Source organism: Paraburkholderia unamae, assembly GCF_003096875.1.
GTDB classification, from domain to species: Bacteria; Pseudomonadota; Gammaproteobacteria; order Burkholderiales; family Burkholderiaceae; genus Paraburkholderia; species Paraburkholderia unamae.
Genome location: NZ_QEOB01000008.1, coordinates 1 through 57,671 on the forward strand (window position 1 = coordinate 1; position 57,671 = coordinate 57,671).

The window sequence follows — 57,671 nt, forward strand, 5'->3', positions numbered from 1 at the left end:
GAGAACACCGGCTGGTTGTCCTCGCGCTTGAGGAACACGGCGTTGCGCAGGCGCGCCGAGAGGTTCGGGGCGCGTTCGAGTTCGGTCTCGCGGGCCGCATCGTACACGCGCGCCGTGAGGATCTTCCTGAGATAGCCGTTCTCGTCCGGTCGGGTCTCGGTGGTTTCTTTTGCCTGGGCGGCGGGACGGCTTTGGTGCACCTGCATGACGGCTCCTGTACAGACTTTCGTTTTGACCAGGAGGCGGAAACAAAAAACCCGCCTCGTGGGGCGGGTTGTTGTCGCTGCTGCCAAACGTGCGCTAACCCACCATTCGTTGAATGGTGCGAATAATCAGCGCAATCGAGAAAAGGCGGCAGTTCATCTCGTTAAGAATGACCTGGCGTTGTGGGCTTGTCAATTGCCTGAATCAGGTTGGCCGAAACGAACTACAACTTACGTATTGTTTAATACGATTTATTCGGAACGCCAGCGAGCTCAAGCCAAACGCCACAAAAAGCGTGTTTCAACCCTCATCCGGGCACTCGTCATCGTGAAACATTCTAGGAAACGAAATATAACCTATTGATTTGAATAGATTAATGCTTTCGTTCAATTTGGTGGGCCTTGTTTCACGGATTCGACCCTGCTGCGCCACTTTCGCCGTAAACGCAGCCGCGGATCGATAAAAAAGGGCGTCCGACGACGCCCTGCCCCGCTCTTACAGGCACCGCACACGAGAATCGATCAAGCCGCGTCGGATGTGTCCATTTCGGAGGCCCACTGCTCGACGACGGCCTTCACGCGCTCAGCCAGGCGCTGCTGATCCACTGGCGTGATGCCCTTCAGGCTCAATTCCGCGCGGCCGTCGCCAAACAATTTCAGCTCGCCCAACGCAACGCCATCGGGACGATTGAACTGGACGCGCGACTGGTAATGCGTGCGGCGCGGCCCGACGCGACGCGCGCCCGCTTCGGCCGAAGCCGCCGCTTCGAGCTTGCGCACGCTCGCCTTCCCTTCGATCACCTGCTGGAGCCAATGCTCGGCGACGCTCGCACCTGCCCGATCGAAGATCAGCTTGATGTTGTAGGCATGTCCGAGCCCAATCTCCTTGCGGTTCTGCGCCATCCGCTGAAGCAGATACGGCGGCAGCGACGTAAGCGCAATCACCTTGCTGATGTGCTTCGGGTCCTCGCCTACGGCCACACCCAGTTCGACCTGATCGACATAGACGCGATCGTCGAGCAGTTTCTTCCACGCGAGCGCGTCATCGAAGACCGTCTGCTCCTCGCGCTCCTTGTTGGCGTGGTAGGCGCGCAGATACAGGTTTTGATTGTCGAGGCCTTCGCGGACATCGGCATCGATGTACTTGTCGCCGCGCGAGCGGGCGGCGCGAATCCGTCGCTCGCCGTCGACGATGACATACTGGCCAGGGAACGCCGCGAGTTTCGTGACGAGGATTGGCGTGATCTGCCCTTGCGCGGCAAAGCTCTCGGCCAGCTCGTCGATCGTCTCGGCGCTGTAGAACGCGCGCGGATTGTACGGATTGGAGACGACGTCTTCGACGGGAATTTTCCGAACCGCATGCAAAGTCAGCAGCGCGTCGCTGCTTTCAACGGGTTCGGGAGCCGGCGGGGCCTCAGGGCTTGCCGCCCCGGCGTCGCGCTGCGCGATATTCACGACATCGGCCTCGGCGAGACGCTCACCGGCCGAAACGCGTTCCGCCGCCATCCCCGCGCGGACCTTGCTGGTGAAATTGAGCTTAGCGGCCATCGACTGCCTCCTCTTCCACTTCCTGAACCAACGCGATGATCTCGTTGTAGAGCGCGCTGACCTCGTCCTTTGCGACTTTTGCCCCGCGAATACCGCGCACGTCGAAAACGGTGCGACCCAACGCCGCCGTTTGGCGATAGAGCTCGCGCTGCTTGATAGTGGACGTAAACACGTGGACGTTGCTCTCGGCGAGGATGGCGCTCATCTGCGTGTGCAAGAGCGTCTTCGAATTAGCCTTATTCAGCAAAATTGCAAATTTTCCAGCAGGATTGGCAATACGGGTGCGCTCGACCAGTTCCATCATCCCTTCGCTACTCCAGATGTCGATCGGCGATGCGTCGGTTGGGATGACGGTGGCGTCGGCCACGGCGAGCACGCGCGCCGTCGTGAGATCGTTAATATTAGGCGGACAGTCGACGATGACGACATCGTAGTCGTTGGCCAGTGCGGCAATCTCCGGGCCAATCATCTTTTCAAGCTTATGGATGCTGCCAACGCGGAACGGTAGAGGTGTTTCGGGACCGGCTGCCGCGCACCAGCTCATGCATGATTGCTGGCCGTCGGCGTCGGCCACATAGACTTTGTAGCCCTCCGACTGAAATGCACCAGCCAGATTCATGCTGGTGGTGGTTTTGCCAACCCCACCCTTTTGGTTCGCTACGGCTATCACGAGTCCCATTCGATTCTCCATGCAATGTTCAACGGCGGATCGCCTCCCGGGGCACTCTCCACGTGGAGACTCCAGCAAGTCATTCGGGAGTCTAACGGCTACTTAAAGTAAATTCTAGGATTTCCGTCTCGCGCGTTGCCAGATCACAACCAAATAGCTAAACGGACAAGGTTTTGGCGATGTGGAACACTGTCGTGATCTGCGGGAAACACGCGATTTTCGTTCGAGTGAGGATGGAGAGACGTGAGTCTCCACGTGGAGATCGCGTGGTGATCTCAGGAGAGGCTGCGGCTGCTTCCACATACACTGCGTCGGTCCAATCGTTGCACGGGCGTTTGATACTCGCGCGACGATTGCTCACGGTAGATGCGGCAATTGCGATCGGCGCAAGCGTAAAGCCCACAGACTATTGGGCGAATGGCCTACGCGACGTTCTCCACGTGGAGATTCTGATTTCTGGTCGCACCGGTCAGCGGGACAAGACACAGACGTCTAGGAGATTGAGGCCGGCGCGTATGCGCTCGCGAGTCACGAGTCTCCACGTGGAGATTCGCGGAGTTCTCAGTCGATTGGTCAATCTTGGCGGGGCCGCAAGTCGAGGATTTGAAGCGAGCAGTCTGTCTGCCACGGAAAGTCGGTGCTCGAATTCTTCACATTGCGAGCCGAAGGCACCTCGAAGTCCATGCATCGAAATGGCGAACGCCATCATCAATTGGCAAGATGTGCGGCAAGCCATCAGCCATCCCGTGGCGCGACATGATCGATTGAATCTCCACGTGGAGATCGCAGCACATGTCGCGCGCATCGTCACCGAGTCGAAGGGCAAATGGCTAGCGATCGAAGGTGCATCTGAGTGCCCCAAGGACTACCTCCGGGACAAAGCGCCCTGATCGGGAAATGACGACGAAATCGCAAAATCCAGAAAATCAAATTTAGCTACGATCTCTTGATTTTTATATTTAGCCAAATTCACCAGCGAATTCCCACTGCCCGAACCCACGCAGCGGCACTCGAAAAAAAAGGCGGCCTAAGCCGCCTTCTTACCTTACGTCCAACTACTTCACTCGTCTCGCATCTTCAAAGCCAGTTCAACATCCCCTGCGCCCAGACCGTCACCGCCCGCCGGCGCCTGCTGACCGCTCAGGAGGAATTCGAGCAAGTCGGCGGCAGTCGGTTGGCCCCAGGTGTCGAGCACCACCCAACGGAAGAAGTTGGTCGATGCCATCTTGCTCGGCACCTTCGCCGTCGAGACCTTGAGCTTGTCCATCCCGACCGTTTCGTTATAGCGCTTGATCAGCGCAGTCTGGTCGTCGTACTCGAGTTCATTGAAGTACGCACGCGCTTCGTTGATCTTCGCCGCGATGTACCGATCCTTGACCTGATCCTGGCTTTCGCGCGCGCGGCCCGCATCCGCGGCAGCGCCTGGCGTGTTCGCGCCGGGCAACTGGTAACCCTGCATCAGCGCCTTGCGGAAATACGCGGCAACGTTCGCGAGCGGCGCCGCGTTTTTCTGCGCGACGCGCGCCGCCGTATAGGCCACCGCCGTACGAATTTTTTCGTCGCCGTACTGCTTGAGCAGGCGCCGCGCCTCGGAAACCGGAATGCTGAACTTCGACATCTCGCCGATCAGCAGCGTATCGTTTGCCCGCATCTCCTGAGACGGATCGGTCTCCGGCTTGCGGGCCACGCGAAATTGCAGAGCGACGACGGAGCGTCCGACCTTGTGCTCGATGAGCTCGAACGTGTGATCGGAAATCTCATTGACCTCCTTGATGCACGGCACCAGCACACGGCTCTTGAACTGCTTGTACAGCTTGTACGACTGCGCCGAGGTGTCCTGTCCGAGGATCAGGTCACGTAATGTCGCGAGCGGAAACCGTGCAGTCACGCCCACGGCTTCGTAGCGAACGACGTTCTCCCAGAGGGCGAGTGAATGCGCTTTCCTGAATTGCCGCGTGATGCGCATGTCGATCATCGCGTAAATTTCAGGGTTGAGCAGCTCGCCGCGGATCTGCTCGGAGAAGGTATAGCGCAGCACCGAACGTTCGAGTTCCGCGCCCGCGAGCAGACCGGAAGCCTTCCAGATGCTGCGCTTGTCCTGCGTGAGATAGTCCCAGTTGACGACCGTGCTGATGAGCGAGTTGATCGTTTCCTTGACGTACTCGGTGTTGTTGCTGTTCAGATCGACGTCCTGCGAAAGGGCGGAAATCGTGATCTCAAACGACGAGCGGCCGGATTCAAGGGAATCCTGGCGAATGGCGTTCTTGATGAGCGAACTGAACATCTTGCGCTGCTGCAAGCTGATCGACCCGGACTTCGGTGCGATATGAATCGCCGGGACGGCCTTGCGGAACAGATCAGGCGGCTGGCCTTGCTGGAATAAGAGTGCACCTTGTTTGTCGGCGTCGCCGGCGTCGGCCTTTTTTCTTGCCATATGACCCACGTTGAAAGGGAACCTGGTCGGTTGGTAACTGTATACCAACCGACCAGGTGACTCAAGGCCGCAAGCACAATCGTGATGCGACACGACACCCGGACGCAAAAAGATTGACAGCCGCAGAGAGCCCAAGGGAGCGTCGACGCTTTGGAACCTTGAAACACCGGTCTCAGCGAGTAGGGCGAAGGATCCCATACCCGGTTACCAAAGTACCGCCAGGCCTTTGAATTGATCCCATAACCGGTAACCTCAACGAAGAATGTGAGTGCTCACTTTCTAAAAAAGCGCCAATAGGTTACCGTTTATGGGGCTTTACAGCGTGTCGTTCAGCTCGATCCCGAATCCCGCTTCATCGGTCCACGTGACCACCTTCAGCACCCATAACGGGTGACCTGAAGCGTTTCCCATAACTGGGTACCTCACGATAGCCAACCGCGTTCTCCCGGGAGACGGCGCTCAAGATTGGACACCATAACCGGTGACCAAAGCAGCATCCCATAACCAGTTACCCAAGATTCGGCACGGTCCCCATGGTCAAAGCTCTCAAAGGAAGCACACATCAACGGAAGTTGGGACCTATTCTCCCCTCACCGTGAAAACCACCATATCCGGCTACCAAACGGAATTCCCATAAAGCGTGACCTGATTACCGCAGTCCGCCGCTCGGGAGAGCCTTCGCGTCGCCAAACGCTCCCATAAAGCGTGACCCTGAGTGACTCCCATAACCGACTACCTGAGCGCGAAATTGCCGGTTTTCCCATAGCGAGAGACCTTCTCCCCATATCCACAACCCGTAAACCCCATGCCCGGCTACCGAAGCCCCATATCCACAACCCCGAGCTCCCATACCCGGTACCACAAATCCCATAACCCACCACCAAACCGGCCGCAAAGCCTTGCCAGGTAAGGGATTCAGTCTCCTAAAGGTTTACTAAAGTTGTTAAAGCGTAAAAGGTAAACACTGAAACACGCGTCCGATGAGAAAGACGTCTCCCAAAACCGGGGACCTTAACGCATGTAAGTGGTCACCAACCTCCGTGGTCCCATTACTGGCTACCTTCGCGACAGAGCAAGGCTTTCCGGACACCATAGCTTGTCACCAAAGCATGTACGCTCTCATGTGACAGATTCAGTAAACCGGATAACCCGATGATTTATTTGAAAAACTCCATCGAAGGGTTCCAGTTATGGGAAAAAACGTGCTGAAACGGTAACCGGTTATGGGAACGACTTCCCACCACGATGCAGATCCCAGCCGCCTGCAACCCGCTTGGCAAAGGTAGCATCAGCACCCGGCCTCATGGTCGTTCGATACCTGAGCCTGGAAAAAGCGGGCAACGCGAGCTTGCTTCCCCCATACCCGGTTACCCATCGCAGGTCACCGAATATGGGAGCGCTCAAAGGTCGCCACTGAACGACCACACAAAGGCGCACTGCACAAAAAGCCAGCGGTGACCTGGGACGCGCGCACGACGCAACCTTAATCCTCGCCAGCCGGCAAGTTTGCGGCCGCCGCCGTGTGCTGGGGCGAGCAATCGCTGCGGTAGACGGCCGCGAGACGCTGCTGGGCGGCCTCGATATCGGCGGGATAGTTTTCGTCCTCGGCGTGCGGCTCATAGCCCACCGCTTCGAGCTCCTTGAGTTCCCTCATGAGGTCTGCATGAGTGACCTCATGTGTCTCCTTGACGAACGGGTAGCTATGGCATTCCTGTGGCGTGAGATGCGGCGCGGCAAACGCGCTGACGCTCAACGCTCCCACAAACGGTACCCATGCGAACTTCAGCCATGACTTCACGATCGACTCTCCTTTTGATGAACCCGCAACGACATGAAAGGCGTGCAAGCACGCCGACTTCGAATGACAGCGGATTCGAGAATAAGAAGGTGACCGCGCCGGATCGAACTCAGCGGCATGAAAGATGGTTCATCTGTGCGATGAACCTGCCGCGCGCCTCTTCGCGTTCATCCCCATTGACAAGCTGACAGGTGCGCGTTAACCACCGGTAAGAAGATGACCCGCTCTTCATCGTCGTGATGCCGTTGTGTCGGGAGCGCCCCACTATGATTGCCGGGCACGGGTGCACTGGCGCTCGTCGGTTCGCCGTCGGGCAGACCATTCCTTGCCATCGGGGGTAGCCATGTCAGTCAACGAGATCGCGGCGCGCGCACGTAGTGCTGCCTCACGCATGCCGACGTTGCGCGCGCGAGGCGCGTCATGAACCTGCCGGGCTGGGTCACGGCAGGACGCGGCTTGTTCGTCCCGGCGTCGGCGCGCGCGGCGCCGGACACACGGGAGTTCGCCCGCGACCACTGGCAGACCACCACGTTTCGCTGGTTCACCGCCTATGCGGCCATCTTCTCGCTGGCCTTCATGGCCTTGCTTGGCGTGATCGAATACTCCGTGACTCGCGCGATGCTGCGGGAAACCGACAGCGGCCTGCGCTGGCAACTGCGCTATTTCGACTCGCGTGACGACGCCGCGCTCGTCAACGCGATCGACACGCGCCTCACCCGCCCGAACCGGCGCGAGAACTTCTATGGCTTGTTCGCGCCGGACGGCCGCTGGCTGGCAGGCGACATCCGCGTCATGCCCACGGGTCTCGCGCTGGGCCGCTATGGGCGCTCGCACGAACATACGACCGGCCAGACGCTGTTGCTCGATCTTGGTGCGCCCCGCCCGCCGCTGCGGGCCATGGCCGAGATTCGCGCCGACGGCGCGCGTCTCGTTGTGGCGCGCACGCTCACCGACGTGCGCCATGTCCACGGTGAACTGATGAAGGCGCTGATCGGCGGCGGGCTGCTATGCCTCGCCGGCAGCCTGTGCGCCGGCCTCGTGCTGAGCATGCGGCAGATCCGGCGCGTTGCGCAGATCAAGCGCGCGACGGGCCGCATCGCAAGCGGCGACCTCGCGATGCGGCTGCCTGTGGCCGGGCGTGACGAACTGGACATGCTCGCGCATCTCGTGAACCGCATGCTCGACGAAGTCGAGCGCCTGATGGGCGAGGTGAAGGGCGCGTGCGACGGCATCGCGCACGACCTGCGCACGCCGCTCACGCGGTTGCGTCTGCGCCTCTCGCACGCCGCCGACACGGTGGCGCGTCGCGGCGAGCCGGGCATTGCGGGCGTGCTCGTCGCGGCGCGCGAGGAAGCTGACGCGGTGCTCAATCGTTTCTCTGCACTCCTGCGCATTTCGGAAATCGGCGCAATCGATCGCCGCAGCGGCTTCGAGCACGTCGCGCTGCCCGAACTCGTGCACGAACTCGGCGATCTCTATGCGCCGCTTGCCGAGGAAAAGGCCGTCTCCCTGCACGTCGTTGTGGCGCAGGCGCCGCCGATACACGCCGATCGCGCGTTGCTTTTCGAAGCGTTCAGCAATCTGCTCGACAATGCCATCAAGTTCGCGCCGCATGGCGGCGAAGTGCATGTCGAACTGCGGCGTGTCGAACTGGGCGCCAGTGAGACCGGCGCCCAGTTCGTCGTGTCCGATAACGGCCCCGGCATTGCGCCCGGCGAGCGCGCCGCGGTGCTCGCCCGCTTCTATCGCGGCGAGCGCACCCGCCACCTGCCGGGCACGGGCCTCGGACTCGGCATCGTTGCGGCGATCGTGCGCCTGCATGACTATCGCCTCGCCATTGGCGACGCGCATCCGGGAGCGATCATGTCGATCGACTGCTGGACGCATCGCGCCTGAGCGGGGCGCGTCACCGATGCGAGTCCTGCTGTGTTCGTCCTCCGACACCGAGCGACACTATCTCTACAAGGCGTTGAGCGAGAGCCTGAACAGCGTCGAGGTTGCCGATAATCTCGACTACGCGGTCTATCTCGCCGCGCACGAGCCGTTCGACACGGCCTTCCTGTGCGCGGCGGGCCCCGACGCCCATGCCGGCATCGGCGCCGCGCTTGCGACCTTGGCCGGGCTGCCCGACGCGCCCGCGATCGTCGTCGCGCTCACACGCGCCACGCCCGCCGACTGCGCGCGCCTGTTGCGCGCGGGCGCCGACGCGTGCTTCGTGCAGCCGTGGTCGATCCTCGAAATCCAGGAGCGCATGCTCGCGCTGCGCCGCGGCGCGCTCGTCCACGCGGGCACGCCGCTCGTGCGCCTCGATCCGCTCACGCGCGACCTCGTGGAAGGCGCGCACCGTGTTCCTCTCACCACGCGGGAATATCTGCTGGTTGAATGCCTGCTGCGTCACACGGGCGCGCCGGTCGCGCGCGAACAGTTGATCCGCTATGCGTGGCCCGAGAAGGGCGACGTCGAGCCTTCGAGCGTGAACCTCGTCGTGTCGCGCCTGCGGCGCAAGCTGGAGGCGCATGGCGCGCACGCGCGCATCGAGACGGTCAACCGCTACGGCTATCAGCTCGACCTGTATGCACGCGAGGCGCCCGGCGAGCGTTCCGGCCCCTGCCAGACACCGGTGTAAGTCGGCATAAGTCGGTGTAATGCGCGCGTAAGCACCAAAGCCCCCGCTGCGCGGGGCTGTATTGCCGTTGCAAACTTAAACTTAATTTCATGAAAGGAATCGCGGCGTGGAGTGAGTGCGACGGTAAACTTGAGGCTCTTGAAGAGTCGTGCCGCCGGCGCGACGGAGTGCGAGGAAGATGAGTCAGGTGCGCGTTTTGACGGTGGAGGACGACGCTGTCACAGCCAGCGAGATCGTCAGCGAGCTGACGCAGCGCGGCTTCGCCGTCGAATGGGTCGATAACGGCCGCGACGGCATGGCGCGCGCGATGAGCGACGAATACGACGCCATCACGCTCGACCGCATGCTGCCGGGCGTGGACGGCCTCTCGATTCTCACGGCCATGCGCACGGTCGGCATACAGACCCCGGTGCTCATGCTGAGCGCGCTCGGCGACGTGGACGAGCGTGTGCGCGGCCTGCGCGCGGGCGGTGACGACTACCTCACCAAGCCCTTCGACCCCGAAGAACTCACCGCTCGCCTCGAAGTCCTGCTGCGCCGCCGCCAGGCCGCGAGCGTCGCGCGCGAGACGGCGCTGAGCGTCGGTCCCCTCGAACTCGACCTCATTTCACGCAAGGTGCGCCGCGACGGCGAAGAAGTCGCGCTGCTGCCCACCGAGTATCGCGTGCTCGAATTCATGATGCGCCACGCGGGCAAGACCATCACCCGCACGATGCTGTTCGAAGCGGTATGGGGCTACCACTTCGATCCGGGCACCAACCTGATCGACGTGCACATGGGCCGCCTGCGCAAGAAAATCGATCCGCCGGGCGTGCCGCCGCTCATCCAGACCGTGCGCGGCTCCGGCTACATTCTCGGATAAACCGCTTTGTCGAACCGTCCTTCCTCCGCCGCGCCTTCGCAGTTCCGACGGCGCTGGCATACCACGACGTTTCGCTGGCTGTGCGTCTACACCGCGCTGTTCGGCATCGTTCTCACCCTGCTGGTCGGCTTCATTGCGTGGACCGCGAGCGCCACGATCGAGCGCGACGCCGACTCCATCATGGCCTGGCAGCTCATCTATTTCGATTCGATTCCCGATGCGCAGCTACCCGAGGCGATCTATCAGCGGCTCGAACACGAGCGCATGCACGTCAACTATTGCGGTCTCTTTACGGCCGACGGCCGTTATGTTGCGGGCGACCTGCTCGAGCCTCCGCCGCACCTCACCTATACGCGCGAAGGCAGCACGCACGCCCATACCATGAAGCTGCTCGACCGCGACGTATCGCCCGTGGTGCGCGCAATGGGTGAAGTGCGGCCGAGCGGCATGCACCTTATCGTCGCGCGCGACATGACGAGCGTGCTGCGCATCCGCAAGATCGTGGTGCGCACGCTGATCGCGGGCGCGGCGGTGGCGCTGCTCGCGGCCGTCGCGAGCGGGCTCGTGCTCGGCATGCGCCAGATCCGGCGCGTGCGCGAGATTCGCCGTGTGACCGAATGCATCGCGCGTGGCGATCTCGACCGGCGTTTGCCCGTGGGCGGCGACGACGAACTCGACATGCTCGCCCACCTCGTGAATCACATGCTCGACGAAGTCGAGCGCCTGATGGGCGAAGTGAAGGGCGCGTGCGACGGCATCGCGCACGACCTGCGCACGCCGCTCGTGCATCTGCATACGCTGCTTGCGCGCGTGGCCGAACGCGAAAGCGTGCGCGCCGACGGCGAGGGCGCGGCGCTCATGGAGCGCGCGCGCACCGAAACCGGCCAGTTGCTCGAACGCTTCCGGGCGATGCTGCGCATCTCCGAGATCGGCACGTTGCAGCGCCGCGGCGGCTTCGCGATCGTCGACCTTTACCAGCTCGTGCAGGAACTCGCCGAACTCTACGAACCGCTGGCTGAAAGCCGCGACCTCGAATGGCGCATCGCGGCCGAGCCCGTCGCCGAAATTCATGGCGACCGCGCGCTGCTGTTCGAGGCGTTCAACAACCTCATCGACAACGCCATCAAGTTCGCGCCGCAAGGCGGCGTGGTGAGCATCACGCTGCGCTCCACGCCGCTCGGCCCGCTGCTCGAGGTGGCCGACAACGGTCCGGGCATCGCGCCCGGCGAGCGCGCGGCCGTGCTGCAACGCTTCTATCGCGGCGACACGGTGCGCCATATCGCGGGCTCGGGCCTCGGGCTTTCCGTCGTGGCGGCCGTGATGCGCGTGCACGATTTCACGCTGCGTATCGACGACGCGCGCGATCTCACGCGCGCCGCGCAGCATGGCGCAGGCAACGAGGGCGGTGATGGCGGTGAGGGCGGCCCCGGCACGCGCATGAGCGTGGAGTGCTGGCCGCGCTCGCTCGCGTAAGGCGTTCCTGAAGCTCCCCCTGTTGATCGACCGGACCACGAGGTCATGCGCATACTTCTGATTGCCCCGCCTCACGCCGAGGGCGCGTGGCTGCAAAAGGCGTTGCAGGAAAGCGCCCATAGCCTGCAACGCGCCGACGACCTGCGCGATGGCCTGTTCGTCGCGGGCGAGGAGCCGTTCGACGCGGTGATCGTCATGGCGCTCGATGGCACGCTGCTGCCTACGCTCCACGGCATCCTTCCCGGACTCGTGGACGTGACGGGCGGCGCGACCCTCGTCGCCGTGCTCGGCATCGAGGCGAGCGCGAGCGAGCGCTCGAAGCTGCTGCGCATGGGCGCCGACGCGTGCTTTCGCTATCCGTTCTCGTTCATCGAAATGCATGAGCGCCTGCTCGCGTTGTTGCGCACCACGGCGGCGTGCGGCGGCGGGGTGCAGGGTATGGCACCCGTGGCGCCCGCGAGCGGCTCCCAGCCGCCCCAGAACGTCCCGCAACTCGATGCGGGCACGCGGGAGATCGTGGAGGGGGAACGCCGCGCCGAACTCACGCGCCGCGAGTACCTGCTGGTCGAGTGCCTGCTGCGCCAGGCCAATACACCGGTGCCGCGCGACCAGATGATCCGCTACGCGTGGCCCGAGAAGGACGAGATCGATGCCTCGACCGTGAATCTCGTCGTCTCGCGCCTGCGTCGCAAGCTCGAACGCGAGGCGATCGAAACGCGCATCGAGACCATCAGCCGCTACGGCTATCAACTGACGATTGCCACCCCGGACTGATCGTCGCTCCGAGGTAACCGTTTGTGGGAACCGGTTACCTATCGCCGGTTGGATGCAGCGGTTTGCATACGTCAAACGAACCAACGGCACGCGCGCGGCGTGCCGTTGGTTACCTGCCTTGTTGGCCTGTCAGTCTTCGGATGCGCCCGGCCAGACGCCACGTGCGGCGTGCTCAGTGCGCGTAGAGCGTTGAGTTCAGGTAGGCGAGCTGGCCATCCTGCTCGGCCTGCACGAGTTCGTGATACACCTCGGCGCGCGTCTTCTCATGCACCGGTTCCCCATAAGGGGGTACCCAACTGCCAGGCGCGACGGTGGGCGCCGTGTTGTTCGACGCGACCTGCGTGGCCGCGGCGGGCTGGCTGGTCAGCGACCCGGCGGCCGTTGCGGTGCTTTGCGCGAAAGCGGACGTGGCGGTGACGGCGCCGGCGAGCGCGGCGATGATCATGAGAGCCTTCATGTGACTATTCCTCCGGTAATGACATTGGTGAGCCGGTTAGCGAATGCGATGTGTCGCATCCCGGTATGAGAAGAATAGTTAGGTCAGCATATCGAACCCGATGCAGGACGATGAAGAAATGTTTATCGAACTGCGAGGATTCGGCGAAAAGAAAAACCCCGCGCGAAGGCGGGGTTCGTGAGGCGCTCGACAAGGCGATCAGGAGGCCGCCTTGTCCTTGTGCTCCTTGTACAGGTCCTGCGTGCTCCAGCCGCCGCCAATCGCCTGTATGAGGCCCACGGTGGCGTCCAGCCGCCGCGTGTCCAGTTCGAGCGAGGCGATCTGCGTGGAGAGTTCGGTGGTCTGCGCCGTCACCACGTCGAGGTAACTCACCACGCCGTCACGGTAGCGCGACATGGAGAGCGTGAGCGTGCTTTGCGCGGCCGTAAGCGCCTCGTCTTCGCGCTGCGCTTCGTCGCCGAGATGATGCAGCAGCGCGAGGTTGTCCTCGACCTGCTGGAACGCGTTGAGCACCGTGGCCTTGTACTGCGCCCCGTTCTCGGCGAGCTTCGCCTGCGCGCCGTGCACGATCGCGGTGCGGCGGCCTCCGTCGAAGATCGTCATCATGAGCGTGGGGCCGATCGACCACATCTCGTTGGGCGCGACGATCCACGGCGAGAACGTGTCGCTCTGGAAGCCGCCGTCGAGCCCGAGCGAGAGATCGGGGAAGTACGCCGCCTTCGCCACGCCGATCTGCGCGTTGGCGGCGGCCACGCGCCGCTCCGCCGCGGCGATGTCGGGCCGCCGCTGCAACAGCGCCGAGGGCAGCCCGGCAGGCAGATTCGGCAGATGCGGGCGCAGCGTGTCGGGCGCGACGTTGAACTGCGAGGCCGGCACGCCCACGAGCGTCGCGATGGCATGCTCGTAGAGCGCGCGGCGCGCGCTCACGTCATCGGCGGCGGCCTGGGCCGAGGCGAGTTGCGTTTGCGCGCGCGAGACGTCGAGCGACGAGGCAATGCCGCCGCGATGCCGACTCTCGGTCAGCTCCAGCGCATGGCGATAGGCGGCGATGGTGTCGTCGAGCAGCTTCGACTGCTGGTCGAGCCCGAGCAGATCGAACCAGGTGGTCGCGAGCTTCGCTTGCAGGCTCAGTTGCAATGAGGCGATATCGGCTTCGCTCGCCGTGCTCGACGCTTCGCCCGCCTTGACCTCGTTGCGCACCTTGCCCCACAGGTCGAGGTCGTAGCCAATGCCCACGTCGAGCGTGTTCGAGTCGTACACGTTCGGCTGGCCCGAGCCGCGTAGCGGGCGCAGCGCCGACTGGCGCACGCGCGAGACATTCGCCTCGGCGCCAATGGTCGGCAGCAACGCCGAGCGCGCCTGCGCGACGAGCGCATCGGCTTCGTCATGGCGCGCGAGCGCGGCGGCGATATCCGGGTTGGCCTTCGCGACCTGCGGTTCGAGCTGGTTCAACACGGGGTCGTCGAAGGTGCGCCACCAGCCGTCGCGCGGCATGTGGTCGGAGGGCTGCGCCGTTTGCCAGTCGCCCGCCTCCTTGAAGTGCGTCGGAATAGCCGTGGCGGGCGCGTGATAGGTGGGCGCGAACGAGCATGCCGAGAGCACGAGCGCCGCTGCCAGCGCTACGGCGCGCAACGTGTGCGTATGCATGGACCGCTTAACCATGCGCACGCTCCGCGTCGTGCACCGCCGCCGTCTGCGTGGATTGCGCACCCGGCGCGCCCGGTGCGTTGGCCGAGGCGAGCCGCACGAGGTCGCCGCTCGCGAGCGAATCCGGCGGATTGTCGATCACGCGCTCGCCTGCATGCAGCCCCGACGTGATTTCCACGCGCGTGCCGAGATCGGTGCCGATCGTCACGTCGCGCAACTGGACGTGACGGTTCGCGTCCGCCACGGCCACCTGCATGCCGTGCGCGCGGAAGATCAGCGTGCTCGCGGGCACGAAGAGCGCGTGCGCGTCGCCCGGCATCGCGAGATGGACTTCGGTGTATTCGCCGGGGAAGAGCATGCCCTGCTTGTTGTCGACGGCGAGCTGCACGAGCATCGTGCCCGAGGCCGGCGAGATCGACTGGTCGGTGTCCACGAGCTTCGCGTCGAACTTGATGCCGGGGCGCTCGGGCACGGTGAGCGTGGCGTGCATGCCCGCCTTGATCGAGGCGGCGTCGCTCTGCGGCACGCTCACGTATACGCGCAACTGGCTCGCGTCGGACACGGTGAACAGCTCGGGGCCGCTGCCGCTGCCCGCGTCGATCAACGCGCCCACGTCGGTCTTGCGCGCGGTGACGACGCCGTCGAACGGGGCCGTGAGGCGCTTGAACGATTCGAGCGCTTCCAGGCGCCGCACGTTGGCCTCGTTCGCTTCAACGGTGGCCTGCTTCGCGATCAGGTCGGACGTCTTTTCGTCGGCTTCCTGCTGCGAAACCGAGTCCTGCTTGAGCATCTCGGTCCAGCGCTTTGCCGTGGTGGCGGCGAGCTTCTCGTTGGCCACCGAGTTTTGCAGGTCGGCGCGCGCTTGTTGAAGCTGCTGATCGAGGTCGGGCGTGTCGATCACGCCGAGCAACTGGCCCGCCTTGACGTGCGTGCCGATATCGGCGTACCACGCATGCAGGTAGCCGGAAACGCGCGCATAGATCGGCGCGTTGATATAAGCGGCGAGGCGGCCGGGCAGCACGAGCGGCTCCGAAGCTGGGCTCGCCTGCGGCAACACGGTGGCGACGGTGGGAATGGCCTGCGCGTCGGTCCACGTGGCGAGTTCCTGGTGCGCGTGCACGCGGCTGAATACGCCACCGGACACGATGCCGGCCGCCACCATCAGCGCGACGGCAGCAGCGGATTTGAGGTGACGCAGCGGCTGCGGCGAGGCGATGTCGACTTCAGTGGACATGGGATTCTCCCGTTTCGAGGGCGGTGTGTTCCGTGGATGATTCGGTATGCTTACTATCGTCGCGATGGCCGTTGTCGCGCCTGTGCACGAGGCTGAACACCACGGGAACGAACAGCAGCGTGGCACAGGTCGCGCAGATCAGGCCGCCGATCACGGCGCGCCCGAGCGGCGCGTTCTGCTCGCCGCCGTCGCCCATGCCGAGCGCCATCGGCGCCATGCCGATGATCATGGCGAGCGCGGTCATGAGCACGGGGCGAAAGCGCGTGAAGCCCGCTTCGAGCGCGGCGCGCATGGCGTCGCCGGTGGCGGCCAGCCGCTCGCGTGCAAACGACACCACGAGAATGCTGTTCGCCGTCGCCACACCCATGCAGAGAATCGCTCCGGTGAGCGCCGGCACCGAAAGCGGCGTGTGCGTGGTGAAGAGCATCCAGACGATGCCCGCGAGCGCCGCGGGCAGGGCGCTCACGATCACGAACGCATCGCTCCACGAGTGGAAGTTCACGACGATCAGCAAATAGATGAGCAGCACCGCGCCCGCGAGGCCGAGCAGCAGGCCGGTGAATGCGCTGTTCATCGTTTGCACCTGGCCGCGCATCGTGACCGTGGAGCCCTTGGGCAGATCCTTCGCGGTGGCGTGGATCACCTTGTTGATCTGCGAGGACACCGCGCCCAGATCGAGGCCCTGCGTGGTCGCGTAGATGTCGTAAAGCGGCTCGATGTTGTAGTGCGAAACCACCGCGTCGCTCACGCCGCGCGTAATTGTGGCGATGCCGCCAAGAATCTGCGAGCCGCCGCTTTTGCCCGTCACCGGCAGGTTTTGCAGGTCGGAGAGCGTGGTCATGCGGTACTGCGGCGTTTGCGCGACGATCGGATAGGACACGCCGTTGTTCGGATTGAGCCAGTAAGTGGGCGACACCTGGCTCGTGCCCGACAGGCTGGCCACCACCGAATTCGTCACGTCCTGCTCGGTGATGCCGAGTTCGTCGGCGCGCGAGCGGTCCACGGCAACCGTGAGTTGCGGATAGGTCGAAGCCTGCTGGATGCGCGGGTCGGCAATGCCGGGAATGCGGCTCATCTTGTGCAGCAGTTCGTTTGCGTAGACCTTGTTCGCGGCCTGGTTGGGACCGCTCACCTGCACGTCGATCGGCGCGGGCGCGCCGAAGTTGAGGATCTGGCTCACGATGTCGGCCGGCAGGAACGAGAACGTCGTGCCGGGAAAGCGGCGCGGCAGCTCCGTGCGCAACTCGCGCACGTATTGCGCCGTGGGGGCATGCGACTTCGCCAGCGAGATGAGGATGTCGCCGTCCTGCGGCCCGATTGTGCCGCTGTTGTTATACGTGAGGTTGATACCGCTATTTGGCAGTCCGATATTGTCGATCACGTTATCGAGCTGATCGCGTGGAATGGCTTCGCGAACGGTGTCCTCGATGTGATCGAACAGGTCGGCGGTCTCTTCCACGCGTGTGCCGATCGGCGCGCGCACGTGCAGCGCGATCTCGCCGGAGTCGATATTGGGGAAGAAGTTGCGGCCCAGGAACGGCGTGAGTGCGAACGAGAGCGCGACCACGGCAAGAAAGCCCACGACGAAGCGGCGCCGGTTCGTGAGCGCGAGGCCGAGCACCACGCGATAGCCCGCGCGCACCTGCTCGAAGCGGTGCTCGAAGCCGCGCTGGAAGCGCACGAGCGGATTGCGCGAACGCGGCGCATGGTCGTGCGCGCCATGCGGCGCCATCACCGCGGCCAGTTCGCCCGAGGCATGACCTTGCGAAGCGTGCGGCTTGAGCAGATAGCGCGCCATCATCGGCACGAAGGTGCGCGAGAGCACGAACGAGGCGACCATCGCGAAGATCACGGCTTCGGCCATCGGCACGAACAGGAAGCGCGCGATGCCGTCCAGCAGCAGCATCGGCACGAACACGATACAGATGCAAAGCAGCGAAACGAGCGCAGGCGCGACGATCTGCGCAGCGCCGTCGAGGATCGCGCTGCGTACGTCCTTGCCCTGTTCCAGGTGCCAGTTGATGTTTTCGATCGTGACGGTGGCGTCGTCCACCAGTATCCCCACCGCGAGCGCGAGACCGCCGAGTGTCATCACGTTGAGGGTTTCACCGCATGCGGCGAGCCCCGCAATCGCGGCGAGCACGGCGAGCGGAATCGAGGCCGCGATAATGAGCGTGGAGCGCCAGCTGCCGAGAAAGAGCAGGATCATGGCCGAGGTCAGTGCAGCGGCGATCAGGCCTTCGCGCGCCACGCCGCTCACCGCGCCTTTCACGAACACCGACTGGTCGGAGAGCGCGACGAGCTTCAGGCCCGGCGGCAGCGACTGCTCGATGAGCGGCAGCTTCGCCTTCACGCCGGCGATGATGTCGAGCGTCGAAGCCGAACCGTTCTTCATGATGCTCATGAGCACGGCGCGGTGGCCGTCCACGCGCACGATGTTGGTCTGCGGCGGGTAGCCGTCGCGCACGTGGGCGACGTCGCGCATGTAGATCACCGCGCCGTCCACCGTCTTGATGGGCAGGGCGTTGATCTGATCGATCGTGAGCGGGCTGTTGTTCAGCCGCACGTTGTATTCGAAGCGGCCGATCTTCTGCGTGCCCGCGGGAATGATCTGGTTCTGTTGCGCGAGCGCGTTCGCCACGTCCTGCGCCGAGAGTTTCTTCGCTTGCAGCGCCTGCGGATCGAGGTCGATCTGCACTTCGCGCACCTTGCCGCCATAGGGCGTGGGAATCGCCACACCCGCCACCGAAAGCAACTGCGGGCGAATGAAGTTGGTGGCGTAGTCGGCAAGCTTCTGCTCGTCGAGCGTATTGCTCGTGAGCGCGAGTTGCAACACCGGCACTGTGGAGGCGTTGTAGTTGAGAATCTGTGGTGGCGTGGTGCCGGGCGGCATCTGCTTGAGCACCGTTTGCGAGACCGAGGTGACCTGCGCGGTGGCCGTGCGGATATCGACCGTGGGCTGGAAGAAGATCTTCACGACGCCAAAGCCGCGAAACGATTGCGACTCGATATGCGCCACGTCGTTGACGGTCGTGCCGAGCGTGCGCTCGTAATAGCTGACAACGCGGCCCGCCATGTCGTCGGGCTGCAAGCCCGCGTAGTTCCACACGACACTGATGACGGGAATGCGGATGTCGGGAAAGATATCGGTTGGCGTGCGTAACGCTGCGAGCGGGCCGGCTATCAGGATCAAGAGGGCCAGCACGATGAACGTATACGGTCGGTTCAAGGCCAGCCGGACGATTTTCAGCATCAGAAGGGGCTCCGTTCAGAACATCGGCGCCGGCTGCGCGCCACGTTGGGTGCAGCCGACGCCGGTATTGTGTCGGGCGCGTCCTAACATCCGGGAGCCATACAAATGAAAGAATATTTAAGTGCGAGTCGTACTAATTCAATAAAAAGGACTGCGAAATGATGACGGAAGAATGGCATATCCGCAGTACTGCGTTTTACGTCAACCGAGCAGATAACCCGAGCCGCGTATCGTGCGAATGAGCGAGGGCTGGCCGGGCATGTCCACGCGGTTGCGCAGGCGTCCCACGTGCACGTCCACGAGATTGGTGCCGGGGTCGAAGCGCCCGCCCCACACGCCTTCGAAGATCATCGTGCGCGTGAGCACCTGCCCGGCATGACGCATCATGAATTCGAGCACGCGCAGCTCCGTGGGCCGCACGCGCAGCACCTTGTCGCGACAGGTGAGCCGACGCTTGACGAGATCGAATTCGAGCGGCCCGACGTGCAGCACGGTTTCGGTGGTGGCGGGGCGGGTGCGGCGGCGCACGAGCGCTTCCACGCGCGCGGACATCTCGTCGATCGAGAACGGACGCGTGAGGTAGTCGTCGCAACCGGCGCGCAGGCCCTGGATGCGTTCCTCGACGCCCGTGGTCGAGCTCATCACGATCACGGGCGTTTCGATGCCTACGCCGCGCATGGTGGTGACGATCGTGAGGCCGTCGAGATCGGGCAGGCGTCGTTCGAGCGCGACGACGTCGTAGTCGCCTGCCATCACCATCGCGATGCCTTCGCGGCCGGAGCGGGCGACGTCGACGGTGAAACCGGTCGAAGCGAGCGTGGGCACGACGCTTTGCTCGGTAATGGCGTCGTCTTCAATGGTCAATATTCTGGGCATGGCCTTCCAGGCGTCGTGACGAAAAGAGCTTGCAACAGCGCGGAAAACGCGCGCGATCACGCAACCGCGCGCAGCGGCGCGGGCGCGGCGTAGGTCATGTGCTGTGCCGCGCCCGCGCGGAACTGCTCGACGGCGAAGTCGATGAAGCTGCGGATCTTCATCGTGAGATAGTTGCGGCCGGAATAGACGATCGAGATGTGCTGCACACCGCCATTGACGTCGAACGCGTTGAGCACGGGCAGCAGCGCGCCGCGCGCGAGATCGTCGGCGACGAGCGGCAGCGGCAGCAGCGCGATGCCCATGTCGGCGAGGGCGGCGGCGCGCACCGTGGCGTAGCCGTTGGCCGTCATCGGGCCGTTCACGCTCACACGCTGCACGCCCTCGGTGTTCGAAAATTCCCAGGCGCGCGGCGAATCGGAAATGGCGAGCAGGCCGTGTTCCCCGAGTTCGCCCGGCGTGCGCGGCACGCCATGACGCGCGAGCCAGGCGGGCGTCGCCACGAGTATCTCCTTGACCGAGGTGAGCTTGCGGCTCACGAGCGAGGCGTTCACGCTCTGGCGGTCGGTGGCGAAGCAGACGTCGAAGCCGCCTTCGATCAGGTCGATGTGCGTGTCGTAGGCCGTGATGTCGAACTCCACGCGCGGGTTGATCGCGCGGTAGGCGCCGAGCACGGCGGGCAGCCCGGAGCTCGCGAACACGGCGGGCGCGGCGATGCGCAGCACGCCGCTCGGGTCGCGCGTGGCGCGTACGAGTTCCGATTCGACTTCGTCGAGCTTTTCGATCACGGCGCGGCAGCCGTCCAGATAGAGGCGTCCGGCTTCGGTTAGCGAAAGGCTGCGTGTGGACCGATTCAGGAGGCGCATGTTCAGATGTGCTTCGAGCATGCCGACGCTGCGCGTCACAGCGGCGGCCGACATGCCGAGCTGCTTGCCGGCAAGGCTGAAGCTGCTCAGATCGACAACGCGCGTGAAAACGCGCATGGCTTGGAGCTGGTTCATAAGCGATGGTCCTTGCGGTGGCGCCGGCACGCGGACGAGCGCGGGCTTCGACGCCGCGGGAAAGCGGCGTCGCCTCGCGCACGCTGCATGCGTGGCCGGGTGAGAAGAGGGTGTTGCGCGGGCTACGCGCTCAGTTGGGCAACGCGTGCGCGTAGATTTGCGCGTCGTGTTGCGCGGCGGCTTCATGCGCCGTGAGCGCTGCCTTTAGCCGATGCACGCTTTCGGTTGGAATGGCGAAACCGGCCCAGCCAAGGCCGGTATGGCGCAGGAACACCACGGCGCCGTCGAAGAGCGGATTGCGTTCCGTGTACCAGCACGGATCGATTTCCAGCACGTATTGATGCGTGCGCAGCGGTTGCTCGGGCACCGCCGGGTGCATGGCCGCGCGCAGCTTGCTGAGCTCCTCGATGAGGCCGTCCACGTCGGCGGCGTCGAGCAGCGCGATCTGACCGTTGACTTTCACGCAGACCGAGTGCCGGCCGTATTCATTGACGAGTTCGATCGACATGGGCTTTTGCATCTTGCGTTCCTCGCAGTCCTGAAACTGGAAGGCATTATCGGTGCCCCATCGAAACGCATGTTTTAAGTTGCGGCACACTCCAGATGAAAACTAATTTAGAAAACGACAATGTGCCCGCGCGGCATTGCATTGGCGCGCAGGCGCAGTGTTAATGTGGCGCTACGCCGCATGGCCATCGTTTCATGCGCCGGCAATGCGCTCATGGCATATCAATGCTGTTTGCGCAATTCCGATGCGTGATTATTGCGCGCATCGGCGAGAAGCGCGGCAATGAAAAGCAGGATGCCGATGATTGCAACGGCTGTCGCGAAGGCGCGGGCAACCTGCGCGCCGCTCGCATCCGGCCCGGCGAGCGCGAAGAACAGTCCGCCAATCAACGCAACGGCAAGCGCCGCGCTCACCTGCAAAACCGAGCTGACGAGTCCCGCAGCGAGACCCGACCAGCGCCGGTCCACACATTCCACGTTGCGTCGCACGAGCGCGGGCAGCGCGACGCCTTGACCGAAACCGATCAAAAATAGCGGCGCTGTCAAGGCATGCGATTGAGCATCGTGAACAAGCATAGCAGTCCATATCAATCCGCAGCCTTCCACCATCATGGCCGCCGCCGCCGTGCGCGCGCCGAAGCGACGGACGAGCAGCGGGTTCACCAGCGGCCCGACCAGAAAGCCCACGCCCAGGGGCAGAATGCCCAGCCCGACTTCGAGCGGTGCGAGCCCGAGCGTACGCTGCACGTAAATCGCAAACATCATGAAAAACGGTGCGAGCGAATAGAAGAACAGCGTCGCGACGAGCCCGCGCACGAGGCCGGGCGCGCCGAATAGGGCGGGCGGCACGAGTGCGTCGCGCCCGGCGCTAGCCACACGCGCTTCGTAGCGCCAGAAAAGTGCGAACAGCGGCGCGGCGCAGGCGAGCAGCGCCCACGTCCAGAGCGGCCAGCCGCGCTCGCGCCCTTCGATCAACGGCACCACGAGCGCGGTCAGGGCAACGGCCAGCAGGGCCATGCCGCCCAGATCGAGCTTCGCAGGATGATCGGACCGGCTTTCGCGTACGAGCCAGAACGCGGCGGGTGCGGCGACGATCACGACCGGCAGGTTGATGAGGAAGATGCTGCGCCAGCCAAGCCCCAATACGTTGGCTGAAACGAGCACGCCGCCCAGCGCCTGGCCCGCGACTGAAGCGATGCCGTAAGCGGCGCCGAAAAGACTCAGCGCGAGCCCTTTCTGATGCGACGGAAAGAGCGCATGGATCGAGGCCAGCGCCTGAGGTGCCATGACGGCCGCCGCGCCGCCTTGCAGGATGCGCCCCGTCACCAGCGCCGCAGGCGAAGTGGCGAAGCCGCATACGGCCGACGCAGCGGCAAACGCGACGATGCCCACGAGGAAGATGCGGCGGCGGCCATAGAGGTCGCCGAGCCGCCCGCCCGTGATCAGGAAAATGGCGTAGGTCGCCGCGTAGGCCGAAATTACGAGTTGCGCAACGGCGGCGTTGGCGTGCAGACCGGCCTGCATCGAGGGCAGTGCGACGTTGACGATAAAGAAGTCGAGCGGCGGTAACAGCGTGCCCATCAACAGCACGGCAAGCGCCCACCAGGTACGCGCGCCGGCGCGCGCGGGGTGCAATTCCAGCGTCGAAGTGTTCATGATGCAACCTCAATTTGGGACTATTCAGTTCCGAATAAGCCAAAAAAACTAGCGAATGGCGTTCAGGGCGATTTCAGCGATCGCATCGATCGCCGCTTCGCCGCAATCGGTCTTGCCGAGCACGCGCATGCCTTCGATCGTGCAGAGCAGGAAGCGCGCAAGGTCCTGGGCGTTCTGGTCGGCAGCCAGTTCGCCTGCCGCCTGGCCACGCTCGATGGCGCCGGCGAGCAACGCCTGCATGCGCTCGAACATGCTCGTCACGCGCGCTTTCACCTGCGCGTCGAAGGGCAGGCACTCGGTGGCTGCGGCCGTGACAGGGCAACCCGCAAGCCCCTCCAGGCCCACAGAAAGCCTCACGTAATGCCGCAACGCCTCGCGCAGCGCCGTGCGCGCCGAGGCGTGGCGCAAGTTGCGCGTCAGCCGCGCGATCCCGCGTTCGGTGTAGAAGTCGAGCGCCGCGAGAAAGAGCTGGTGCTTGTCGCCGAACGCCTTGTAGAGACTGCCGCGCGAAAGCTGCGTGCCCTCGATCAGATCGGGTAGCGACGTTGCCGCGTAGCCGCGCGTGCGAAACACTTCGAGCGCGTTCTGCACGGCTTCCTGCTCGTCGAATTCGCGCGGTCGGCCGGGGCCGGAACGGGTTTCGGTTCTCATACGCCAATTCTAGACCAATTGATTCCGAATTGCCGAAAAAAATCGCAGGGCCGACGCAGGTATCGACAAGGCATCGAGACTAAACATGCATACAGAATGAATTATATATACGCTCAGAAATATCAATTGTTGATATTTGGCGCGCGTCGGTAATCTGGCTGCCACACCGTTCATCACCTGTATCACGCGACCGGCAACCCGCCCACCATGACCCGCACCGCGATCATCGAATGGCTGACGAGTTTTGTGCCGCATCCCGCCGCCCCGCGGTGGCGGGAGCGCGCGCGGCGTTGCGCGGGCGCGATGATCGGCATCGCGTTCACGGGACTCGCGACCCATTTGCTGTTTGGCGCGGCCGGCGATATTCCGCTGCTCGTCGCGCCCATGGGCGCTTCGGCCGTGCTGCTCTTCGGCGCGTCGGACAGTCCGCTTGCGCAACCCTGGTCGATTCTCGGCGGCAACTTCGTGTCGGCGCTCGTTGGCGTGGCGTGCGCGCAGTGGATCGCCTCGCCGGTTGCGGCGGCCTCCGTGGCCGTGGCGCTCGCGATCTGCGCAATGTTCCTGTGCCGCTGCGTGCATCCCCCTTCGGGCGCCGTTGCGCTCACCGCCGTGCTCGGCGGGCCGGCCGTGCATGCGCTCGGCTTTCATTTCGTGCTCGCGCCCATCGCCATCCAGTCGGTGGCATTGCTGAGCGCCGCGCTCGTGTTTCACGCGCTCACGGGGCACCGCTATCCGCGCGCCGCATTTCGTCCCACGCCGGAGGCCGCCGCCGCGCCGCTCGCCGCAATCGCGCACCCGCTGCTGGAGCCACTGCTGGAACCGCTCGACGTGCCGCGTAAATCGTTCGAACAACTAACCTGTGAGGAGATCATGTCGACGCGGTGCCCTGCCGTTCCCGCGACGATGGGCGCGCACGCGGCGCGCGAAATGTTCCGCAGGCACGGCGCCTCCACGCTGCCCGTGGTCGACGCCATGGACCGCGTGGTCGGCATGGTCACGCATCACGCGCTCGGCGATCTTGCGCCGGCCGCTGGCTTCAGGCGTGTCTGGGGCGCGCTGCGCCGCGCGTTGCTGCGCGAGTCGGCGCGCGTGGAGGAAACGGTCGAGGCCGTCATGGCCGCGGGGGTGCACGCGGTGCATCGTGCAACGCCGCTCGCGCATCTCGTGCCGATCTTCACCGACCACGCGTACCACGACATCCCGGTGATGGACGACGCGCGACGACTGGTTGGCGTGGTGCGGCATTCGGACATGATCCGCTGGCTCCATCACCACGCCGGCGCGGCGCAACCCGCTGCGGCGGCGGGTTAGCTCACGTCACACCACGAACAGCAACAAGGCGAACACCGCATAGAGCCAGCCGACGTGCGTGAGTTGCCGGCTGCGCACGCTCGGCGCGCGGAAGGCCCATTGCAGGAACAGGATGGCGACCATGGTCGTCACGGCCGCGAGAATCGACGGCGTGGCGAGATGCCAGGGCGTGAAGAAGAGGCCGAACGCGGTGGGAATGGTGGCCTGAATCATCATCGCGCCGCTGATGTTCGCGAGCGCGAGGCGCTCCTTGCCCTGGCGCACCCAGATGATTGCGTTCATGATCTCGGGCAGTTCGGTGGCGATCGGGCTGAACAACAGCGCCGTCAACTGCGGGCTCAGGCCGAGCCACGGACCGACCTTGCCGATCTGTTCCACGAACAGGTGTGACGCGAGGAAGATCACCACGAGCGCGGCCAACGTCTGCAACACGATCCACACCATGGCCGGGTTTTCGTCGCGCGGACGCAGCTTCAGCGGCTCCAGATCCCCTTCCACTTCGCCGCCGTCCTCGTCGGAGAGCTCCTTCCAGCAGTAGAGCGCGTAGGCCGCGAGGAACAGCACGCCCAGCACCGGCTTGAAGCTGAACAGCACAAGCCCGAGTGCGATTTTGGCCACGAAGATCGCAAGGAACCAGAGCTGGTCGCGGCGCAAGCGGCGCGTATTGACGTCGACGGTGCCCGCGCGTTCGCGGCCCGCGCGCGCGGCCGTGGCGAGGAGCGCCACGCCCACGACGGCATACGCGATGGTGCTGAGCGCGAGCGGGCCGCCAATCGCGGCGCCCACGCCAATTTCCTTGTGCGCGGGGTCCCCGCTGAAGGCGACGGCGACAAGCGTGACCACGCTCTCGGGCAACGCCGTGCCGAACGCGGCGAGGATCGTGCCGGTGGCGGTTTGCGTGACCTTGAGCTTGTGGCCGAGCCACTCGACGCTATTGACGAAGAATTCGCACGACAAATAGATGATGCCGGCCGCGGCAATGAGCAGGGCGAACGTCAGGATCATGACGAGCGCTCCGTGGCGGCGATGCGGGAGGGGGGTGACGCGAAAAGCGGGGCGGAGCGAATCATCGTTAGCCGTTTATTTTGCGAGCCGGGCACCGAAACCATGACGCTTCCCTTCGCCCGGCCCGGGAGAAAGAGAAAACGTCATAGGTCTCGCCAGGCCGCGCGATCGCAGTGAATCGCATACGGCTGCCGACGCCATGGTGCAGTGGCACCAATCATGTTGACGACGGCGCAACGCCCAAGCCGGCGTTGCAGACTACTCCCCTAAGACAGGGGGCGATTATAGCCGAAGTTCACGACAGCGAGCGTTTTTCGACGCGCCCGCCGTCCGGCGCGTCAGAACTTGTGACGCAGGCCGACCATGAACATCGCCTGCTTGTCGTTGGTCGCGTCGTTGCCGAAGTCGCCGAACGAGGCGACCGCGTTGACGAGCTCGCCCGTGTCCGCGTCGATGGTCTTGCCCGAGGCCTTCTGATAACCCGCGAGCGCGTAGATGTCCGTGCGCTTCGAGAGGAAGTAGTCGCCGCCCAGGCTGAACTGGTTGTAGCTCGCGTCAACGCCGTTGCCGTGGCCCTTCGTGTAGTTGTAGCCGAAGCCGACGAGCGCGACTGGCGTGACCTGGTAATTGAGGAACACCTGGCCCGTGTTGAACTTCGTGTTGCCGTTCGCACCGGACGCGCTTTGATAGTTCGCGTATTCGACATTGCTGTACGAGAGGCCCGCCGTCACCGGCCCGTAGGTATAGTCGCCGGCCGCGCGGATGATCTGGAGCGAGTTCGCGGAGACGAAACCACCCGTAATGCCGGGGGAATCCACGTTGACGTCCGTATTCGGATTGAGACCGTCGAACGAGGCGACCGTGCCGCTGTTGCTGTTGGCCTTGAAGTAGCCCGCGCCGAAGCCAAACGGACCATGGTTGTACGCGGCCGCCACGGCCCACGTCTGGCCCGCGCCCGTGCTGCCCGGCTGGCCGCCGAACGCGTACATCGCGCTCATTTGCAGGCCGCCGAAGTTCGGGCTCGCGTACTTGATCGAGTTGCTCGTGCGGTAGCTGTTGTCGTAGTTGTCCATGTCGCCTGGCGTCGCGAACGCGGAGCCGAACGCGCCGTCGTTGGTGAGCGGTTGCAGCAGGTCGATGAGCGGATCGTACTGGCGGCCGAGCGTCACCGAGCCCGCCGTGGTCGAATTCAGGCCGAGCATGGCCGTGCGGCCGAAGAGGCGCCCGCCCTGGCCTTGCTTGCCGTTGTCGATGTTGAAGCCGCTTTCGATCTTGAAGATCGCGGAAAGGCCGTTGCCGAGATCTTCGGTGCCGCGCAAACCCCACAGGTTCGGCGACATGTTGCCCGACATCATCTGGAACGTGCCGCCCGAGCCGTTCTTGCCATGCTGGTTGCCGAACCAGGCAACGGAGGTGTCGAGTGCGCCATACAGCGTGACGCTGCTTTGTGCATGGGCGATGGAGGCAAACGAGGCCAGCGCTACGGCGGTGGCGAGAGCGGTTTTTTTCATTGAAGTATTTTCGTTGGAGAGTGGCGTTAGTGAGAGTGGCTTGCGTGAGATTCCGGCTGCGGCGCGCCCAGCGGCCGAAATTCAGCGGCGATTATGCGTAACGCCTTCGATGAACGAATTTGAAAAACGGAAAGACAGAGTTTCAGAAAGCGGATGAGCGTGAATGGGCCGTGCGCACGGCATTCCAGGGCGGTGGTACCGTGCGATGTTGTTTTTTCGCGGCATCCTCGATTCATTGGTAAGAATAACTAAATGAATTGCGGGGCCGGAATTCGTGCGTCGTCGATTAAACATTTCTTCATTTTCATGCGGATCTTCGGCGAAAGTCTTGCCCCTATCCTTGCCTCACGAGTTGCAGCGCAATTCGCAGCCGGGAGCGCTCTTGCTGCCGACCTGATCCAGTGTGACGGCCCAGACGGCCAGACAGGAGAGACGAGGTGAGCCTATTCAAGGGCGGCGCGTGCGCCGCAATCATGTTGTCGATATCGGCGCTTGCGCACGCGCAGGGCGCGCCGGCCCCACAGGCGGCAAGCGTGCAACAAGCGATCGCGCCACAACAGCTGGCGAGCGCGCAGATCAGCCAGGGCAACGCGTCCATCACGCGCGCACAGGTGCGCCACGAACTCGTGCAGGCCGAGCGCGACGGACAGATGCAAACGCTCGATCGCACGCTATACGCGCATCACTGATTCGATATCCGTTGCGCCGGGGCAGGCCGCGCGTCGTGACGGAACCCGCATTGCGGCCTAACCACCGATCCCTTTCATGAAATCACGCCTTGTTTCCTATGTGCTGCGCGCGGCGCTGTGCGTCGCGGCGGCGGCGGCCGTATCCGGTTGTGCGAACCTGCATCCACAGCCCAACGGCCCCGGCGACTGCGTCGGACCTCCAGGCTATTGCGTGCCGTTCTTCGGTTCGTGAAGCGGCCTATGGGTCAAAGCCGATGCGTCACGGCACGACGCCCGCGCCGTGACTCGCGCGGCGCGCATAATAGGCGTCTGAATGGCGCCGGTGGCGAACGGCGCGCACGAGGAGACCCATGAACCGTGACACGTACACCGACGCCGCGATCCTCGCATCGTGGCAGCGCAACGCAACGCCCTGGATTGCCGCCGTGCGAGGCGGCGAAATCGAGAGCCGCCGCCTCGTGACCGACGGTGCGGTGCTCGACGCCGTGCTTGCGCGCGCGCCGCGCAGCGTGATCGACCTGGGTTGCGGCGAAGGCTGGCTTGCGTTGGCGCTTGCGCGCCGGGGCATCGCGGTGACGGGCGTGGACGCGGTGCCGGAACTCGTCGCGGCCGCGCGTGCGGCGGGGCTCGCCGATTGCCGCCTGCTCGCCTATGAACAGATCGCGCGGGGCGAACTCGACTGCCGTGCCGACGCAGTGGTGTGCAACTTCTCGCTGATCGGTGCGACCTGCGTGGACGATCTGCTGCACGCTGTGCCCACGCTGCTTGAACCGCAGGGCGTGCTCATCGTGCAAACGCCGCATCCGCTCGTTGCCTGCGGCGATCAACCGTATGCCGACGGCTGGCGCAGCGGCTCGTGGGCAGGCTTCAGCCGCGCCTTTCGCGACGCGCCGCCGTGGTACTTCCGCACGCTGGAGAGCTGGATCGCGCTCATTGCTTCGAGCGGTCTCACGCTGCGCGCAATGCGCGAGCCGCTCGATCCGCGCAGCGGCAAGCCGGCTTCGGTGCTGTTCGTCGCACAACGTTGATTACCTGAACGCTACGAGGAGGACACGAGGATGGCGATGATCTCGCATGTGTACATGGGCGTGAACGACTTCGACCGCGCCTTTGCGTTTTACGGCGCCGTGATGCAAGAGCTTGGCTTCGTGCTCAAGTTTCGCGAGCCCGAGTATCCCTGGGCGGGATGGATGGAGCCCGGCGTGCCGCGCCCGCTCTTTCTGGTGGGCCGCCCGTACGACGGCAACCCCGCGCAGCCCGGCAACGGGCAGATGACGGCACTGCTTGCGCCTTCGCGTGCCGTAGTCGATGCCGCTTACGCCGCTGCGCTCGCGCACGGTGGCACGAGCGAAGGCGCGCCGGCTTTGCGCGCGCACTATCATCCGGATTACTACGGTGCGTATTTCCGCGACCCCGAAGGCAACAAGCTTTGCGTTTGCTGTCACGACGCCGCGGGCGAGTGACGAACGGCGCACCGGCGCGTACATCACCCCCTTCGCCCCCTTCACCCCTGTTCACGCGCCGCTGGCTGTCCTGGCCGCGGCGACCCGTCCCATGATCGGCTCATACGCTGTGGTCCTACAGCGCTAATTTGAGCCCGCACCTTTCATATCCGCCTGTTCACGGCTTCGCGCATGCGCGCTACGCGCGACAAGCCGCCTGACGTCGCCACTCCATTCCGCGGTTCCCTAACACGTCCTCTAGTACCTCGATTTGTTTCAAGTCAGAGGGGAATTAATTTGCACACTTAAGGAAGTTTTACTCTTTGAGATAGTAACGCGCGCTTACATTTTGCGGTCGATTTCCCCGGCAATAGAACGATCAAAAAGATGAACAGGAATACGTACCGCCTGGTGTATAGCCGGGTCCATCGCATGTGTGTCGCGGTGGCTGAGTTTGCATCCGCGAATGGCAGAGGAGGCAGCGGCGAGGTAGGGCGCGGCGAGTCGCACCCGCAGGCTGCCGGCTCACCCGTTTTCGTCCTGCGCGCGATGGTGCTTGCGGCGCTCGCACTCCTTGGCGTCATGCCGGTCTGGTCGCTCGCGCAGATCGTGCCGGGCGGCGCGCACGCGCCGAACGTGATCAACACGCCAAACGGTATCAATCAGGTCAACGTCAATCGTCCGAGCGGCGCTGGCGTGTCGATGAATACGTATAACCAGTTTGATGTGAATCAGAAGGGTGCGATTCTTAACAATTCCCCGACGATCACGAATACCCAGCTCGCCGGACAGATCAACGGCAATCCGAACTATGCTGCCGGGCAATCTGCAAGGATCATCGTCAATCAGGTCAATAGTGCGAACCCGTCACAGTTGAACGGCTTCGTCGAAGTCGCGGGCCAGCGCGCCACGGTTGTTCTCGCGAATCCGTCGGGGATTGCCGTCAATGGCGGCGGATTCATCAACACGAACCGGGCAGTTCTGACGACTGGCATCCCGCAACTCGACGCGAACGGCGCGCTCACCGGTTACAGCGTCACGGGCGGCACCATCACCGTTCAGGGCGCGGGCTTCAACGCGTCGAATGTCGATCAGGTGGATTTGCTGGCAAGAGCCGTGCAGATCAATGCAGCGGTCTATGCCAACAGCCTGAACGTCATCGCGGGTTCGAACAATATCAATCACGACACGCTGGCGGCCACGCCGATAGCGGGCAATGGCGCGCCTCCGCCCGTCTCGATTGATGTCAGTCAATTGGGTGGCATGTACGCGGGCAAGATCTACCTGTCATCCAATGAGCATGGCGTGGGAGTCGGCAATGCCGGCGTGATTGCCGCCCAGGCGGGTGACTTCACGCTGAGTTCGGATGGCCGCGTTCTGCTGACAGGCAGAACAACCGCGAGCGGCAACGTCATCGTCAACTCGAACACCGGCATCACGAACAGCGGGACCACCTACGCTCAGGGCGCGCTTTCCGCGAACACCGCAGGGGACCTGACGAACAGCGGCACGCTCGCAGCGCAAGGCGCACTGAACGCGGGCGCGGGCGCGGTGAGCTCGACCGGCTCGCTCGCCTCCGGCGTGAACAGCGACGGCGTGGTGACGCAGGCGGCGAACCTGAACGTTGCCTCATCGGGCGCGCTCACAGCCACGGGCCACAACGTCGCTGGCGGCGACGCGTCGCTCACGGGTGCGTCGGTGAATCTCGCAGGCGGCGAGACGGCCGCGAACGGCAATCTCTCGCTTGTCGCGAACGCGGGGGACCTGAACCTCTCGGGCGCCACGACGAGCGCCCAGGGGGCAATCAATGCGCAGGCGACAGGCTCGCTCGTCAACGACCACGGCGCGATGACGGGCGGGGCCGTGACGCTGAACGCGGGCAGGCTCTCTAACCAGGGCGGCAACGTCTCGGCGCAGGGGCCGCTCAACGCGACGGCGGCAGGCGACGTGCTGAACCAGGGCGGCGTGTTCGTCTCGCAAGGCGCGATGCAGGTGCGCGGTGGCGGAGCGATCGCCAACGGCCAGGGCACGATGCAGAGCGCGATGGGCTTCTCGCTCGCCGGCACGTCCCTGGACAACACAGCGGGCCGCATTACGTCACTGAACGGCGACGGCCTGAACCTTGGCGTCACTGGCACGCTGCTGAACGGCTTGGGGGGCGTGATCGGCGGGAACGGCAACGTGCAGGCGAGCGCCTACACCTTCACCAACGTGGGGCAGTTCAGCGCACTGCATAACGCCGTCCTGAACGCATGGAACCTCAACAACGCGGGGTCGATGAGCGCGGGCGATGCGCTCACCGCCACGGCGAGCGGCGCGCTCTCCAACGCGGGCGGCTCGTTCTCGGGTACGAATACCACGGTCACGGGCGCGTCGATCAACAACGCGAAGGGCTCCATTGCCGGGGACACCGTTGCGGTTTCGACGCCGGGCGATCTCAACAATGAAGGCGGCTCGATCACGCAGACGGGCGCCAGCGCGCAGACGGTCTCCGCAGGTGGCAAGCTCGACAACGCGAACGGTGGCAGCATCGCATCGAACGCGACGAACCTGACGGTCGCGGGCGCCTCCGTCAGCAACGACGCGGGCAGCATCACCCACGCGGGCAGCGGCACGCTGGCGGTGAATGCGGGCAATGGCGCGGGCGCGGCGTCGAACGTCGGTGGCAACATCACCGGCAACGGCAACGTCGTCGCGCAGGCGGGTACGTTCAACAATACGGGCGGCTCGGTGAGCGGCCAGGGCAGCGTGAGCGCGACAGCAGGCGGCGCGCTCAACAACACCAACGGCAAGGTACTGTCGAATACAGACCTGGGCGTCACGAGCGGCTCGCTCACGAATGACCACGGCCAACTCAGTGCGGGTTCGAGCGTCACCGTCCACAGCGGTTCGATGACGAATAGCGGCGGCAAGGTCGTTGCACCGAACCTGTCTCTCACGGTCGCCAGCACACTGGACAACAGCCAGGGCGATATCGAGGCGAACGCGCTTTCGCTGAATGCGGCGAATCTGCTGAACCGGGGCGGCTCGATCACGCAGTACGGGACGAATCCGTTGGGATTGTCCGTCAACGGCATGTTCGACAATTCGGCGGGCGGCACGCTCCAGACCAACAGCACGGACCTGACGCTGACGCCCGCCTCGCTCGACAACGACGGCGGCACGATCACCCATACCGGTGCTGGTACGCTCGCGATCGACGCGGGTAATGGTGCAGGCGCGATCTCGAATGCTGGCGGCACGATCACGAGCAACGGCAAGGTCTCGGCCCAGGGCGGCGCGCTCAACAACGAGCGTGGTTCGATCAGCGGACAGGCGGGTGTCACGGCGAACTTGAGCGGTGCGCTGGACAACACCAGCGGCAAGGTTCTCTCGAACACCGATCTGAGTCTGACGAGCGGTTCGCTCGGCAACGACGGGGGGCAGCTTGGTGCGGGCACGAACGGGAGCCTGCGCACCGGTTCCCTGACGAATAGCGGCGGCTCGATCGTCGCACCGAACCTCTCGGTCTCGACCACCGGCACGCTCGACAACAGCCAGGGCGATATCGAGGCGAATCAGCTCTTGTTGAGCGCGGCGAATCTGCTGAACCGTGGCGGCTCGATCACGCAGTTCGGGACGAACCCCCTCGGGTTGTCCGTCAGCGGCACGTTCGACAATTCGGCAGGCGGCACGCTTCAGGCCAACAGCACGGACCTGACGCTTGCAGCGGGCGCGCTCGACAACGACGGCGGCACGATCATCCATGCAGGCAACGGCAGCCTGACGCTCAACGCGGGTAACGGCGCGGGCGCGATCTCGAATGCCGCCGGCACGATCGCCAGCAACGGCAAGATCGCAGCCCAGGGCGGTGCGCTCAATAACGCAGGCGGTTCGATCAGCGGACAGACGGGCGTTACGGCAAGCATCGGCGGCACGCTCGACAATTCGGGCGGCAAGGTACTGTCGAGCACGGACCTGAGCGTGACGAGCGGCACGCTCACGAACGATAACGGCCAGCTTGGCGCGGGCTCGAAGGAAACGATTCAGACGGGGAGTCTGACGAATAACGGTGGTTCGATCGTCGCGCCGAACCTCTCGGTCTCGACCGCCGGTACGCTCGACAACAGCCAGGGCGATATCGAAGCGAACCAGCTCGCACTGAATGCGGCGAATCTGCTGAACCACGGCGGCTCGATCACGCAGTACGGGACGAACCCGCTCGGGCTGACCATCGGCGGTGTATTCGACAATTCGGCGGGCGGCACGCTTCAGGCCAACAGCACGGACCTGACGCTTGCAGCGGGCGCGCTCGACAACGACGGCGGCACGCTCATCCATGCAGGCAACGGCAGCCTGACGCTCAACGCGGGTAACGGCGCGGGCGCGATCTCGAATGCCGCCGGCGCGATCGTCAGCAACGGCAACATCGCGGCCCAGGGCGCGACGCTCAACAACGCAGGCGGTTCGATCAGCGGACAGGCCGGCGTTAAGGCAACCGTCAGCGGGACGTTGAATAACATCGGCGGCAAGGTACTGTCGAATGCGGACCTGAGCGTAACGAGCGGCGCTCTCACGAACGATGACGGCCAGCTCGGCGCGGGGTCAAACGAAACGATCCACACGGGTTCGCTTACGAACAACGGCGGAGCGATCGTCGCGCCGAACCTCACGATTGCGACTGGCAGCACGCTGGACAACAGCGGCGGCGATATCGAGTCGAACCAGCTCGCACTTTCCGCGACCGACGTCGTGAACCACGGCGGCACGATCACGCAGTATGGCGCGGCGTTGATGGGCCTGAACGTCAGCGGGACGTTCGACAACTCGGCGGGCGGCACGCTTCAGACCAACAGCACGGATCTCACGCTTGCGCCCTGGGTGCTGAACAACAACGGCGGCTCGATTCTCCACGCCGGAACGGGCACGTTCACGATTGCGCCGGGTAACGGCGCGGGCGCGTTCGCGAACGTGGGCGGCAGGATCATCACGGCGGGCCAGCTCGTCGCCAGTGCCGGAAGCTTCGACAACACGTCGGGCGTGTTCGCCGCGCAGGGTTATCTCTCGGCCACCATCGCGGGTGTGCTGAATAACACGCAGGGCGTCGTGCGTTCCCTCTCGTCGGCGACGCTTGCCAGCGGCGGCGCATTGATCAATACGGGCGGGCAGATCCAGTCCGGTACCGCAGACGCAGGCGACACCAGCGCGCTCGCCGTGCAGGCCGCGTCGATCGACAACACGGGCGGCCTCATTGGCAACCTCGGCACGGGCGCTACCACTGTTCAGGGCGCAAGCCAGCTCGTGAACACGGGCGGTCAGGTCACGGGCAACGGCAACGTCGATGTGACCGCGTCCGCGATCGTGAACACCCAGGGCGGCCAGATGAGCGGCGCGAACGTCGAGGTGACGGGCGATACGCTGGACAATGCCAGCGGCGCAATCGGCAACGTCGCGGGCCTGACCGGTGATGTGACGGTCACGACCACGGGCGCGATCAACAACGCCAACGGACAGATGGGGGCGACGCATGACCTCGCGGTGAGCGCTTCGACGCTCACGGGCGGCGGCGCGTATAGCGCGGCGAACGACGTTTCGGTCAGCATGCAGGGCGATTTCGCCCCCACGCCCGACGTGCAGTTCAACGCCGGGCACAACCTCAGCTTCACGTTGCCGGGAACGTTCACCAACGCGGCGCTCGTGGAGGCGGCGAACAATCTCGACGTCAACGCCGGGGATGTCGTGAACAGCGGCACGATGATGGCGGGCGGCACGCTCAGCACGCATTCGAACACGCTGGAAAACACGGGTGTCATCGTTGGCGGCAGCGTGTCGCTGAACGCGAACAGCACGCTTTCCAACGTGGGGCCGACCGCGCTGATTGGCGCGACGGACAGCAACGGTACGCTCGAACTGCTCGCAAGCGATATCGAGAACCGCGACGACACGACGGCGGGCGACACGCAGGCGACCACTGCCGTTTATGGTCTCGGCAAGGTTGTGCTGGCGGGTGGAAAGAACGCGGACGGCAGCTATACGAACGCGGCATTGATCAACAACGTATCGGCGCTGGTCGAGTCGGCGGGCGACATGGAACTGCACGCCGACCAGGTGACGAACACCCGGCGCGAGGTGACGACGACGGGCTTCAACCAGCCGGTCGATCCCGCCCTGCTTGACCAGTTCGGCATCAGCCTGTCGGGCTGCATCTCTACGGTCACGGCTGCCTGCGCCGCAAATCATCCCTTTGTCGGCTGGATCAATGGCACTGCCGACCTGATCGGCGGCGTGCCTACCGATCCTCCGCACGGCGGACAGTGGAACAGCGGCTGGCAATACACGACCTACACCGGCGTAGCGGTGGCGAACCTGATCGCCGGCATCAGTCCGCAGGGTCAGATCATTGCGGGTGGCAGTCTCGACGCTTCGTCGGTGGGCCAGCTCCGGAACTACTGGAGCGCGGTCGCGGCGGTCGGCAACATCGCCGCGCCTGTATCGCTCGACCAGAATAGCTGGCAGGGTCAAGCCGCGCCCGGCGTGCAGGTCACGTATTCTGGCTACTACCACTACACGAATTACGACCACAGCATTGCGGACTGGACGCTACCGTTCGGCGACGCGCCGTTCACAGGCGGCCAGCCCGGTGGCTATACGCAGGCCGCACCGGCCGACATCCGCAACTATGCCCTGCCGGCCTACGAATCGAGCTTCGTCGCGGGCGGCACGCTCTCCGGGACGGGCATCAGCATCAACAACACGGCGGGCAACGCGGGCATCCCGTCGATCGGGCTCGCGCCCGGCCAGGCGCTGTCGGGCGTCACCGTGAGCGGGATCAGCGGCAATGCGAGCGGCGGGACGGCGGGCGGCGCGTCCTCGGTGAGTGGCAACGCGAGCGGCGCGAATGCCGGCGGCGCGCAGTCGGTGAGTGGCAACGCGGGCGGTACGAGCGCCGGCGGTGCATCGTCGGTCAGCGGCAATGCGGGCGGCACGAAGGCCGGCGGCGCTTCGGCCCAGGGCGGCACCGCCCCGGTCGATCCGGCCATCGCGAGCGCGACGGCGGTCAACGTGCTGCAAAACCTGACGATCCCGCAGGGCGGCCTGTTCAAACCGTCCACGACGCCGGGCACCGACTACCTGATCGAGACGAACCCGGCTTTCACGAGCCAGAAGACGTTCATTTCGAGCGACTACTACCTCCAGCAACTCGGCCTGAATCCGCAGACGACCGAGAAGCGCCTGGGCGACGGCTTCTACGAGCAGCAGCTCGTGCGCAACCAGATCACGTCGCTCACGGGCAAGGCCGTACTCGGTCCGTACACCGATCTCCAGTCGATGTACCAGTCGCTGCTTGCTGCGGGCGCGTCGCTCTCGAAGTCGCTTGACCTGCCGCTCGGCATGAGCCTGTCGCCCGAGCAGGTCGCGGCGCTTACGAGCAACGTGATCATCATGCAGACGCAGATGGTCGACGGACAGTCGGTGCTGGTGCCGGTGGTGTATCTGGCGAAGGCGAGCCAGCAGAACATGAACGGGCCGCTCATCGCGGCGACGGACATCGATATCCAGAACGCGCAGACCTTCACGAACAGCGGGACGGTGCAGGCAGGCAATTCCATGAAGATCGACGCGCAGTCGATCAACAACACCTTCGGCGCGCTCACGAGCGGTGGCCTCATGGCGCTGCAAACGGCGGGCAACGTCGATCTGACTTCCGCGAAGGTGAACGCCGGGAGTCTGGCGCTCAACGCGGGCGGCAGCGTGATCCTCGACACGGCGACCAGGACGCTCAACCAGATCAGCGCCACGGGCGCGACGCGCGTGAGCACGACGCTCGACCCCATGGCGAGCCTGAACGTGGCGGGCAATGCGGCGATCGTTACCGGAGGCAACTTCGAGCAGCACGGGGCCAGCCTGAGCGTCGGCGGCAACCTCGGCATGGCCGTGGGCAGCAACTACGATATCGGCACGGTGCAGACCGGGGAGCACAAGGTGGTCGAGCGTGCGAACGGCGTGTCGAACACGAACATCAACACGGTGACGGGCAGCACCGTGAACGTGGGCGGCGTGTCGGTGATCGGCGTGGGCGGCGACCTGAGCGCTACGGGCGCGAACATTAACCTGGGCGGTGGAGGAACCGTCGCGGCGAAGGGTAATGTGACGCTCGATGCGGCGAAGGCGACCTCGACGATCGACAGCAACGACTCGGGCAGCGATGCTCACGGCAGCTATTCATCCACGATCCACCGCTCCGACGATACGCTGACCGCGACGACGCTCAATTCGGGCAACTCGCTGACCGTGGTATCGGGCAACAACATCAACGTCAACGGTAGCTCGGTCAATCTCGACAAGGGCACGCTTGCGCTGGCGGCAACGGGTGACGTGAACATCGGGGCGGCCACGGAAACGCATGTCGATAGCGGGCAGGAGCAGCACAGCCACAGCAATGTGGTGAGCGGCAAGCAGGTGCAAAGTTCGCGCGATACGACTACGACCCTGAGCCAGGGGAGCACGGTCTCAGCGGACAGCGTGTCGATTTCGGGCCACGATATCAACGTGAACGGCAGCACGGTTGTCGGGACGAACGACGTGGCGCTCGACGCCACGCACGATATCAACATCGGCACGACGCAGAACACGATGCAGTCGTCGGGCAGCTATGCGGAGAAGCGCACGGGCCTGGGCACGAGCGGCCTGACGGTGACGGCGGGCACCAGCAAGCTCGCCACGACCGACCAGGAATCGAGCGTGACGAACAACGCGAGCACGGTGGGTTCGATCAACGGCAACCTGTCGATGCAGGCGGGCAACACGCTGCACGTGACGGGCAGCGACGTGGTCGCGGGCGGCAACGTGACGGGCATGGCATCGAACATCATCATCGATTCCGCGACCGATACGGCGCACCAGGCGCAGACGCAGAAAACGAGCAGCAGCGGCATAAGCATTGGCCTCTCGGGTTCGGTGGGCGACGCGATCAACAATGCGTATGCGCAGGGCCAGTCGGTCGGCCACTCAGCCGGTAGCGGCAACGACCGCGCGGCGGCGCTGCATGTAATCGCAGCGGGCGGCGATGCGGCCCTGGCCGGTTTCGGCGCGTACGACATGGTGAAAAATGGCGTATCGAAGGCGCCCGGCGCACCGAGTATTGGTGTACAGGTAAGCGTCGGTTCGAGCAAGAGCCAGAGCCAGTCGTCGGAGGACCAGACGACACAGCGCGGCTCGAACGTGACGGCGGGCGGCACGGCGGCGTTCGTGGCGACGGGTGACGGCACGCCTGGCAGCGGGAACGTGACGGTTGCCGGTTCGAATGTGAGTGCGAACGATGTGCTGCTTGCGGCGAAGAACCAGGTGAACGTGGTTAATACCACGAACACGGATTCGACGCGCAGTTCGAACAGCAGCAATAGCGCGAGCGTGGGGGCGTCGGTTGGCACGAACGGCTTTGGTGTCTCGGCGGCGATGTCGAACGCGCACGGGGACGCGAACAGCGATGCGCAGATCCAGAACGCCTCGCATGTGAACGGCACGAACAGCGTGACGGTTATCAGCGGGGGCGACACGAATATCACGGGCTCGCAGGTGAACGGCGGCAAGGTGGTCGCGGATGTGGGCGGCAACCTGAACGTCGCGAGTGTGCAGGACGTGACGACGAGCGCGGCGCACCAGAGCAGCGCGGGCGGCGGGTTCAGCATCAGTCAGGCGGGCGGCAGCGCGAGCTTCAGCGCGCAGAACGGCCATGCGGACGCGAACTACGCAGGCGTGAACGAGCAGGCGGGGACCAACGCCGGTAGCGGTGGCTTCGATATCAACGTGAAGGGGAACACGGGCCTGACGGGCGCGGTGATATCGAGCACGGCGGACGCCTCGAAGAACAGCCTGAACACCGGGACGCTCACGTTCTCCGACATCCAGAACCAGTCGCACTACGACGCGAACAGCAACGGGATCAGCGCGGGCGTAGGCGTTGGCAATACGGGCAAGGCGACGGGTCCAGGTTCGGTTAGCGGGCAGCCTGGCGTATCGCCGATGATCGGGCAGAACGACAGTGGCGACCAGAGCGCGACGACGCGAAGCGCGATCAGTGCGGGCACGATCAACGTGACCGATGGCGCGCACCAGTCGCAGGACGTAGCGACGCTCAGCCGCGACACGACGAACACAAACGGCACGGTATCGAATGCGCCTGACGTGAACGCGATGCTGAACCAGCAGGCGGACACGATGCAGGCGGCGCAGGCGGCCGGTCAGGTCGTGGCGCAGGGCATCGGCGTGTACGCGGACAAGAAGCGCGACGATGCGGTCGCGGCTGGCAAGGCGGCGGCAGATAGTGGCGACGTTGCCGCCGGAGACGCAGCGCTGGCCGACTACAAGAACTGGAAGGAAGGTGGGGACTACCGTGCTATCGCGCAGGCGGCGGGGGGCGCGCTGATTGGCGGACTTGGCGGCGGCGGGCTGGGTGCAGTCGGTGGTGCAGCAGGGGCAGGCATAACCTCAAAGTTCGCGCCCGAGACGAAGGCATTTAGCGACACTGTCGCCAGTGCCACGGATTCGTCATTGATTGGCAATATCGCAGGCAATATCCTGTCGGGGCTTGCAGGTGCTGCGGTGGGCGGCACGGCTGGCGCAGCGGGCGCGTCGAACGTAAACCTGTACAACCAGGGGCATGACAAGAACGAGACGGAGGCGCAGAAGGAGGCGCAGGATATCCGCAAGCAGCTCGACCAGGAGCGGGCGATGCTCGGGCAAGCGGGCGCGAAAGCGACTTCAGATGACTCTATCGGCAAGTTGCCGGTAAATCCGGGTGCATTGGGTGGCGGAAAATTTGCGTTGACCGATAATCGTGCGACGAAGATATTTGGTACGCGCGATGGGCATATCGCGGATACAGCGCAAAACCGCGCACTGCTTACTGACGTGGCGAATGATCCAACAACGACGCTAGGCCCAGATAAGTTTGGCACAGTGTGGTCTGCCAAGATTCAGCCTGATGGCACCCAAGTTTGGGTGCAGACGCGAAACGGCCAAGTTTGGAATGGTGGCGTGAATCAAACACCGCTGCCCTATAACCCTGAAACGGGGCTTGCCGCACCAATCAAACCGGGATGGAAATGATGAGTGAACCGAAACTAACGATTGAGCAGGCATATCGTGCGATGTTCTACTTCCTTGAGCACGAATATGACCTTACAAAAGCAGATGAACTTGGTGGAATGCTTAGTTCGCTATCGTGGGAAATAACGGGAGGGCATGGCCCAGCAGACCCTGGCGCATGGCAAGACTGGCAGGAGGCGGTGAGCAAGGCGCTGGCCAAGTCCGAAAATGCGTCGCCACCTGCCCATGAGTGACAACAAACCCGGCTGCGGCCGGGCTTATTGTTTGCGGCACATCAGAAGCACTCGGGCGAAATGGTGAGGCGAACTACGCAGGCGTGAACGAGCAGGCGGGGACCAACGCCGGTAGCGGTGGCTTCGATATCAACGTGAAGGGGAACACGGGCCTGACGGGCGCGGTGATATCGAGCACGGCGGACGCATCGAAGAACAGCCTGAACACCGGGACACTCACGTTCTCCGACATCCAGAACCAGTCGCACTACGACGCGAACAGCAACGGGATCAGCGCGGGCGTGGGCTGGGGCAGCACGGGCAAGGCGACCGGGTCGGGATCGGTCAGCGGCCAGCCTGGCGTGTCACCGATGATCGGACAGAACGACAGTGGCGACCAGAGCGCAACTACGCGCAGCGCGATCAGTGCGGGCACGATCAACGTGACCGATGGAGCGCACCAGACGCAGGACGCGGCGAGCCTGAGCCGCGACGCGACGGACACGAATGGCACGGTCGCGAAAACGCCGGACGAGAACAATATCCTGAACCAGCAGGCCGACACGATGCAGGCTGCGCAGGCGGCGGGCCAGGTGGTGGCGCAGGGTATCGGCGCGTATGCGGACAAGAAAGAGACGGATGCGCTTGATGCGGCGAAAGCGGCCTACAAGAACGGTGATCTCGACGGGGCTTCGGCGGCGCTGGCCGACTTCGACTCGTGGAGTGAGGGCGGCAACTCCCGGACCGCGCTTCACATAGCGGGAGGTGCGCTGATCGGCGGTCTGGGTGGTGGTAGCGCGTTCTCGACCATTGGCGGTGCGGCGGGTGCGGGGCTATCCTCGAAGCTGGTTGATCAGATGAAGGCGTTCAGCGACTCGGTATCGGGCGCGACGGGTTCATCGCTGATCGGCAACCTGGCGGGGAATATTGCTTCGGGCGTTGCGGGGGCGGCAGTTGGCGGGACGGCGGGTGCGGCTGGCGCATCGAACGTGAACCTGTACAACGCGGGGCACAACAAGAACGACACCGAGGCCAAGCAAGAAGCGCAGGACATGCGCGACCAGCTCGACAAGGAGCGGGCGATGGTCGGGCAGGCGGGGGCGAAGGTGCCATCGGGTGCCCAGGCTGCAACGGTGCCGTCATCGGCGCTGGCTGCGGGGGCGGCGGGCTTCAGCAAGGGTGGAACGTCGGGCGGTATTGCCAACGCTGTCAGTGGTTTGAATCTTAATAAGTCGTTGGCAAGCCAGCAGCAACTCTCGGATTTGGCCACGGGCAAGGGCGTTAATATCGCAGGGAGTGGGACAAACGTTCCTTTGCGTGATGCTCCCCGCTTGGTATCTGAATATGGTGGTCAGCCCGGTGATTGGAGTAAGGTTAGTAGCTCAGGTTACACGGCTGCTGATGGGGCACAATATGAAATCCATGCCTACCGCAACACCGTAACTGGTCAGGTTGTAGAGCCTAAGTCCATTCCCTTGAAATAAGGGCCGCTGAAAATGACTGAACAAGAGATACTGGCACGTCGCAGTCTCGTAGACATTGCGCAAGCCATGCTTGACGGCAAACTACCCTTCCTTGAGGGCGCCGTGCAGGTCCTTGCAATCCGGAGCCAGCTAAGCGGAATAGCTGACCGTGATCCTGACTTCGATGTGTTCGTAGTTATCCATTCAGAAACGGATCATCTTCCATTGGAAGAGCAGCGCTCCATGTGGTTGCCGGAGGCGCTTGATCGTCTTGATCCCGAAATCAAGCAATCCGAAGAATGGGCCAGATCCTTTGCACCACAAGCGTGCCGAAACTTGATAGAGAGATTCAATATCACGAACATGTAAAGTTCATCCAGAACCAGTCGCACTACGACGCGAACAGCAACGGGATCAGCGCGGGGGTGGGTGTTGGCGTGACGGGCAAGGCGACGGGTCCAGGTTCGGTTAGCGGGCAGCCTGGCGTCTCGCCGATGATCTCGCAGAACGAGAACGGCGATTCGAGTGCGACGACGCGCAGCGCGATCAGTGCGGGCACGATCAACGTGACGGATGGCGCGCACCAGACGCAGGACGTCGCGAGCCTCTCCCGCGACACGACGGGGACGAACGGCACGGTGGCGAATACGCTGGACGTGAACGATCTGCTCAACAAGCAGGCCGATACGACGCAGGCTGCGCAGGCTGCGGGTCAGGTTGTCGCGCAAGGGATCGGGGCGTATGCGGACCACAAACGCGATACGGCGACGGATCAGGCCACTTATGATGCATGGGACGAGGGTGGGAGCAACCGGATCGCGTTGCACGTAGCTGGGGGAGCCCTGGTAGCAGGTTTGGGTGGTGGCGGCATGGGCAGTGCGGCACAAGGTGCCGCCGGTGCGGGAGTGGCTGCCTGGGCTGCGGGTGACCTGAACCGTCTTGCGAACGGCACGCGCGACGCGCTGGGTGGTGGCGATGCGGCCCAGATGGCGGGCAACGTAGCGGCGAACATCCTCGCGGGCGGCATGGGCGCGCTGGTTGGCGGTGGCGCTGGCGCGTTCGCGGCGAGCAATGCGGACCTCTACAATCGAAGTACGGGCAACGGCGACGGCCAGGGCAGCACGGCCAATTCCGCGCTTGGCTGGATCGGCGATCAGCTTGCCAGTGCAGGACGTGGCGCGGAAAATCTGGCGAACCAGTTCGCGGCGCTGGTGAATGCGAACGGGCCGCAGGGGCCGTATGTAAGTCCGGACGATCTGAATGGCCCGGGTGGGAACTCGAAGCCGCCAGCGACGGGTGGTTCAGCGGTGCCGGTTGCGGTATGTGTGCCGCCGGTGTGCATGGTTGTGCCGGCGACGACGCCGGGGTACGCTCCGAGCAACGCGATCTTCAACAGCGGTAGCGATGGCCAGTCGTCTGCAAGCAATGGCAATACCGGCGATCTACAAAATGCAGCGAATCAACCGATTAACGATTCTGGTCTGTCCGCTGCCGCGAGAGCGTGGGACAAACATGCTGGCCGTCCCGGTGGCACATTTGAACCACTTACGGGCTCTATTGCCGATAAGAATGCCGCCGCAAGCGAGTTTGTGAACCAGGTCTTAAACGACCCGTCTACAACGCAGACGAACCTCTCGCGCGGTGGCGTTGAATTCCGTTTGCCCAATGGACAGGGAATAAGGTTTAATGCCGACGGCTCGTTCTCTGGCTTCTTGGATCCGAGGAAATAAGGTGAATCGAATGACTGGATTTAGTATCGACTTCGTTAGTGATATGGATCACGAACACCTTATGGCAGAGGTAAGCTTCAACGGTCAGCGGCTCTGCGTTTTAGACAAAGAACATGGGAATGACGAGATGGAGATCGAATTCCTTGCTGATCTGTATGTCTTGCCGGAGAGTGTGAGAATGAAGTTCAGTCTTGCAGAGTTTCTGAAAACTATCGAGCTTGCACGGACCGACTTGGAAAAGTGTGCATAGAGACGTAACAAAACAAACCCGGCTGCGGCCGGGTTTATTGTTTGCAGTGCTGTTCAATCGTGCGTGATGACGAGCCTGCCGTCGTGCGCCTCATCCTCACGCGCTGGCCTGCTTCAAAACCTGCAAGTTCCAGCCATCGGCCCGATAGACGGGTGACGGCACGCCTGGCAGCGGGAACGTGACGATTGCCGGTTCGAACGTGAGCGCGAACGATGTCCTGCTCGCGGCAAGGAACCAGGTGAACGTGGTCAATACCACGAACACGGATTCGACGCGCAGTTCGAACAGCAGCAATAGCGCGAGTGTGGGCGTGTCGGTTGGCACGAACGGCTTTGGTGTCTCGGCGGCGATGTCGAACGCACACGGCGACGCGAACAGCGACGCGCAGATCCAGAACGCCTCGCATGTGAACGGCACGAACAGCGTGACGGTTATCAGCGGGGGCGACACGAACATCACGGGCTCGCAGGTCAACGGCGGCAAGGTGGTCGCGGATGTGGGCGGCAACCTGAACATGGCGAGCGTTCAGGACGTGACGACGAGCGTGGCGCACCAGAGCAGCGCGGGCGGTGGGTTCAACATCAGCCAGGCGGGCGGCAGCGCGAGCTTCAGCGCGCAGAACGGCCATGCGGACGCGAACTACGCGGGCGTGAACGAGCAGGCGGGGATCAATGCCGGTAGCGGTGGCTTCGATATCAACGTGAAGGGGAACACGGGCCTGACGGGCGCGGTGATATCGAGCACGGCGGATGCATCGAAAAACAGCCTGACGACCGGCACGCTCACTTACAGCGATATCCAGAACCAGTCGCACTACGACGCGAACAGCAACGGGATCAGCGCGGGCGTAGGCGTTGGCAATACGGGCAAGGCGACGGGTCCAGGTTCGGTTAGCGGGCAGCCTGGCGTATCGCCGATGATCTCGCAGAACGAGAACGGCGATTCGAGTGCGACGACGCGAAGCGCGATCAGTGCGGGCACGATCAACGTGACGGATGGCGCACACCAGACGCAGGACGTCGCGAGCCTCTCCCGCGACACGACGGGGACGAACGGCACGGTCGCGAATACGCCGGACGTGAACGATCTGATCAACAAGCAGGCCGATACGATGCAGGCTGCGCAGGCTGCGGGTCAGGTTGTCGCGCAAGGGATCGGGGCGTATGCGGACCACAAACGCGATACGGCGACGGATCAGGCCACTTATGATGCGTGGGACGAAGGCGGGGCGAACCGGACGCTGGCGCATATCGCAGGCGGTGCGCTCATCGGTGGGCTTGGCGGCGGTGCGCTCGATGCCGTGGGCGGCGCTGTCGGCGCAGGCGCGGCCTCTGCGATGGCGAATCAACTGGACGCGCTGTCGAAGGGAGTAACATCGACTACGGGTTCGGAACTGATCGGCAACCTGGCTGCGAACGTCGCGGCTGGTCTCGGCGGCGCGATGGTCGGCGGTACGGCGGGCGCGGCGACGGGTTCGGCAGTGCAGCAGTACAACCAGGGCATGGACAACAGGAAGAAGAAGGATCTCGTTACGCAGGCTTGCGGCGCGGGCGCGCAGTGCAGTGATGCAACGCTCAATGCGGCGATTGGTGCGCAGGGCACGATTGCTAACGCGGCCTCGGACAACATGAAAGCACAGGCTCCGTATATAGCCGGTACGTTGGTTTTGGGATTCCTCGGTCCTGATGCACTCGTCGCGGCGGCAACCGCGGGGTCACTTGATTTTGCTGCCGACGTGAGCAATTACATGACAGGATTGTCAACGGACAAGCCAAATTTTGGAAAATCCTACGCCACTGGATTGGTCCTCGGCTCTTTTGGACCTTTAGCGATTGGTGACGAAACTATTGGCGGACTGAGCAAGGGAGGAATCGTGGCGGCTGGTAGCTACAACGCGATGGTCAACGCTACGTCAGCGTTTGGTTCGGCAGCGGTAACGAATGGAAGTCCAGATCTCTCTGCGGGAGTGGCAGCGGGGACAACTTTTGCCGGTTACGTGGCGCAAGCAATGATCCCAGGGCCCGCTGGCGCTTGGGCAAATAAGACGATTCAAAACTCTGGCGGTATCATCCAAGGCGTGATTCAGAAAAAATAGGGATGGCAATGTTAGAGGCGAGCAAGGTTGCGCTCTTGAGACTCCGTAAGTGGATACCGACCATTGCGTCCTTGGCGGTGTTCTTGCTGGTCGTTGGAATTGCTAGAGGAGCCGACTGGAAAGCGGCCCTTGGTAGATTGGTGCCACTTGGGGCCTTGCTACTCGTGGCCTTCATATACCAAATAGTAAAGGCGCGTCGCATTATGAAAGGGAAGCCACAACTGAGCAGGGGGCAGTTGTTTTCTAGGTTCTATTTGGCGGTGGGCCTTCTATTTTTCGCCTATTTCGGAATTTCGATTCTCTGGGAATTGAAGGGAAATGGAGATGAGGGGTTCGCAATGTTGCTTCCAGTTTTTCTATTCTGTGGAGCACTATGCGGTGTCGCTCTCTATAAGGAACTAGGTGATCTTGAGGATGACTTCGGGGCGAACGGATAACTTCGTAGTAGTCCGCGCGCCTCGCTCGGCGCATTGTCAAAGAAATTAAGGATGCAAAATAAAGTTACGGGGTTGACTATATGAAACAGGCGCAGTTGACTTGCGGCATCTGGCAGTTGATTGAGCACGGTATCCAACAACACGAGAAGGAACATGGGCGCAGGCCGGTAGCACTTATTTTGCACCCCGCGCACAAAGACGAATTCTGCCTTGGGTCAGAAAGTAACGCTGCCGTGCTGGGCGGCATATCGGTAGGCGTAGCACCCCTCTTTGACATGCCCGTCCTCGTGGACGAAAACGGCGACCACCACTACCTGTAATACGTATCAACATGAAAAGGCGCCCGGCGCACCGAGTATTGGTGTACAGGTAAGCGTCGGTTCGAGCAAGAGCCAGAGCCAGTCGTCGGAGGACCAGACGACACAGCGTGGCTCGAACGTGAAGGGGGCGGGCACGGCGGCGCTCGTGGCGACGGGTGCCCAGGCGGCTACGCTGCCTTCCACGGCGCTGGCTGCTGCTGCTGGAAAGGTCGCGCCCCAAAACGATGTTAATTTGGCATCACCAGATCGAACGACCCATATACTGACTGGAGACGCGACGGGCGGCGGCCATCAATGGCCAGGTGGTCCTGGTAAGTCGGTGTTTCCACAGGATTGGTCCTCGTCAAAGATCATGAGTGCTGTCTCAGATATCGCTACAGATCTGTCCGTTCCTGAAACGGTTCAAGCCAACGGCAGAATAGTTAAAAATGGCGCTATCGATGGCATCGCCATTCGTGTGGATATCGAACCAACTAGTAAAGGCGGTGGAATCGTTACGGCGTTTCCAACAAACGTTCCCAGAAATCCGAAATGACGAAGCAACAAGACCCTTATGATGAGATTGAGCGATTGATGCGTGAATCGCTTGCGCAGGTTGAGAGAGAAATCTCTGAGCAAGATTGCAACGATGTTGCTGAATATATTGACTTCGGTGAGTATGGGGTGGCTTATGAACTGCTGACTTGCGTTCTTGACGAGCAGCAGAGGGTTCACCCGGAATCATTGAAAACTGCCGGGAAAATGATGGGCATGAGTAGCTGATGTGCAAACAATAAACCCGGCGGCAGCCGGGTTTGCTGTTTGCAGTGCTGTTCAATCGTGCGTGATGACGAGCCGGCCGTCGTGCACCTCGATCCTCACGCGCTGGCCTGCCTCGAAGTCCGCGAGTTCAAGCCAGCGTCCGGACAGCTTGATCCACGGATAAAGCGGCGGCTTGGTGTGGGTTCGCGCATTGACGCGCCGGTACCGCCACGACTGCTGGATGGTAACGCGCCGCTCGGGGTGAGCGGGCAATGCATTAAGATTGGCATCAGCCATGATCAGTTCCTCCTGTGAACTGGTTGTGGTCAGCGGGTCGTATGGGTTGCCGCCCATGCGGCCCGCGCTTCGTTTCCGGCTCTCTCCTTCAGCTCGTCATGAGCCGGGTCATCTGCGAGCGCTTGACCAGGCTGTCCATGAGGACGATGAGCACCTGCTGGTCCTCATCGGAAAACGAATCCAGCTGTTCACACAGCGCGTGCAGGCGCGGATTGTGGATGCGCGGCGCGGTGGGCGGTTCCAGACCAACCAGCGAATCGTCGGTGGTTGGTAGCACCTGGGCAATCCGCACCACCGCGTGGAGCTGTGGTAACGGGGCATTCCGTTCCCACTGGTTGCAGACACGCCGGTCCACTTCCAGCAACTCGACCAGACGCGCTTGGGTCATCTGGCGGGCCGCTCGGGCCTGGCACAGGCGAGCGGCGAACTCCACCATATCGTTCTCACAGCGTGTGATTCGCTTGCGGTGGTGCCGGGCACGAACATCAACGGCCTGACCCGATCCCGGCCTCCCTAACACGCGTGGCATTACATCACCTTGCTTGAAATCACAAGTGAACTGCTTTGCACACTTAATGAAGTTTTACTATCTGAGATAGTTACTGGCAGTTACATTTCTCGGTCGATTTTCCCGGTGATAGAGCGCTCAAGCAAGATGAAGCATGACGAAGAAAACGTCCGGCACTCGTTTCAATCCAGACAAGCGAGCGCTGCGATGTCCTGCATCTCATCGTCCCCGAAAGTCAGTTGTACGGGGTTTAACCCATAGCGATTGCTATCCTCGCGCGCCGTAAATGACCTTTATTTAAATAGGAAAACTAAACGTATGATTCGCAACAACCTTCTGGTCGCCATTGTTTCCGCCTCCGTCCTCGTCGGCTGTGCAAGTTCGGGCGTCCAGCAACTGAAAACCGAAGATGCCACCAGCGTGAGCGCGAAGCTCACGCGGGGCACAAGCACGAAAGACGATGTGCGCAAGGCGTTTGGCGACCCGACCGAAACGTCCTTCACGGACAGCGGCAATGAAATCTGGCGCTACCGATACTCGAATGCGACCTCCAAGGGTATCAACTTCGTGCCCATCGCCAACATTTTTATGTCAGGCCAGAACGTGGACAAGAAAGAACTGGTGGTGTTTTTTGACGACCACGGTGTCGTGAAGAACTACGCGATGCAGTCGAGCAAGGAAGAAGTCAAGAGCGGGATTCTTCCGCAATAAGGTGCCTCGAACCGCGCGGGCCCGGCGTGTGCCGCGAACTTCCAGGCCAACGGCCACGCAACAAGACACGTATGAAATCCCTTTTGCCAATGGCGGCCTTACCGCTCACAGCCCTCGTCGCGCTCACGTCCAACGCGCAGGTTTCACCAGAGGAAGCCGCCGCCGCGCGCGCGAACGCGCTACAGAATCAGCAGATGCAACAACGCCTCGACGCACAACAGCGCGAGGCAACCGTCGATGCCCCGGCGGTACGCTCGACATTGCCGAAGATCGCGATCTATCCCGAACTCCCGCAAGAGACGCTGTGCTTCCGTATCGAGACGTTTGCGCTCGACGTACCGCCTGCGCTCTCCGAGACCGCGCGCAGGCAGGGCGCATCCGCGCTGCCGCAGGATCCGTTTGCGTTCGCGCTCGACTGGCTGAACCACTACAAGGGCCAGTGCGTCGGGAAGGCCGGCATGGACATCCTGGTAAAGGGCCTGCAACAGGTGATCCTCTCACGCGGCTATATCACCACGCGTGCGCTGATGCCCGAGCAAGATCTGTCCTCTGGCGTTATGAGACTTGCGCTCGTCCCCGGCGTCGTGCGTCAGGTGCGGTTCGCCGATCCGTCGATGTGGGGGACATGGAAAACGGCATTTCCCACGCACGGCGGCGACCTGCTGAATCTGCGCGACCTCGAGCAGGGCCTGGAGCAGATGAAGCGCGTGTCCAGTCAGGACGTCGACATGCAGATCGAGCCTAGCGATACGGCCGGTGAGAGCGATGTGGTTGTAAGCGTCAAGCGCAGGAAACCGTGGACGTTCGTCGCGTCAGTGGACAACTCGGGCAACGACGCTACCGGCAAGTGGCAAGGCAACGTGAACCTGGGTATCGACAATCCGCTCGGGCTGAACGATATCTTCTCGATCGGCGCAAACCAGGACCTCTCGTTCGGGAACAAGTCGCTTGGCTCGCACGGCTTCAATGGCTCGTATTCGGTGCCGTGGGGCTACTGGACCGCCACGCTTTCCGGCAACACCAACACCAACTATCAGCCCATCGCCGGAACCGGTGGCGACGTGTTCGTATCGAGCGGCAATTCGCAAACAGCGGCGCTGCGTCTCGCGCGCGTGATCTCGCGCAGCCAGAATGACGTGAGCGGCGCGTATGTCCAGCTCTCGAAGCGCTTCGGCAATAGCTTTATCGAGGATAACGAGGTCCCCACCCAGGCGCGCAACAACACGTTTCTCGAACTCGGCCTGACGAATCGACACTACTTCGGCGCGGCGCAGTTCGACGGTACGCTCGCCTATCGTCAGGGCATCGGCGGATTCGGTGCGACGGCCGATCCGTATCCTGAGGGGCCGACATACCGCTTCCACATGGCGGTGCTCGATGCGAACCTCTCGGTGCCGTTCGCCATCGGGTCGCAGCGCTTCGCCTACGTGGGTACCGTGCACGGCCAGTTCACCAACGACACGCTGTTCTATATCGACGACCTGACCATAGGCAGCCGATACACAGTGCGCGGCTTCGACGGCAACACGATGCTCGCGGCAGAACGCGGCTTCTACTGGCGTAACGAACTGCAATGGCCCGTCTTCCAGACCGGCCAGATGCTCTACGCGGGTATCGATTACGGCCATGTCTACGGGCCGGGCACGGCGTTTCTCGCAGGCACCCAGCTCGCGGGTGCGGTGATCGGCATCCGTGGCGGCATACCGGCGAAGTATGCGGGCTTCAGCTACGACCTTTTTGTCGGCACACCCATCTACAAACCGGCTGGCTTTCCCACATCCCGCGTCACAGTCGGCGTGCAGGCCACCGCCCAGTTCTGACAAGCCACGCGTTTCTCCCCCGCCCCCACCCCCGCCCCCGCAGCCCATCACACGGCTGTCCCATACGCTGTGCTACTCTTGCCCTGCCTTGGGCGCAGGCCGCCGCACGCCATGTGCGACGGGCGGCGGCCGGCCCGGTGTATCGAAGTCGACAATCGAAGAATCGAAGTCCTGAACCAAAGTCCCGGCGCTCGCTCCAGCCGGGACAACGATCAATAACAGGAAGAGACCCAGATGAAAAAGCACGAGATACAACGCGCGGGTTCGCGCGGCCGACTGCGTACGCTGATGGCCGCGCTGCTGCTCGCGGGCGGCGCGCAGGCCGCGCACGCCGCGACCGAGATCCAGTTCTGGCACGCCATGGAGTCCGAGCTGGGCGAGCGCGTGAACGCGATCGCGCAGCAGTTCAACGCCTCGCAAAGCGAATACAAGATCGTGCCCGTGTTCAAGGGCACCTATGACCAGACGCTCGCCGCGGGCATCGCGGCGTATCGCAGCGGCGACGCGCCCGCCATCCTCCAGGTGTACGAAGTCGGCACCGCCACGATGATGAACGCGAAGAAGGCCGTGCTGCCGGTCTACGACGTGATGAAGACCGCGGGCGTGCCGCTCGACGAAAAGGCGTTCGTGCCGACCATCGCGAGCTATTACAGCGACGCGAAAACGGGTCACCTCGTTTCGATGCCGTTCAACAGCTCGACGCCGGTGCTCTATTTCAATCGCGACGCCTTCAAGAAGGCCGGTCTGCCCGACGCGCCGCCGAAGACCTGGCCCGAAGTCGCCGAAGCCGCCGCGAAGCTCAAGGCTTCGGGCATGAGCTGCGGTTTCACCACGGGCTGGCAGGGTTGGATCCAGATCGAAAATTACAGCGCGTGGCATGGCGCGCCCATCGCAACGCGCAACAACGGCTTCGACGGTCTCGACGCGCAACTGGAAATCAACAAGCCGTTGCAGGTGGCCCATATCGCCTTCCTCCAGAACATGGCGAAGCAGGGCACCTTCACCTACGTGGGCCGCAAGGACGAAGCCACCGCGAAGTTCTATAGCGGCGACTGCGGCATCATGATGGGCTCGTCGGGGGCGCTCGCCAACGTGCAGCAGTACGCGAAGTTCAAGTTCGGCACCGGCATGATGCCGTACGACCCGAGCGTGAAGGGCGCGCCGCAGAACGCGATCATCGGCGGTGCGAGTCTGTGGGTGCTGGGCGGCAAGAATCCCGAGGTTTATAAGGGCGTGGCAAAGTTCCTCGCGTATTTGAGTTCGCCAGCCGTTGCGGCGAAGTGGCACCAGGACACGGGCTATCTGCCGGTCACGAAAGCCGCGTACGAACTCACGCAGCAACAGGGCTTCTACTCGTCGCACCCCGGTGCCGATACGGCCACGAAGCAGATGCTCAACAAGCCGCCGCTGCCGTGGACCAAGGGTCTGCGTCTTGGCAACATGCCGCAGATCCGCACAATCGTGGACGAAGAACTCGAACAGGTGTGGACGGGCAGCAAGACGCCGCAGCAGGCGCTCGATTCGGCCAATTCGCGCGGCAATGAACTGCTCAGGCGCTTCGAGCAGCAGGCGGCGCAATAACGCTCGCTCGCGCTCGCAACAAAATAGAGTGAAGTGAAGCGATGCCTCGCGAGGCATCGGGCAGCGCCCCAAAGACCTTGGTCCGGTCCTTGGGGCGCTGTGCTTTTTGGCGCGCCCCGGGTGTGTCGCGCCAATACGCGGTGAGGACTACGACGGTTTCGCGCCGCCGCCGTTGGCCGCCGCGGAGGCGGGCGGCGTCCAGCCATACCCCAGCGCCTTGTACAGGTTCACGATCTCCGCGAGTTCCTGATCCTGGAGCGCCGATTGCTGCAACTGCGCGGTGAAGAGGCTGCGTTCGGCGTCGAGCACTTCCAGATAGCTCGTGTAGCCGCCCTCGTAAAGGTCCCGCGCGAGCGACGCATATTCCGCGAGCGCTCGCACCTGGCGCGTGGTCGCGTCGAGCTGGTCGCGCGTGCGTGCCGCGCCCACGAGGGCGTTTTCGACATCGGCGAACGCCTGCTGGATCGTCTTCTGGTAGTTGAACAGCGCTTCCTGCTGCACCGCCTCGGCCTGATGCACCGAACCGGCAATCGCGCCGCCCTTGAAGATGGGTTGCGTGAGCGCGCCGGCGAACTGCCACACGCGCGCAGGCCCCAGCCACAGTCCGGAAAGCGCCGTGCTCGCCGCGCCAAACATGCCCGTGAGCGAGATATCGGGGAAATACTGCGCGCGCGCCGCGCCAATCGATGCATTGGCGGCGATCAGTGTTTGCTCGGCCTGAAGCACGTCGGGCCGGCGCTCCAGCAGCGCGGAAGGCAAGCCTGCCGGAATGGCCGGCGCGCTCAGTTCGGAAATCGTCTTGCCGCGCGCGATCGGCCCCGGATTCTGGCCGAGCAGCAGCGAAAGCGCGTCCTCCTGTTGCGCGATCTGCTGCTGGATCGAATACACCGTGGCCTGCGCCGATTCGTACTCCGAACGTGCCTGGCTCAGTTGAACCTTCGACACGACGCCACCGGCGAAGCGCTCCTCGAACAGGCCCAGCGCGCCCTTGCGGCTTGCGAGCGTCGCCTGCGCGATCTGCAACTGGTTGTCGTAGTCGCGTAGTTGCAGGTAAGACGTCGCCACGTTCGCGATGATGGCGATGCGCGTCGCCTGCTGCGCGGCTTGCGTGCCGAGATACTCGGCGCGCGCGGCTTCGGTCATGCGCCGTAGCCGCCCGAACAGATCGAGCTCCCAGGAGACCATGCCGTTGAGCTGGAACTGGTTCGAGGTCACGGAAGGCAAGCCGGCATAGGGGGGGACGTGCCCGCGTGACGGATCGAAATTCGCGCTGATTTGTGGGAAGAGGCCCGCGCGCGTCACGACGTAGCGCCCGTAGAACTCCTCGACGCGCGCGGCCGCGATGGCGAGATCCTTGTTCTGCGCAATTGCCTTCTCGATGAGGTCGTTGAGCACCGGATCGTCGAACTGCGCCCACCAGTTCAGCGAGGCGTCCACCGCCTCGGCCTGCGGCGAGGCGTAGCGGTACGACGAAGGCGTTTCGACCGCCGGGCGCCGGTAGTCGGGCGCGACCGCGCAGGCGCCAAGGCATGCCGTCGCGACGAGCAGCGCGAGAGGACGCAGCGTGCAATGCAAGCGTGTGTTCATCGCTTAGCCCTCCTTTGAAGGCGTCGCGGCTTTCGCCTGTCTGCGCGCCGAAAGCGTTTCGAGGCCCCAGAAGAACATGGGGATAAAGAAGAGCGCGATCAGCGTGGCGCCGAGCATGCCGAACACCACCCCCGTGCCGATCGAGCGGCGGCTCGCGGCCGAAGCGCCAGTAGCGACGGCAAGCGGCACGCAACCCAGGATGAACGCGAGCGAGGTCATGATGATCGGCCGCAGACGCAACTTCGCGGCATGCAGCGCCGCCTCATACGGCGACATGTTCTCCTTCTCGCGCATTTCCACGGCGAACTCGAAGATCAGAATGGCGTTCTTCGCCGCAAGCGCGATCAGCACGGTCAGGCCGATCTGGAAGTACACGTCGTCTTCCATGCCGCGCAGCAAGAGGCCTACCAGCGCGCCGAAGAGCGCGAACGGCACGGCCAGCAGCACGCCGATCGGCAGCGACCACTTCTCGTACTGCGCCGCGAGAATCAGGAACACCATGAGCAACGCGAAGCCGAACACGAGGCCCGCCGTTGATCCCGCCTTCTTCTCCTCGTAGGACTGGCCGCCCCACGAATAGCTGTAGCCTTCGCCGAGCGTTTCCTTCGCGATCTGCTCCATCGCCGCGATCGCCTCGCCCGAGCTGTGGCCCGGCGCCGCATCGCCGATGATCTTCGCCGCCGGGAAGTTGTTGAAGCGGGTCACGATGTCGGAGCCGGGCACGAAGCGGAAGGTCGTCACGGCCTTGATCGGCACCATGTCGCCGCTGCGGTTGCGAACGTAGAGCTGCTGAAGGTCGTCGGGGTTCGTGCGGTACTGCGGCTCCGCCTGCACGATCACCTGAAAGAGGCGGCTGCCCTTCGGAAACTGGCTCACGTACGAGGAACCGAACATCGTCTGGAGTGCGGAGTACACGTCCTGCACCGCCACGCCGAGCGATTCCGCGCGCTCGCGGTCCACTTCCACGAGCATCTGGCGCGAGCGCGCGTTGATGGTGGAGTTCACGCCGCGCAGCACCGGGTTCTGGCGCGCCTTGGCGATGAATTCGTGGACCTTGTCTTCGAGTTGCTGATAATTGCCGTCGCCCGTGCTTTGCAGCCAGAATTCGAAGCCGCCCGTGGTGCCGAGGCCCGGAATCGACGGCGGGTTCAGCGGCACGATCACGCCTTCCTTGAAGCCCGAGAAGGCCTTGTTGGCCGCGCGGATCAAGTCTTGCGCGCTGCCGTTCTCGCCGCGGTCCTTGAAGCTCTTGAGCGCGATGAAGAGCGTGCCGGCATTGGCCTTGTACTGCGAGTCGATCAGGCTGTAGCCAATCGGCGCGGCCACCGAACTCACGGCCGGCTGCTTCGCGAACCAGTCCTCCGCCTTCTTCGAAAGATCGCCGGTGCGGTCCAGGCTCGCTGCATCGGGCAGCACGACCGCGCCGAGCAGATAGCCCTGATCCTCCACGGGCAGGAACGACGAAGGAATATGCTTGAAGAGGCCGCCCGTGGCGACGAGCATCACGGCAATCAGGCCGATGGAGAGCGCGACGCGCCGTATCGCCGTTTGCACCCAGCTTGCGTAGCCTTCGGTGAGTCGTTCGAACTTTTCGTTGAACCAGCGGAAAAAGCGGTTCTTTTTCTGCTCGCCGGGTTTGAGCAGGATGGCCGCAAGCGCGGGCGAAAGCGTGAGCGCGACGAGACCCGAGAGCACCACCGAAACCGCGATGGTCACGGCGAACTGCTTGTAAAGCTGCCCCGTGATGCCGGAAAGAAACGCCACCGGGATGAACACCGCGAGCAGCACGAGCACGATGGCGATGACCGGCCCGCTCACCTCGTCCATGGCGCGCTTGGCGGCCTCTTTGGGCGGTAGCTTGAACTCGGTCATGTTGCGCTCGACGTTCTCGAGCACGACGATCGCGTCGTCCACCACGATGCCGATGGCAAGCAACATGCCGAACAGCGTGAGCATGTTGATCGAGAAGCCGAATGCGATCATGCCGATGAACGCGCCGAGGATCGACACGGGCACGGCGAGAATCGGCACGAGCGTGGCGCGGAAGCTTTGCAGGAAGACAAAGACGACGATGATCACGAGGATCAGCGCGTCGCGCAGCGTCTTCACAACTTCCATGATCGACTCGTTCACGAACTCCGTGGTGTCGAGCGCGACTTCGTACTTGAGGCCCGGCGGGAAACTCTTGTTCAGCGACTCGAGCGTCTGTTTCACCTGCTTGGCCACTTGCAGCGCGTTCGCGCCCGGCTGCTGATACACCGCGATCAGCGTCGCCGTCCTGCCGTTGTAGCGCCCGCGCAGCGTGTAGTCCTTCGCGCCCAGCTCCGCGTGGCCGACGTCCTTCAGACGCACGAGCGAGGCGTCGTCGGCCGTGCCCGCGCGCAGGATGATGTTGTCGAACTCGGCGGGCTCGGTGAGGTGCCCCTTCGTCGCAACCGGGAAGGTCTGGTTCACGGGCCCGTTGGTCGGCGCCTGGCCCAGGCGCCCTCCCGAGAACTGCTGGTTCTGCGCGTTGATCGCGTGCTGCACGTCGTCCACGGTGATGCCGAGCTTCGCCATGCGGTCGGGCTTGAGCCAGATGCGCATGGCGTAATCGGCCGAGCCGAGAATGGCTGACTGGTTGGCGCCGGGAATGCGCTTGAGCGCGTCGAGCACGTACACGTTCGCGTAGTTCGCCACATAGGCCTGGTTGTAGGCATTGGCGGGGGAATAAATCGCGATCACCATCATGAACGCCGACGAGCGCTGCTGCACCGACACGCCTTGCGATTTCACCGCTTCGGGCAGGCTCGGCAACGCGAGGTTCACGCGGTTCTGCACGTCCACCTGCGCGAGCGACGGGTCGGTGCCGATGTCGAAATAGGCGGTGAGCGTCATGTCGCCCGTCGAGGAACTCGACGAGTTCATGTACATCATGTGGTCCGCGCCGTTGACCTGTTCTTCGATCGGTGCGGCCACATTCTGCGCGACGACGTCGGCGTTCGCGCCGGGGTAGGTCGTGCTGACGGTGATCTGCGGCGGCGAGATATCGGGGAACTGCGCGATGGGCAGATTGAACATCGCCACGAGACCGGCGACCACGAGGATGATCGAGATGACCGAGGCGAAGATCGGCCGGTCGATGAAGAAGTGAGAAAACTTCATCGCTCAGCCTCCCGCCGCGCGTGCGCCGGACGCCGCGCTGGCCGCGCCGGCTTCCACGTTCG

At 63.5% G+C, this 57,671-nt stretch carries 45 protein-coding genes and 2 pseudogenes (1 of these 47 running past the window's edge); 26 read left to right on the forward strand and 21 right to left on the reverse strand.

Annotation, left to right across the window (positions count from 1 at the left end; translation table 11 throughout):
- Positions 1-206, reverse strand: a pseudogene (locus tag C7402_RS17570) (threonine ammonia-lyase, biosynthetic); the annotation flags it as partial.
- Between C7402_RS17570 and C7402_RS47415 the strand changes: the two are divergent.
- On the forward strand, positions 205-567 hold the full coding sequence (locus tag C7402_RS47415) for a hypothetical protein (RefSeq protein ID WP_208948951.1): 363 nt from the start codon (positions 205-207) through the stop codon (positions 565-567). The pseudogene C7402_RS17570 and the gene C7402_RS47415 overlap by 2 nt on opposite strands.
- A gap of 158 nt (positions 568-725) precedes the next feature.
- Here C7402_RS47415 and C7402_RS17575 read toward each other — a convergent pair whose 3' ends face one another.
- Both C7402_RS17575 and parA read right to left on the reverse strand, forming a co-directional pair.
- Positions 726-1,751 (reverse strand): ParB/RepB/Spo0J family partition protein, encoded by a 1,026-nt coding sequence (locus tag C7402_RS17575; RefSeq protein WP_116611454.1) that lies wholly within the window; start codon positions 1,749-1,751, stop codon positions 726-728.
- Positions 1,741-2,430 carry a ParA family partition ATPase gene (parA, locus tag C7402_RS17580; RefSeq protein WP_116611455.1) on the reverse strand — a complete coding sequence of 230 codons (690 nt, stop codon included), beginning with the start codon at positions 2,428-2,430 and terminating at the stop codon, positions 1,741-1,743. The genes C7402_RS17575 and parA overlap by 11 nt, the downstream gene beginning before the upstream one ends.
- 683 nt (positions 2,431-3,113) lie before the next feature.
- Here parA and C7402_RS17585 point away from each other — a divergent pair.
- On the forward strand, positions 3,114-3,311 hold the full coding sequence (locus tag C7402_RS17585) for a type 2 periplasmic-binding domain-containing protein (protein ID WP_116611456.1): 198 nt from the start codon (positions 3,114-3,116) through the stop codon (positions 3,309-3,311).
- Positions 3,312-3,481: 170 nt separating this feature from the next.
- On the opposite strand, the gene C7402_RS17590 is transcribed toward C7402_RS17585, so the two are convergent.
- Positions 3,482-4,855 carry a replication initiation protein gene (locus tag C7402_RS17590; protein ID WP_116611457.1) on the reverse strand — a complete coding sequence of 458 codons (1,374 nt, stop codon included), beginning with the start codon at positions 4,853-4,855 and terminating at the stop codon, positions 3,482-3,484.
- 1,483 nt (positions 4,856-6,338) lie between these two features.
- Positions 6,339-6,653, reverse strand: a complete 315-nt coding sequence (locus tag C7402_RS17595; RefSeq protein ID WP_224043734.1) for a DUF4148 domain-containing protein — start codon at positions 6,651-6,653, stop codon at positions 6,339-6,341.
- A gap of 420 nt (positions 6,654-7,073) precedes the next feature.
- On the opposite strand from C7402_RS17595, the gene C7402_RS17600 reads away from it, so the two are divergent.
- The 5 genes from C7402_RS17600 (at position 7,074) to C7402_RS17620 (ending at position 12,388) form a co-directional block, all read left to right on the forward strand.
- A complete protein-coding gene (locus C7402_RS17600) occupies positions 7,074-8,549 on the forward strand; it encodes a sensor histidine kinase (RefSeq protein WP_116611458.1) in 1,476 nt (491 codons plus the stop codon).
- 16 nt (positions 8,550-8,565) lie between these two features.
- Positions 8,566-9,279 (forward strand): winged helix-turn-helix transcriptional regulator, encoded by a 714-nt coding sequence (locus tag C7402_RS17605; RefSeq protein WP_116611459.1) that lies wholly within the window; start codon positions 8,566-8,568, stop codon positions 9,277-9,279.
- A 187-nt stretch (positions 9,280-9,466) separates the two neighbouring features.
- Positions 9,467-10,141 carry a response regulator transcription factor gene (locus C7402_RS17610; protein WP_181565804.1) on the forward strand — a complete coding sequence of 225 codons (675 nt, stop codon included), beginning with the start codon at positions 9,467-9,469 and terminating at the stop codon, positions 10,139-10,141.
- Between the two features lie 6 nt (positions 10,142-10,147).
- Positions 10,148-11,614: a sensor histidine kinase gene (locus C7402_RS17615; protein ID WP_116611460.1), complete on the forward strand. Its 1,467-nt coding sequence runs from the start codon at positions 10,148-10,150 to the stop codon at positions 11,612-11,614.
- A 45-nt stretch (positions 11,615-11,659) separates the two neighbouring features.
- A complete protein-coding gene (locus C7402_RS17620) occupies positions 11,660-12,388 on the forward strand; it encodes a response regulator transcription factor (RefSeq protein ID WP_116611461.1) in 729 nt (242 codons plus the stop codon).
- Positions 12,389-12,560: 172 nt separating this feature from the next.
- On the opposite strand, the gene C7402_RS17625 is transcribed toward C7402_RS17620, so the two are convergent.
- The 9 genes from C7402_RS17625 to C7402_RS17665 form a co-directional block, all read right to left on the reverse strand.
- Positions 12,561-12,845 (reverse strand): DUF4148 domain-containing protein, encoded by a 285-nt coding sequence (locus tag C7402_RS17625; protein ID WP_116611462.1) that lies wholly within the window; start codon positions 12,843-12,845, stop codon positions 12,561-12,563.
- A gap of 198 nt (positions 12,846-13,043) precedes the next feature.
- Complete coding sequence (locus C7402_RS17630; protein ID WP_372460493.1) at positions 13,044-14,507, reverse strand: efflux transporter outer membrane subunit; 1,464 nt, start codon at positions 14,505-14,507, stop codon at positions 13,044-13,046.
- Positions 14,500-15,726, reverse strand: a complete 1,227-nt coding sequence (locus C7402_RS17635) for an efflux RND transporter periplasmic adaptor subunit (RefSeq protein WP_112177322.1) — start codon at positions 15,724-15,726, stop codon at positions 14,500-14,502. The genes C7402_RS17630 and C7402_RS17635 overlap by 8 nt, the downstream gene beginning before the upstream one ends.
- Entirely contained in the window at positions 15,716-18,979 is a 3,264-nt protein-coding gene (locus C7402_RS17640) for an efflux RND transporter permease subunit (RefSeq protein WP_116611464.1), read from the reverse strand. The genes C7402_RS17635 and C7402_RS17640 overlap by 11 nt, the downstream gene beginning before the upstream one ends.
- A gap of 201 nt (positions 18,980-19,180) precedes the next feature.
- The gene (locus C7402_RS17645) at positions 19,181-19,855 is read right to left on the reverse strand and encodes a response regulator transcription factor (RefSeq protein ID WP_112177341.1); all 675 of its coding nucleotides are present in this window, start codon (positions 19,853-19,855) and stop codon (positions 19,181-19,183) included.
- Between the two features lie 56 nt (positions 19,856-19,911).
- Complete coding sequence (locus C7402_RS17650) at positions 19,912-20,853, reverse strand: LysR family transcriptional regulator (RefSeq protein ID WP_112177320.1); 942 nt, start codon at positions 20,851-20,853, stop codon at positions 19,912-19,914.
- A gap of 130 nt (positions 20,854-20,983) precedes the next feature.
- Positions 20,984-21,373: a hypothetical protein gene (locus C7402_RS17655; protein WP_112177319.1), complete on the reverse strand. Its 390-nt coding sequence runs from the start codon at positions 21,371-21,373 to the stop codon at positions 20,984-20,986.
- Between the two features lie 209 nt (positions 21,374-21,582).
- Positions 21,583-23,016, reverse strand: coding sequence for an MFS transporter (locus C7402_RS17660; protein WP_116611465.1), 1,434 nt, complete (start codon positions 23,014-23,016; stop codon positions 21,583-21,585).
- Between the two features lie 48 nt (positions 23,017-23,064).
- Positions 23,065-23,667: a TetR/AcrR family transcriptional regulator gene (locus C7402_RS17665; protein ID WP_116611466.1), complete on the reverse strand. Its 603-nt coding sequence runs from the start codon at positions 23,665-23,667 to the stop codon at positions 23,065-23,067.
- Between the two features lie 207 nt (positions 23,668-23,874).
- Here C7402_RS17665 and C7402_RS17670 point away from each other — a divergent pair, with 207 nt between their 5' ends.
- Positions 23,875-24,978 carry an HPP family protein gene (locus C7402_RS17670; RefSeq protein ID WP_116611467.1) on the forward strand — a complete coding sequence of 368 codons (1,104 nt, stop codon included), beginning with the start codon at positions 23,875-23,877 and terminating at the stop codon, positions 24,976-24,978.
- A 6-nt stretch (positions 24,979-24,984) separates the two neighbouring features.
- On the opposite strand, the gene C7402_RS17675 is transcribed toward C7402_RS17670, so the two are convergent.
- Together C7402_RS17675 and C7402_RS17680 are read right to left on the reverse strand one after the other, a co-directional pair.
- Positions 24,985-25,983, reverse strand: coding sequence for a sodium:calcium antiporter (locus tag C7402_RS17675; protein ID WP_116611468.1), 999 nt, complete (start codon positions 25,981-25,983; stop codon positions 24,985-24,987).
- A 338-nt stretch (positions 25,984-26,321) separates the two neighbouring features.
- Positions 26,322-27,494 (reverse strand): porin, encoded by a 1,173-nt coding sequence (locus tag C7402_RS17680; protein WP_116611469.1) that lies wholly within the window; start codon positions 27,492-27,494, stop codon positions 26,322-26,324.
- Between the two features lie 437 nt (positions 27,495-27,931).
- On the opposite strand from C7402_RS17680, the gene C7402_RS17685 reads away from it, so the two are divergent.
- The 15 genes and pseudogenes from C7402_RS17685 to C7402_RS17745 all read left to right on the forward strand — a co-directional run bounded on the left by C7402_RS17685 (position 27,932) and on the right by C7402_RS17745 (position 47,982).
- Positions 27,932-28,183 carry a DUF4148 domain-containing protein gene (locus tag C7402_RS17685; protein ID WP_224043750.1) on the forward strand — a complete coding sequence of 84 codons (252 nt, stop codon included), beginning with the start codon at positions 27,932-27,934 and terminating at the stop codon, positions 28,181-28,183.
- A 76-nt stretch (positions 28,184-28,259) separates the two neighbouring features.
- A complete protein-coding gene (locus tag C7402_RS46975; protein WP_165841910.1) occupies positions 28,260-28,415 on the forward strand; it encodes a hypothetical protein in 156 nt (51 codons plus the stop codon).
- Between the two features lie 118 nt (positions 28,416-28,533).
- A complete protein-coding gene (locus C7402_RS17690) occupies positions 28,534-29,211 on the forward strand; it encodes a class I SAM-dependent methyltransferase (RefSeq protein ID WP_116611470.1) in 678 nt (225 codons plus the stop codon).
- A gap of 36 nt (positions 29,212-29,247) precedes the next feature.
- Positions 29,248-29,646, forward strand: coding sequence for a VOC family protein (locus tag C7402_RS17695; protein WP_116611685.1), 399 nt, complete (start codon positions 29,248-29,250; stop codon positions 29,644-29,646).
- A 366-nt stretch (positions 29,647-30,012) separates the two neighbouring features.
- Entirely contained in the window at positions 30,013-40,713 is a 10,701-nt protein-coding gene (locus tag C7402_RS17700) for a two-partner secretion domain-containing protein (protein ID WP_116611471.1), read from the forward strand.
- Positions 40,713-40,946, forward strand: a complete 234-nt coding sequence (locus C7402_RS17705) for a hypothetical protein (protein ID WP_116611686.1) — start codon at positions 40,713-40,715, stop codon at positions 40,944-40,946. Before C7402_RS17700 ends, C7402_RS17705 begins: the two co-directional genes overlap by 1 nt.
- An 83-nt stretch (positions 40,947-41,029) precedes the next feature.
- Positions 41,030-42,409, forward strand: a complete 1,380-nt coding sequence (locus C7402_RS47420) for a hypothetical protein (protein WP_116611472.1) — start codon at positions 41,030-41,032, stop codon at positions 42,407-42,409.
- A gap of 12 nt (positions 42,410-42,421) precedes the next feature.
- The gene (locus C7402_RS17715; RefSeq protein ID WP_116611473.1) at positions 42,422-42,757 is read left to right on the forward strand and encodes a DUF2489 domain-containing protein; all 336 of its coding nucleotides are present in this window, start codon (positions 42,422-42,424) and stop codon (positions 42,755-42,757) included.
- Complete coding sequence (locus C7402_RS17720; protein ID WP_133254502.1) at positions 42,688-44,118, forward strand: hypothetical protein; 1,431 nt, start codon at positions 42,688-42,690, stop codon at positions 44,116-44,118. Before C7402_RS17715 ends, C7402_RS17720 begins: the two co-directional genes overlap by 70 nt.
- Before the next feature lie 10 nt (positions 44,119-44,128).
- Positions 44,129-44,368 (forward strand): hypothetical protein, encoded by a 240-nt coding sequence (locus C7402_RS47425; protein ID WP_224043782.1) that lies wholly within the window; start codon positions 44,129-44,131, stop codon positions 44,366-44,368.
- Between the two features lie 148 nt (positions 44,369-44,516).
- Positions 44,517-46,463, forward strand: a pseudogene (locus C7402_RS17730) (hemagglutinin repeat-containing protein); the annotation flags it as partial.
- A 2-nt stretch (positions 46,464-46,465) separates the two neighbouring features.
- On the forward strand, positions 46,466-46,900 hold the full coding sequence (locus C7402_RS17735; RefSeq protein ID WP_116611476.1) for a hypothetical protein: 435 nt from the start codon (positions 46,466-46,468) through the stop codon (positions 46,898-46,900).
- A gap of 80 nt (positions 46,901-46,980) precedes the next feature.
- On the forward strand, positions 46,981-47,220 hold the full coding sequence (locus C7402_RS46985) for a hypothetical protein (RefSeq protein WP_165841911.1): 240 nt from the start codon (positions 46,981-46,983) through the stop codon (positions 47,218-47,220).
- A gap of 145 nt (positions 47,221-47,365) precedes the next feature.
- On the forward strand, positions 47,366-47,755 hold the full coding sequence (locus C7402_RS17740; protein ID WP_165841912.1) for an EndoU domain-containing protein: 390 nt from the start codon (positions 47,366-47,368) through the stop codon (positions 47,753-47,755).
- Positions 47,752-47,982 carry a hypothetical protein gene (locus tag C7402_RS17745; protein WP_116611478.1) on the forward strand — a complete coding sequence of 77 codons (231 nt, stop codon included), beginning with the start codon at positions 47,752-47,754 and terminating at the stop codon, positions 47,980-47,982. Before C7402_RS17740 ends, C7402_RS17745 begins: the two co-directional genes overlap by 4 nt.
- 51 nt (positions 47,983-48,033) lie before the next feature.
- Here C7402_RS17745 and C7402_RS17750 read toward each other — a convergent pair whose 3' ends face one another.
- Positions 48,034-48,258 carry a SymE family type I addiction module toxin gene (locus C7402_RS17750; RefSeq protein WP_116611688.1) on the reverse strand — a complete coding sequence of 75 codons (225 nt, stop codon included), beginning with the start codon at positions 48,256-48,258 and terminating at the stop codon, positions 48,034-48,036.
- Positions 48,259-48,346: 88 nt separating this feature from the next.
- Entirely contained in the window at positions 48,347-48,694 is a 348-nt protein-coding gene (locus C7402_RS17755; protein ID WP_116611479.1) for a helix-turn-helix transcriptional regulator, read from the reverse strand.
- Positions 48,695-49,084: 390 nt separating this feature from the next.
- Here C7402_RS17755 and bamE point away from each other — a divergent pair, with 390 nt between their 5' ends.
- The 3 genes from bamE (at position 49,085) to ugpB (ending at position 52,878) form a co-directional block, all read left to right on the forward strand.
- Entirely contained in the window at positions 49,085-49,477 is a 393-nt protein-coding gene (bamE, locus tag C7402_RS17760; protein WP_116611480.1) for an outer membrane protein assembly factor BamE domain-containing protein, read from the forward strand.
- Between the two features lie 71 nt (positions 49,478-49,548).
- A complete protein-coding gene (locus C7402_RS17765; RefSeq protein WP_116611481.1) occupies positions 49,549-51,297 on the forward strand; it encodes a ShlB/FhaC/HecB family hemolysin secretion/activation protein in 1,749 nt (582 codons plus the stop codon).
- A 288-nt stretch (positions 51,298-51,585) separates the two neighbouring features.
- Positions 51,586-52,878 (forward strand): sn-glycerol-3-phosphate ABC transporter substrate-binding protein UgpB, encoded by a 1,293-nt coding sequence (gene ugpB / locus C7402_RS17770; RefSeq protein ID WP_116611689.1) that lies wholly within the window; start codon positions 51,586-51,588, stop codon positions 52,876-52,878.
- 147 nt (positions 52,879-53,025) lie between these two features.
- Here the strand turns inward: ugpB and C7402_RS17775 are convergent, their stop codons facing one another.
- The 3 genes in view from C7402_RS17775 to C7402_RS17785 are tightly spaced (at most 3 nt apart) and all read right to left on the reverse strand, a layout consistent with a single transcriptional unit that may run on beyond the window.
- Positions 53,026-54,465, reverse strand: coding sequence for an efflux transporter outer membrane subunit (locus C7402_RS17775; protein WP_116611482.1), 1,440 nt, complete (start codon positions 54,463-54,465; stop codon positions 53,026-53,028).
- A gap of 3 nt (positions 54,466-54,468) precedes the next feature.
- A complete protein-coding gene (locus tag C7402_RS17780; protein WP_116611483.1) occupies positions 54,469-57,609 on the reverse strand; it encodes an efflux RND transporter permease subunit in 3,141 nt (1,046 codons plus the stop codon).
- A gap of 3 nt (positions 57,610-57,612) precedes the next feature.
- Positions 57,613-57,671: the final stretch of an efflux RND transporter periplasmic adaptor subunit gene (locus tag C7402_RS17785; protein ID WP_116611690.1), read on the reverse strand. The gene runs 1,138 nt beyond the window's last position; only the last 59 of its 1,197 coding nucleotides appear in the window; its start codon lies off the right edge, out of view — the gene reads right to left on this strand; the stop codon is at positions 57,613-57,615.

Coding starts and splice junctions, on each gene's coding strand:
- C7402_RS47415 (WP_208948951.1), top strand. CDS start 205: ATGACGGCTCCTGTACAGACTTTCGTTTTGACCAGGAGGCGGAAACAA.
- C7402_RS17575 (WP_116611454.1), bottom strand. CDS start 1,751: ATGGCCGCTAAGCTCAATTTCACCAGCAAGGTCCGCGCGGGGATGGCG.
- parA (WP_116611455.1), bottom strand. CDS start 2,430: ATGGGACTCGTGATAGCCGTAGCGAACCAAAAGGGTGGGGTTGGCAAA.
- C7402_RS17585 (WP_116611456.1), top strand. CDS start 3,114: ATGGCGAACGCCATCATCAATTGGCAAGATGTGCGGCAAGCCATCAGC.
- C7402_RS17590 (WP_116611457.1), bottom strand. CDS start 4,855: ATGGCAAGAAAAAAGGCCGACGCCGGCGACGCCGACAAACAAGGTGCA.
- C7402_RS17600 (WP_116611458.1), top strand. CDS start 7,074: ATGAACCTGCCGGGCTGGGTCACGGCAGGACGCGGCTTGTTCGTCCCG.
- C7402_RS17605 (WP_116611459.1), top strand. CDS start 8,566: ATGCGAGTCCTGCTGTGTTCGTCCTCCGACACCGAGCGACACTATCTC.
- C7402_RS17620 (WP_116611461.1), top strand. CDS start 11,660: ATGCGCATACTTCTGATTGCCCCGCCTCACGCCGAGGGCGCGTGGCTG.
- C7402_RS17625 (WP_116611462.1), bottom strand. CDS start 12,845: ATGAAGGCTCTCATGATCATCGCCGCGCTCGCCGGCGCCGTCACCGCC.
- C7402_RS17630 (WP_372460493.1), bottom strand. CDS start 14,507: ATGGTTAAGCGGTCCATGCATACGCACACGTTGCGCGCCGTAGCGCTG.
- C7402_RS17635 (WP_112177322.1), bottom strand. CDS start 15,726: ATGTCCACTGAAGTCGACATCGCCTCGCCGCAGCCGCTGCGTCACCTC.
- C7402_RS17640 (WP_116611464.1), bottom strand. CDS start 18,979: ATGCTGAAAATCGTCCGGCTGGCCTTGAACCGACCGTATACGTTCATC.
- C7402_RS17645 (WP_112177341.1), bottom strand. CDS start 19,855: ATGCCCAGAATATTGACCATTGAAGACGACGCCATTACCGAGCAAAGC.
- C7402_RS17650 (WP_112177320.1), bottom strand. CDS start 20,853: ATGAACCAGCTCCAAGCCATGCGCGTTTTCACGCGCGTTGTCGATCTG.
- C7402_RS17655 (WP_112177319.1), bottom strand. CDS start 21,373: ATGCAAAAGCCCATGTCGATCGAACTCGTCAATGAATACGGCCGGCAC.
- C7402_RS17660 (WP_116611465.1), bottom strand. CDS start 23,016: ATGAACACTTCGACGCTGGAATTGCACCCCGCGCGCGCCGGCGCGCGT.
- C7402_RS17665 (WP_116611466.1), bottom strand. CDS start 23,667: ATGAGAACCGAAACCCGTTCCGGCCCCGGCCGACCGCGCGAATTCGAC.
- C7402_RS17670 (WP_116611467.1), top strand. CDS start 23,875: ATGACCCGCACCGCGATCATCGAATGGCTGACGAGTTTTGTGCCGCAT.
- C7402_RS17675 (WP_116611468.1), bottom strand. CDS start 25,983: ATGATCCTGACGTTCGCCCTGCTCATTGCCGCGGCCGGCATCATCTAT.
- C7402_RS17680 (WP_116611469.1), bottom strand. CDS start 27,494: ATGAAAAAAACCGCTCTCGCCACCGCCGTAGCGCTGGCCTCGTTTGCC.
- C7402_RS46975 (WP_165841910.1), top strand. CDS start 28,260: ATGAAATCACGCCTTGTTTCCTATGTGCTGCGCGCGGCGCTGTGCGTC.
- C7402_RS17690 (WP_116611470.1), top strand. CDS start 28,534: ATGAACCGTGACACGTACACCGACGCCGCGATCCTCGCATCGTGGCAG.
- C7402_RS17695 (WP_116611685.1), top strand. CDS start 29,248: ATGATCTCGCATGTGTACATGGGCGTGAACGACTTCGACCGCGCCTTT.
- C7402_RS17700 (WP_116611471.1), top strand. CDS start 30,013: ATGAACAGGAATACGTACCGCCTGGTGTATAGCCGGGTCCATCGCATG.
- C7402_RS17705 (WP_116611686.1), top strand. CDS start 40,713: ATGAGTGAACCGAAACTAACGATTGAGCAGGCATATCGTGCGATGTTC.
- C7402_RS17715 (WP_116611473.1), top strand. CDS start 42,422: ATGACTGAACAAGAGATACTGGCACGTCGCAGTCTCGTAGACATTGCG.
- C7402_RS17720 (WP_133254502.1), top strand. CDS start 42,688: ATGGGCCAGATCCTTTGCACCACAAGCGTGCCGAAACTTGATAGAGAG.
- C7402_RS47425 (WP_224043782.1), top strand. CDS start 44,129: ATGACTGGATTTAGTATCGACTTCGTTAGTGATATGGATCACGAACAC.
- C7402_RS17735 (WP_116611476.1), top strand. CDS start 46,466: ATGGCAATGTTAGAGGCGAGCAAGGTTGCGCTCTTGAGACTCCGTAAG.
- C7402_RS46985 (WP_165841911.1), top strand. CDS start 46,981: ATGAAACAGGCGCAGTTGACTTGCGGCATCTGGCAGTTGATTGAGCAC.
- C7402_RS17745 (WP_116611478.1), top strand. CDS start 47,752: ATGACGAAGCAACAAGACCCTTATGATGAGATTGAGCGATTGATGCGT.
- C7402_RS17750 (WP_116611688.1), bottom strand. CDS start 48,258: ATGGCTGATGCCAATCTTAATGCATTGCCCGCTCACCCCGAGCGGCGC.
- C7402_RS17755 (WP_116611479.1), bottom strand. CDS start 48,694: ATGGTGGAGTTCGCCGCTCGCCTGTGCCAGGCCCGAGCGGCCCGCCAG.
- bamE (WP_116611480.1), top strand. CDS start 49,085: ATGATTCGCAACAACCTTCTGGTCGCCATTGTTTCCGCCTCCGTCCTC.
- C7402_RS17765 (WP_116611481.1), top strand. CDS start 49,549: ATGAAATCCCTTTTGCCAATGGCGGCCTTACCGCTCACAGCCCTCGTC.
- ugpB (WP_116611689.1), top strand. CDS start 51,586: ATGGCCGCGCTGCTGCTCGCGGGCGGCGCGCAGGCCGCGCACGCCGCG.
- C7402_RS17775 (WP_116611482.1), bottom strand. CDS start 54,465: ATGAACACACGCTTGCATTGCACGCTGCGTCCTCTCGCGCTGCTCGTC.
- C7402_RS17780 (WP_116611483.1), bottom strand. CDS start 57,609: ATGAAGTTTTCTCACTTCTTCATCGACCGGCCGATCTTCGCCTCGGTC.